46 protein-coding genes, 3 pseudogenes, 1 riboswitch and 1 other annotated feature (2 of these 51 cut by a window edge) are annotated in these 57671 nt (G+C 64.4%); of the genes and pseudogenes, 16 read left to right on the plus strand and 33 right to left on the minus strand.

The window, feature by feature from the left end; all coding sequences use genetic code 11:
- Nucleotides 1–66, minus strand: the start of a protein-coding gene (locus KDK82_RS22300) for a voltage-gated chloride channel family protein (protein WP_012203660.1). Its footprint begins 1230 nt before the window's first position; 66 of the gene's 1296 nt are visible here — the first part of the coding sequence; the start codon lies at nucleotides 64–66; its stop codon lies beyond the left edge, outside the window.
- Between the two features lie 77 nt (nucleotides 67–143).
- Nucleotides 144–210: riboswitch (Fluoride riboswitch) on the minus strand.
- Between the two features lie 170 nt (nucleotides 211–380).
- Here KDK82_RS22300 and KDK82_RS22305 point away from each other — a divergent pair.
- The 4 genes and pseudogenes from KDK82_RS22305 (at nucleotide 381) to KDK82_RS22320 (ending at nucleotide 5262) form a co-directional block, all read left to right on the plus strand.
- A pseudogene (locus KDK82_RS22305) lies at nucleotides 381–1204 on the plus strand (IS5 family transposase).
- Nucleotides 1201–2655, plus strand: a complete 1455-nt coding sequence (locus tag KDK82_RS22310) for an ATP-dependent endonuclease (RefSeq protein WP_012203663.1) — start codon at nucleotides 1201–1203, stop codon at nucleotides 2653–2655. The pseudogene KDK82_RS22305 and the gene KDK82_RS22310 overlap by 4 nt, the downstream one beginning before the upstream one ends.
- The gene (locus KDK82_RS22315; protein WP_016453766.1) at nucleotides 2648–3496 is read left to right on the plus strand and encodes an HNH endonuclease; all 849 of its coding nucleotides are present in this window, start codon (nucleotides 2648–2650) and stop codon (nucleotides 3494–3496) included. Before KDK82_RS22310 ends, KDK82_RS22315 begins: the two co-directional genes overlap by 8 nt.
- 582 nt (nucleotides 3497–4078) lie before the next feature.
- Nucleotides 4079–5262 (plus strand): IS3 family transposase gene (locus KDK82_RS22320; protein ID WP_088165044.1). Its coding sequence is split into 2 segments (ribosomal slippage): nucleotides 4079–4370 and nucleotides 4370–5262, totalling 1185 coding nucleotides; the frame shifts between segments, so codons are not numbered across the junction.
- Between the two features lie 102 nt (nucleotides 5263–5364).
- On the opposite strand, the gene KDK82_RS22325 is transcribed toward KDK82_RS22320, so the two are convergent.
- The gene (locus KDK82_RS22325; protein ID WP_012203665.1) at nucleotides 5365–6417 is read right to left on the minus strand and encodes a DMT family transporter; all 1053 of its coding nucleotides are present in this window, start codon (nucleotides 6415–6417) and stop codon (nucleotides 5365–5367) included.
- Between the two features lie 586 nt (nucleotides 6418–7003).
- Between KDK82_RS22325 and KDK82_RS22335 the strand changes: the two genes are divergently transcribed.
- From KDK82_RS22335 to KDK82_RS22355, 5 genes are all read left to right on the plus strand, one after another.
- Nucleotides 7004–8206 carry a TolC family protein gene (locus tag KDK82_RS22335; protein WP_012203667.1) on the plus strand — a complete coding sequence of 401 codons (1203 nt, stop codon included), beginning with the start codon at nucleotides 7004–7006 and terminating at the stop codon, nucleotides 8204–8206.
- Nucleotides 8203–8787 carry a hypothetical protein gene (locus KDK82_RS22340; protein ID WP_012203668.1) on the plus strand — a complete coding sequence of 195 codons (585 nt, stop codon included), beginning with the start codon at nucleotides 8203–8205 and terminating at the stop codon, nucleotides 8785–8787. The genes KDK82_RS22335 and KDK82_RS22340 overlap by 4 nt, the downstream gene beginning before the upstream one ends.
- Nucleotides 8784–9893 carry an efflux RND transporter periplasmic adaptor subunit gene (locus KDK82_RS22345; RefSeq protein WP_012203669.1) on the plus strand — a complete coding sequence of 370 codons (1110 nt, stop codon included), beginning with the start codon at nucleotides 8784–8786 and terminating at the stop codon, nucleotides 9891–9893. The genes KDK82_RS22340 and KDK82_RS22345 overlap by 4 nt, the downstream gene beginning before the upstream one ends.
- A gap of 17 nt (nucleotides 9894–9910) precedes the next feature.
- Nucleotides 9911–13042 carry an efflux RND transporter permease subunit gene (locus KDK82_RS22350; protein ID WP_012203670.1) on the plus strand — a complete coding sequence of 1044 codons (3132 nt, stop codon included), beginning with the start codon at nucleotides 9911–9913 and terminating at the stop codon, nucleotides 13040–13042.
- A 66-nt stretch (nucleotides 13043–13108) separates the two neighbouring features.
- The gene (locus KDK82_RS22355; protein WP_012203671.1) at nucleotides 13109–13483 is read left to right on the plus strand and encodes a hypothetical protein; all 375 of its coding nucleotides are present in this window, start codon (nucleotides 13109–13111) and stop codon (nucleotides 13481–13483) included.
- A gap of 368 nt (nucleotides 13484–13851) precedes the next feature.
- Here the strand turns inward: KDK82_RS22355 and KDK82_RS22360 are convergent, their stop codons facing one another.
- Entirely contained in the window at nucleotides 13852–14337 is a 486-nt protein-coding gene (locus tag KDK82_RS22360) for an ASCH domain-containing protein (protein ID WP_012203672.1), read from the minus strand.
- Nucleotides 14321–16492, minus strand: coding sequence for a GNAT family N-acetyltransferase (locus tag KDK82_RS22365; protein ID WP_012203673.1), 2172 nt, complete (start codon nucleotides 16490–16492; stop codon nucleotides 14321–14323). Before KDK82_RS22365 ends, KDK82_RS22360 begins: the two co-directional genes overlap by 17 nt.
- Before the next feature lie 942 nt (nucleotides 16493–17434).
- On the opposite strand from KDK82_RS22365, the gene KDK82_RS32255 reads away from it, so the two are divergent.
- Nucleotides 17435–17671 carry a hypothetical protein gene (locus KDK82_RS32255; protein ID WP_012203674.1) on the plus strand — a complete coding sequence of 79 codons (237 nt, stop codon included), beginning with the start codon at nucleotides 17435–17437 and terminating at the stop codon, nucleotides 17669–17671.
- Between the two features lie 70 nt (nucleotides 17672–17741).
- Entirely contained in the window at nucleotides 17742–18242 is a 501-nt protein-coding gene (locus KDK82_RS22370; RefSeq protein WP_012203675.1) for a hypothetical protein, read from the plus strand.
- A 298-nt stretch (nucleotides 18243–18540) separates the two neighbouring features.
- Here the strand turns inward: KDK82_RS22370 and KDK82_RS33290 are convergent.
- The 5 genes and pseudogenes from KDK82_RS33290 to KDK82_RS22395 form a co-directional block, all read right to left on the minus strand.
- A pseudogene (locus KDK82_RS33290) lies at nucleotides 18541–18645 on the minus strand (IS5/IS1182 family transposase); the annotation flags it as partial.
- Nucleotides 18609–19327 (minus strand): annotated as a pseudogene (locus tag KDK82_RS22380) (IS3 family transposase); the annotation flags it as partial. The pseudogenes KDK82_RS33290 and KDK82_RS22380, both read right to left, overlap by 37 nt.
- Nucleotides 18981–19111 (minus strand) — a sequence feature (AL1L pseudoknot). It overlaps the preceding pseudogene by 131 nt.
- 302 nt (nucleotides 19328–19629) lie before the next feature.
- Complete coding sequence (locus tag KDK82_RS22385) at nucleotides 19630–21480, minus strand: DUF3732 domain-containing protein (RefSeq protein ID WP_012203678.1); 1851 nt, start codon at nucleotides 21478–21480, stop codon at nucleotides 19630–19632.
- Complete coding sequence (locus KDK82_RS22390; RefSeq protein ID WP_012203679.1) at nucleotides 21477–21932, minus strand: three component ABC system middle component; 456 nt, start codon at nucleotides 21930–21932, stop codon at nucleotides 21477–21479. The genes KDK82_RS22385 and KDK82_RS22390 overlap by 4 nt, the downstream gene beginning before the upstream one ends.
- Nucleotides 21929–23206, minus strand: a complete 1278-nt coding sequence (locus KDK82_RS22395; RefSeq protein ID WP_012203680.1) for a hypothetical protein — start codon at nucleotides 23204–23206, stop codon at nucleotides 21929–21931. Before KDK82_RS22395 ends, KDK82_RS22390 begins: the two co-directional genes overlap by 4 nt.
- A gap of 200 nt (nucleotides 23207–23406) precedes the next feature.
- Here KDK82_RS22395 and KDK82_RS22400 point away from each other — a divergent pair, with 200 nt between their 5' ends.
- Nucleotides 23407–24567, plus strand: a complete 1161-nt coding sequence (locus KDK82_RS22400) for an IS30 family transposase (protein WP_012203681.1) — start codon at nucleotides 23407–23409, stop codon at nucleotides 24565–24567.
- A 173-nt stretch (nucleotides 24568–24740) separates the two neighbouring features.
- Here the strand turns inward: KDK82_RS22400 and KDK82_RS22405 are convergent, their stop codons facing one another.
- Entirely contained in the window at nucleotides 24741–26876 is a 2136-nt protein-coding gene (locus KDK82_RS22405) for a helix-turn-helix transcriptional regulator (protein ID WP_012203682.1), read from the minus strand.
- A 317-nt stretch (nucleotides 26877–27193) separates the two neighbouring features.
- Nucleotides 27194–27985: an IclR family transcriptional regulator gene (locus KDK82_RS22410; protein WP_088166213.1), complete on the minus strand. Its 792-nt coding sequence runs from the start codon at nucleotides 27983–27985 to the stop codon at nucleotides 27194–27196.
- Nucleotides 27986–28261: 276 nt separating this feature from the next.
- Between KDK82_RS22410 and KDK82_RS22415 the strand changes: the two genes are divergently transcribed.
- The 4 genes from KDK82_RS22415 to KDK82_RS22430 all read left to right on the plus strand — a co-directional run bounded on the left by KDK82_RS22415 (nucleotide 28262) and on the right by KDK82_RS22430 (nucleotide 33581).
- Nucleotides 28262–29239 carry a tripartite tricarboxylate transporter substrate binding protein gene (locus KDK82_RS22415; protein ID WP_013803970.1) on the plus strand — a complete coding sequence of 326 codons (978 nt, stop codon included), beginning with the start codon at nucleotides 28262–28264 and terminating at the stop codon, nucleotides 29237–29239.
- 33 nt (nucleotides 29240–29272) lie between these two features.
- On the plus strand, nucleotides 29273–30064 hold the full coding sequence (locus tag KDK82_RS22420) for an enoyl-CoA hydratase/isomerase family protein (RefSeq protein ID WP_043824655.1): 792 nt from the start codon (nucleotides 29273–29275) through the stop codon (nucleotides 30062–30064).
- Nucleotides 30065–30068: 4 nt separating this feature from the next.
- Nucleotides 30069–32171 carry an acetate--CoA ligase family protein gene (locus tag KDK82_RS22425; RefSeq protein WP_088166214.1) on the plus strand — a complete coding sequence of 701 codons (2103 nt, stop codon included), beginning with the start codon at nucleotides 30069–30071 and terminating at the stop codon, nucleotides 32169–32171.
- A gap of 72 nt (nucleotides 32172–32243) precedes the next feature.
- On the plus strand, nucleotides 32244–33581 hold the full coding sequence (locus KDK82_RS22430) for an MmgE/PrpD family protein (protein WP_088166215.1): 1338 nt from the start codon (nucleotides 32244–32246) through the stop codon (nucleotides 33579–33581).
- Nucleotides 33582–33616: 35 nt separating this feature from the next.
- Here KDK82_RS22430 and acs read toward each other — a convergent pair whose 3' ends face one another.
- The 22 genes from acs to KDK82_RS22540 all read right to left on the minus strand — a co-directional run.
- Nucleotides 33617–35587: an acetate--CoA ligase gene (gene acs / locus KDK82_RS22435; RefSeq protein WP_088166216.1), complete on the minus strand. Its 1971-nt coding sequence runs from the start codon at nucleotides 35585–35587 to the stop codon at nucleotides 33617–33619.
- Nucleotides 35588–35693: 106 nt separating this feature from the next.
- Nucleotides 35694–36605, minus strand: coding sequence for an acyltransferase domain-containing protein (locus KDK82_RS22440; RefSeq protein ID WP_088166217.1), 912 nt, complete (start codon nucleotides 36603–36605; stop codon nucleotides 35694–35696).
- Nucleotides 36602–37462 (minus strand): triphosphoribosyl-dephospho-CoA synthase MdcB, encoded by an 861-nt coding sequence (mdcB, locus tag KDK82_RS22445; protein WP_088166218.1) that lies wholly within the window; start codon nucleotides 37460–37462, stop codon nucleotides 36602–36604. Before mdcB ends, KDK82_RS22440 begins: the two co-directional genes overlap by 4 nt.
- Nucleotides 37459–38154 (minus strand): malonate decarboxylase holo-[acyl-carrier-protein] synthase, encoded by a 696-nt coding sequence (mdcG, locus tag KDK82_RS22450; protein ID WP_256974528.1) that lies wholly within the window; start codon nucleotides 38152–38154, stop codon nucleotides 37459–37461. Before mdcG ends, mdcB begins: the two co-directional genes overlap by 4 nt.
- 14 nt (nucleotides 38155–38168) lie before the next feature.
- A complete protein-coding gene (locus tag KDK82_RS22455) occupies nucleotides 38169–38870 on the minus strand; it encodes a biotin-independent malonate decarboxylase subunit gamma (protein WP_088166220.1) in 702 nt (233 codons plus the stop codon).
- Between the two features lie 5 nt (nucleotides 38871–38875).
- Nucleotides 38876–39793, minus strand: coding sequence for a biotin-independent malonate decarboxylase subunit beta (locus KDK82_RS22460; protein ID WP_088166221.1), 918 nt, complete (start codon nucleotides 39791–39793; stop codon nucleotides 38876–38878).
- Nucleotides 39790–40122 carry a malonate decarboxylase acyl carrier protein gene (gene mdcC, locus KDK82_RS22465; RefSeq protein WP_012203694.1) on the minus strand — a complete coding sequence of 111 codons (333 nt, stop codon included), beginning with the start codon at nucleotides 40120–40122 and terminating at the stop codon, nucleotides 39790–39792. The genes KDK82_RS22460 and mdcC overlap by 4 nt, the downstream gene beginning before the upstream one ends.
- A gap of 10 nt (nucleotides 40123–40132) precedes the next feature.
- Nucleotides 40133–41815 (minus strand): malonate decarboxylase subunit alpha, encoded by a 1683-nt coding sequence (gene mdcA / locus KDK82_RS22470; RefSeq protein WP_088166222.1) that lies wholly within the window; start codon nucleotides 41813–41815, stop codon nucleotides 40133–40135.
- Between the two features lie 64 nt (nucleotides 41816–41879).
- Nucleotides 41880–43253 carry an SLC13 family permease gene (locus tag KDK82_RS22475; protein WP_012203696.1) on the minus strand — a complete coding sequence of 458 codons (1374 nt, stop codon included), beginning with the start codon at nucleotides 43251–43253 and terminating at the stop codon, nucleotides 41880–41882.
- Nucleotides 43254–43423: 170 nt separating this feature from the next.
- Nucleotides 43424–44338 (minus strand): LysR family transcriptional regulator, encoded by a 915-nt coding sequence (locus tag KDK82_RS22480; RefSeq protein WP_012203697.1) that lies wholly within the window; start codon nucleotides 44336–44338, stop codon nucleotides 43424–43426.
- Between the two features lie 101 nt (nucleotides 44339–44439).
- A complete protein-coding gene (gene ssuD / locus KDK82_RS22485; protein WP_088166223.1) occupies nucleotides 44440–45594 on the minus strand; it encodes an FMNH2-dependent alkanesulfonate monooxygenase in 1155 nt (384 codons plus the stop codon).
- The gene (locus KDK82_RS22490; protein WP_088166224.1) at nucleotides 45591–46757 is read right to left on the minus strand and encodes a sigma-54-dependent Fis family transcriptional regulator; all 1167 of its coding nucleotides are present in this window, start codon (nucleotides 46755–46757) and stop codon (nucleotides 45591–45593) included. The genes ssuD and KDK82_RS22490 overlap by 4 nt, the downstream gene beginning before the upstream one ends.
- A 9-nt stretch (nucleotides 46758–46766) precedes the next feature.
- Nucleotides 46767–47948, minus strand: coding sequence for an acyl-CoA dehydrogenase family protein (locus tag KDK82_RS22495; protein ID WP_088166225.1), 1182 nt, complete (start codon nucleotides 47946–47948; stop codon nucleotides 46767–46769).
- On the minus strand, nucleotides 47945–48580 hold the full coding sequence (msuE, locus tag KDK82_RS22500; protein ID WP_088166226.1) for an FMN reductase: 636 nt from the start codon (nucleotides 48578–48580) through the stop codon (nucleotides 47945–47947). Before msuE ends, KDK82_RS22495 begins: the two co-directional genes overlap by 4 nt.
- Nucleotides 48581–48851: 271 nt before the next feature.
- Complete coding sequence (locus KDK82_RS22505) at nucleotides 48852–50153, minus strand: acyl-CoA dehydrogenase family protein (RefSeq protein WP_088166227.1); 1302 nt, start codon at nucleotides 50151–50153, stop codon at nucleotides 48852–48854.
- An 88-nt stretch (nucleotides 50154–50241) separates the two neighbouring features.
- The gene (locus KDK82_RS22510; RefSeq protein WP_088166228.1) at nucleotides 50242–51606 is read right to left on the minus strand and encodes an LLM class flavin-dependent oxidoreductase; all 1365 of its coding nucleotides are present in this window, start codon (nucleotides 51604–51606) and stop codon (nucleotides 50242–50244) included.
- Nucleotides 51607–51631: 25 nt separating this feature from the next.
- Complete coding sequence (locus KDK82_RS22515; protein WP_088166229.1) at nucleotides 51632–52456, minus strand: MetQ/NlpA family ABC transporter substrate-binding protein; 825 nt, start codon at nucleotides 52454–52456, stop codon at nucleotides 51632–51634.
- Between the two features lie 25 nt (nucleotides 52457–52481).
- Nucleotides 52482–53759 carry an SfnB family sulfur acquisition oxidoreductase gene (locus tag KDK82_RS22520; RefSeq protein ID WP_088166364.1) on the minus strand — a complete coding sequence of 426 codons (1278 nt, stop codon included), beginning with the start codon at nucleotides 53757–53759 and terminating at the stop codon, nucleotides 52482–52484.
- A gap of 5 nt (nucleotides 53760–53764) precedes the next feature.
- Entirely contained in the window at nucleotides 53765–55057 is a 1293-nt protein-coding gene (locus tag KDK82_RS22525) for an SfnB family sulfur acquisition oxidoreductase (RefSeq protein WP_088166230.1), read from the minus strand.
- Between the two features lie 83 nt (nucleotides 55058–55140).
- Nucleotides 55141–55803, minus strand: coding sequence for a methionine ABC transporter permease (locus tag KDK82_RS22530; RefSeq protein WP_012203707.1), 663 nt, complete (start codon nucleotides 55801–55803; stop codon nucleotides 55141–55143).
- A complete protein-coding gene (locus tag KDK82_RS22535) occupies nucleotides 55775–56968 on the minus strand; it encodes a methionine ABC transporter ATP-binding protein (RefSeq protein ID WP_088166231.1) in 1194 nt (397 codons plus the stop codon). Before KDK82_RS22535 ends, KDK82_RS22530 begins: the two co-directional genes overlap by 29 nt.
- A 23-nt stretch (nucleotides 56969–56991) precedes the next feature.
- Nucleotides 56992–57671: the 3' portion of a MetQ/NlpA family ABC transporter substrate-binding protein gene (locus tag KDK82_RS22540; protein ID WP_017404209.1), read on the minus strand. It continues 127 nt past the right edge of the window; 680 of the gene's 807 nt are visible here — the last part of the coding sequence; the start codon falls outside the window, past its right edge; its stop codon occupies nucleotides 56992–56994.

Raw genomic sequence — 57671 nt, forward strand, 5'->3', positions numbered from 1 at the left:
GAAGATGAACCACTTGCCCAGATAGGGAAGCAGTTCAAGCTGTTCGAAATGGGGGAATTTGCGCATTGGTCAGGTAGCTCGAATTAATCGGCCTGACCAACGACGAGTTGCATGCGCGAGCGCCTACAGCCCTGAACAAGCCAGGTTCTGTAGGCGTCATCAGCCGCACTAGTGCGGCGGTTTTAGAGGCACGCCATCTCTTTGCGCTGCATTATAGGAAAAAGCATGGATGCTGTGCAGTACGCGCCGCGAGATGGCCGGTGTTTTGATTTATTAAAGTCGTAAACATGCTAAAGAGTGGCTAACACCACTTCGTCACAGGCCCCCGCAGAGCAGTTACGCTCGCTGCCCTCATGGCATGACGACCCGTAAGCAAAGAACTGTGGCTACAGCTACAACCCCTGATCCCAGCCTTCGTGCCTTCTGCCAAAGGCGATGCGCGCAAACTCGCAGTCAGCGATGAAGCCGTCCTCAACGGCATCTTGTTCGTGCCGCAAACAGGCATTCCATGGGAAGACCTTCCCCAATCGCTGGGCTACGGCAGCGGCATGACTTGCTGGGGGCGCTTGCGCGACTGGAACGCCGCTGGTGTCTGGGAGCCGCTGCACTAAGCCATGCAGACTTGCTTGCGTGAACATGACCAAATCGATTGGAGCCGGGCCAGCATTGATGACTCCTCGGTACCAAGCCCCAGGGGCAGGAAACGGGCCCAAACCCCACTGACAGAGGCAAGCTCGGCTCCAAGCGGCATATCGTCGTAGATGCCAGAGGCATCCCGCTGGTGATCTTGGTCAGCGGCGCGAACCGGCACGACTCCACGATATTCGAGAAGTGCGTGGACGCGACTCCTGCGATTGCTGGCCTGCCAGGACGTCCCCGTAGAAGACCGGCAAAGCTGCACGCCGACAAAGGCTACGACTTCAAGCGATGCCGAGCCCACCTGAGGCAGCGGGGCATCATTGGCCGCATTGCCAGACGAGGCATTGAGAGCAGCGAGCGCCTGGGCAAACACCAGTGGGTGGTGGAGTGGATGCACAGCTGGTTTGCAGGCTTTGGCAAGCTGCGAATCCGCTTTGAACGACGGCTGGATATCCACGAAGCGCTGCTGAAATTGGCGGCAGCGGTCATCTGCGCGCGCTTCGTGGATCGGTGGTGTTCGCCAGTCTTAAGCCCAGATATAATAAAATTTAGGGAGGAGAGATGAATTTCTACAAGAGTACTAAAAACCGCGACTACGTCCTGCCGCAGGGAGCAGAACTCCCGTGTGTCGTTTACATCGTAGACAACTGGGACGACTACAACTTCGAGACGTTGTACCACCTCTGTCTGTTCAAAAAGAGCGGGGGCAAAGAAGTTCTTGGGGATGTGAAGATTCTCCAGACCAACAGTCGGAACACCAAGATCCCCGATTCGTTCCCTTCTCTTGGTCCTGAGTTCTTTAGCCTTGGTCAGGACTTGGAGTACTACGAGAACATGCGCAAGCATCTCCCGAAAACCCATCGCAAGGTATTGGATGCTTTGAACGACGTCGTCGTGAAGCCGCAGTTGCTCGATGAAATCGAAACGTCGAGTGGCTTCCGCAATTCGCTGATTCGATTCAATGATGCTAAGCTAGCTTTGCGCGACGGACTGGCAACGCTTGAGGAGCGGCCCTTGGAGAAGGGCTATAGGTTCATGTACTCGGGCAAGATTCCAGGCGCTGAAGAGGGAGTGTCCATAGACGTGGACCTTCAGCCAGATGACCCTGTGCCAGGCCGAATCCTCGCGATCATTGGTCGCAACGGAGTGGGGAAGACTCAATTTTTAGCCCAGCTTGCACGAGACCTTGCGACGACAAAGCGGGTGTCGATAGAGACAGCCAGCCAAGTAGAGTCTGCTTTTGAGCCTGCCAGACCTCTTTTCTCACGAGTCATCGCGTTGTCCTTCAGCGCATTCGACAAGTTCCAGCGCCCCGAGCCGGAGAAGTACTTCAGCTATATCTACTGCGGGGTGCGTGATGACAGCGGCGGAATTTCTAGGCGAGCACTTGAAGCGAAGCACCTTGAGTACCTAAAGCGCATCGTTGAACAAGACCGTGAGGACCATTGGGAGCAGCACGTTGCGAACGTAATGGGCGTTCCGAAGAAAATTATCTCCATTACGGAGCACATCGAGGAGCTTGAGAAGAGCCTGCCGCCCACCATGAGCTCCGGGCAGTCCATCCTGGCCTACTTCATTTCGGCTGCACTGGCTTACCTCAAGGAAGGGTCGCTGGTCATCTTCGACGAGCCCGAAATTCACCTGCATCCCAATGCAGTTGCGCTGCTGATGCAGACCTTGCAGGCACTGCTGAAGGAGTTCGACTCGTACGCAATCATCGCGACCCATTCACCGGTGGTGATCCAGGAGGTTCCCCGCAAGCGGGTCATTCGGTTTGAGCGTGAAGGCAACATCACCACTGGCAGTCCCCTCGGCCATGAGTCATTTGGGGAGAATATCGCCGAGCTGACCCGCCTGGTGTTTGAGACTGTCGAGATTCCAAATTTCTATAAGAAGACATTACAGGCGCTGGCCAAGAAACACGATTTCGACACGGTCGCCAAGATGTTCGACGAACAGCTAAGCCTGCACGCAACGGCGTACCTTGCCTCGCTGTACGAGGACGGGGATGCATAAGCTTACCCTTGCAGCCGGTCTCCCGAGAGAGCATTTTTCCGGTATCGTCGATGGGAAAAGCGGTGACCGAGGCGCCCGATTGACGGACATGCTACCGGTAGTCCAAGCTCACTATGGAGTCTTTGAGGCTGCCTATACAGTGGCGGACATCAGTGGTGTGGCTCAGGGCACTTGGACGAAGACTGAACGTGAAGACCTGCTGCACTGCTATGAGACCACGGCCAAGGCTCTGCAGCAACTGAAGACGCTGATTTTAGACAGCCAGCCGGAAGGCATTCGAGAGGTTTGCCCTTACTGCGGCATCGGTGGCCCCAGGCAGTTTGACCACTATTTGCCAAAAGAGAAGTTCCCCGAGTACAGCGTCCACTCGTACAACTTGGTGCCGTGCTGTGGCGTCTGCAATGGCAAGAAGGCCGATATCTGGCTGCAGCCCAACAACACCCGGACATTCATCAATTTTTATCTCGACTCTTTGCCTGCAGTGCCGATGCTCGACGTCACGGTTCAATGGTCAGTGAAGAACGGCAAGCTCGTCCCGGTGTCGATATTTCAGTTAGTCTGTCCAGCTGGGTTTGGAGCAGCTGAGTTCCAGCTCGTCTCGAATCACTTCCAGAAGCTGGGTTTGCTCGCAAGGTACAAGGACCAGGCGCACACTGAGTTCCTTGCCATTCGAAATGCTGCGCTTTCCAGAGAGGCGAAGACTGTAGTGGTGCTGCGTCGGTTTTTGGGAGAATTTGTCAAGAATTGGGAGCAGACTTTGGGACCGTTGAACTGGCGCATCTCGCTCTACCGAGCGCTGATTGCACACACAGACTTCCTGCAGACTTGCCTCAAGCCATAGGCTAACAGTTTGGACTGTCCCTGATAGGGGAGACTGGCCTGCGGTGTATCGGCACCACCCGATCGCCTGCGACGGAACGGCGGGTCTGTCCGATACCGACGTTCAGCGGGAGCTCAAAGAACAGCTGCAGCGCTGCCATATGGAGTGGTCCCGGTCTAGTAGACAAACCCCAGCCTCAAGCCGAGGCGCGTTCAAGCGTCTCAGATCTAGCGCCGGTCAGAGGTAGCAGTGGCGGGGAGCTTCGCCGATGGTTGCGTTTTTTAAATCATCCATCCTCTGTGCGATTTGCTCTCGGCACAGCAGGTGATGCTGCGTGCGGCGGATGTCTGCCTGTGTTTCCGACATTAGCTAGGCCCATCGATCGTCGCGGACGTACGAAGGCCGCATGAATGCTGGATCCCAGTTTCCAATTAACCCAAGAACAGCCGGCGCGGGCATAGCGTCGGCTTGCGGCTAAAGCAACCGTTTGAGCGCGCTGGAAACTCCATTGAGCATCTCCAGCGCTGGAGCGTGACACTTTGACCCTGCCTCGATTTCACGTACAGCAAGAAGTTGATAACTTCAGAGGTACGGAGAATCGAAATGAAAGAAGGCAAGCTGCCCAAGCGGCAGTACACACAGGAATTCAAGGCTGAGGCCGTCAGACTCGCGGCGTCAGTCGGCGGACACGAGGCAGCACGTCGCCTGGGCGTGCCGGTGGCAACGTTGGGCAACTGGTCCAGGCGAGGTGTCGCAGCGAGCGGCGGCAGTGGCGCGGCTGTGCCGCCCACCGAGGCGCCTGCGCGCCGCCCCGTGAGTGAACTGGAGGCGGAGAACAGCCGCCTGCGCAGAGAACTGGCCGACGCGAAGCTGGATGTGGAAGTCCTTCGAAAAGCGACGGCGTACTTCGCCAGGGGGTCGCGATGAAGTACGCCTGGATCGACGAGCATCGCGACCAATACACCGTCAGTCGGCTTTGCCGCGTGCTGCAGGTGTCTCGCAGCGGCTACTGCCAATGGCGCGTGCGCCCGCCCAGTCCCAACACGCTGGCCAACCAGGCTCTGGACGCCAAGGTGGCGGCCATCCACGATGCCAGCCGTCGAAGCTATGGCCGCCCTCGGATCGTTCACAAGCTGCGCCAGCAGGGAGAGGTCGTCAGCGCCGAGCGAGTGCGAAAGAGCCTGCGGCGCCAGGGCCTGCGCCCGGTGTACAGAAAGCCGTTCGTGACGACCACCGACTCGGCGCACCGTTTGCCGGTGGCGCCGAATCTGCTGGATCGGCGCTTTGATGGTTGGCAGAGCGACCAGGCGTGGGTGGCGGACATCACGTACGTGCCCACCTGCGAGGGCTGGCTGTACCTGGCCGCCGTGCTGGACCTGGCCAGTCGGCGCATCGTCGGCTGGTCGATGTCCGAGACCATCGACGCCACGCTGGTGTGCTCCGCTTTGAAGTCGGCATGGTGGCTGCGCAAACCTGCCAAGGGGCTGCTGGTCCACACCGACCGCGGGTCGCAGTATGCCGGCGGGCGCTACCGGGCACTGGCCGCCGAGCTGGGCATCACGATGTCCATGAGCAGGAAGGCCAATGCCTGGGACAACGCGCCGATGGAGAGCTTCTTCAAGACGCTGAAGGTCGAGCGCATCCATCAGGTACGCTACGACACGCGAGCGCAGGCCAGGCTGGACATAGTCGATTGGATCGAGGGCTGGTACAACCGCCAGCGCCTGCACTCGGCCAACGGCTTCCTGCCCCCAGTGACCTGGGAGAACGCTCGTTTGGCTGCATGACTTGGTGTACGTGGAAACGAGGCAGGGTCACCCTCTACCCCTGCGGGACAGGAGGCTGCAATCACGATGCGAGAATCTTGCGCAACGTCGAGCAGGCATTGCTCAATGCACATGCCGATGATGAATGTCCGGGTAGTGCGGATGCCTGTGAGTCAGCACCTCGTGCGTATGGGCATGGACATGAGGTTCTTTGCCGCCCCATTCAGCGCCATGGCCATGTTGATGGTGCTCATCATGTCGGTGGCTGTGCGTATGCACGATCGGCTCATGCGAGTGCTCATGCTCATGACGCTCTCGCAGGTGAAGCCAAACGCCGATGCCCATGAACACTGCCGCCGCCCAGAACAGCGTGGAGGGCGCTTCTTGCAAAATGGCGAACGACAGTGCCACACCGAACAGCGGTGCGACGGAGAAGTACGCGCCGGTACGAGCGGTGCCAAGGGTTCGGAGTCCGACAACGAAGAGAGTCAAGCTGAGTCCATAGCCCAGGAACCCCACAGCCATGCTTGATATGACAGCTGCGGGCTCGGGTTGCTGAGCTCCCATGTAGACAGCCAACGCAGTGTTGCAGACTCCGGCCAACAGACCTTTGCAGCACGCAATGACCATTGCATCATTCGAAGACACTTGGCGCGTGAGGTTGTTGTCGATGCCCCAGCAAAGGCAAGCAGCCACGACGAGCAATGCATGGGGCGAAAGTGAAGCGCCACCGGGTTGCCAGGAAAGGAGCACACCACCCACGACGATGGCGACCATGCCGAGCACGATGTGCCGGTCAGCGTTTTCCTTGAAAACGACCCATGCAATCACGGCGGTAAGCACCCCTTCGACATTAAGAAGCAAAGATGCTGTCGCACCCGATGTCTCGGTAAGGCCCCACATCAGAAGCGCCGGGCCCAGCATCCCGCCGAACAGTACTGCGCCAAGGAGCCATGGGATGTCCTTCTTCGAGATACCAACCGCCGGCGCTTGGTCGGGCCTGTCCCAAAGTTGCCGGATGGCGAGCAATGCACCAAGACCGATGCCGCTTCCGAGGTACAGCAGTCCCGCCAACAACAATGGCGGCACATCTCCAACGAGGAGCTTAGCGAAAGGTGTGCTGGCACCGAAAAGGAGGGCCGCAGCCAGGGCAGGAGATGCTGAGCGGACGGACATGGGATGAACTTTGGAGCTGATTGCTCTCAATCCTAAGGGTCCCCCACCGAAGGGCCTGCCCGATGTTCGGCATACCCCGTTTGCCAAAATGGCCCTAGCGAGTCATTGGCATACAGCTTTTTGCACACGAACAGGTAGACTCCCTCCCCGTGCGTAAATCACTCATCCTCGTAGCAGTGCTCTTCGGGATGCTCTGGCAAAGTCTTGCCATAGCAGGCTCGGCTGTCTATGGAGAGGATTTCGAGCACACGCTCATGCACTGGTCTGAGGCAGGACACCATCATCACGATGATGGGTCCTTCCACGAAGCTGATTCGGACGACGCCAGCCAGCACGTCGCTCTGGACGCAGTGTTGAGCCTCTCGGCCCTGCTGCCCTCCATGTCTCTCAGTCTTCCTCCTGCAGATGCTGGGCAGGTGCTGACGCTGCACGACGCTGCGTTCCCCAGCCCGTCTCCGCACCGATTGCGAAGACCTCCCCGTCTCCTCCTCTGAACTTATTGGTCGGCATGCCTGATGGCTTGCCGAGCCCGTGGCGTGCGCGTTTGAACGCGTGCTCGTCACTGCTTTAAGTCACGAGGTGTACCTTGAAATCCGTTTTATTGGCCTTTGGCATCGCCATCGGCCTGGGCGCTGGCATGCCCTTTGCCAACGCCCAATATGTGACGTTGTCGCAAGCTGTTGATGCGGCTTGGCAGCGCACCACCGACTCACAGGAGTCATCTGGCCAGGTCCGTCGTGCAGGTGCTGAGCTGGAGGTCGCCAGGTCCTTCTGGTCAGCCGCTCCCACACTTGAGATTGGCCACCGAGACGACCGGCTGCAATCGAACCGCGGAGCGAAGGAGACCGAACTCGGCATAGCGCTTCCGTTGTGGAGGCCTGGACAGCGCGGCGCCCGCCTGGACGCAGCGCAGGCAGACCGAGATGCCGCAGAAGCATCCATAGCAGCGGGCCGATTGCGTACGGCAGGCGCCGTACGCGAGGCAGCATGGAACATCGCAATCCAGCGAGCCGAGCTAGAGGTATCCAAGGCACGGCAGTCAGCCTTGCGGTCCCTCAGTGCGGACGTTGGGAGAAGAGTCGACGCAGGAGAGTTGGCTCGGGCCGATGGCTTGGCGGCGCGAGCAGAGATGCTAGGAGCGCAAGCTGCTGTTCTGGCCGCAGAGCAGCAACTCCAGGCTGCAACCCAGGAGTGGTCAGTGCTAACAGGCTTGACCGCAATACCGGAACCGACGCTTGAGCCTGATGTCATCGGTCCGGAAGAGCATCCAGCCTTGCGCTTCGCCCGGTTGCATGTCGAAGCGGCGCAACGCCGCCTGAAGGCAGTGTCTGCGTCGTCGACGGCATCACCGGAGCTCATTGCCCGAGTCCGTCAAGACACCTCCGGCCGAGCCGAGGCCAGCAGCCATTCGTTTGGACTGGCCGTGCGCATTCCCCTCGGAGCATCCAAACGCAACGCGCCATTGGTCGAAGCGGCAATGACAGCGCTCAATGTCGCTGAGGCGGCCGAGCGCCAGTTCAAGGACCGGCAACAGGCGGCACTGACAACGGCAAGGTTGACCGAGGCCAACGCACAACGACAACTGAAAGACGACCGCAAGCGGGCGGCCCTGTTGTCTGAGCGGGCCCAACTGATGGAGCGGGCATTCGCGGCTGGTGAAGGCGCGCTGCCTGAGACGCTGAGGGCCCTGTCCGCAGCGCAGGACGCTGCCGCAGCAGCCAAGCGCCAGGAGGCGGCGGTTGGTCTTGCCCGTGCCAAGGTATTGCAAGCGCTAGGAGTTACCCCATGAATTTCAAAAAACACTGCATGGGGTACGTTGCTGCAGCCCTGTTTGCATTCGCCGATGTCAGTCTCGCGGCCCCTGGTGCCCATGGTCCCAATGGCGAGCATCTTGACGGGCCCGCTACTCAGGTCCAGGGCAGCAGCGCTCCGCGCCTGGAGACACGCTCCGAGTCGTTCGAAATGGTTGGGCGTCTCAGCGTTAGCGAATTCTCTATGTTCATCAATCGGTATGAGACCAACGAGCCCGTGCTGAATGCGCAGGTGGAACTGGAGCTGGGCAACCTCAAGGCCACCGCGCCATTCCATGCAGACCAAGGGGACTATGCAGTCGCTGACGAGGCCTTCCTCAAAGCGCTTGCCGCCCCTGGTGAGCACGCGATGGTCATCATGGTCACGGCAGGCAATGAGGCAGACCTGCTCGACGGAACGCTGGTTGTTCTGTCAGAAAGTGCCGAACACGGCCACGGTCACCACATGTCAAACGCCATCAAGGCTGCCATCGTTGCAGGCCTGGCACTTTTGTTCTTGATTGGCTGGGCAGTCATGCGTCGGAAAGCTACCGCCAAGAAGGCTGGAGTTTCCCAATGAAGTACTTCCTTTCAGCTCTCATGGTCGCACTGTGCGCCTCCGTTCACGCCGCTCCTGGTGCGCATGGCCCCAATGGCGAGCATCTTGACGGCCCCTCCGTCCCCACAACGTCCAATAGCCTGAGCCGATTGCCTGACGGTAGCGTCAACGTACCGATGCTCGCCCAACGACGATTGGCGATTCGGACCACGTTCATCACCGAGCAGGATGCCGGCGTGACGGTGCAACTGCCTGCTCGCATTGTCATGGACCCCAATGCAGGTGGTCGAGTGCAGACGGCGCTGGGCGGCCGCATTGAGGCAGGTCCCAGAGGGTTGCCTGTCGCGGGGCAAGCGGTACGCAAAGGAGATGTCCTCGCCGTTGTCGCGCACCAGCCAGACCCCATCGCACTGGCGAACCAGCATGCAGCCTTGGCAGAGCTCCGCAGCGGCCTGGAATTGGCTCGCCAACGAGTCAAACGGCTTGAAGGCCTCGAAGGGTCTGTACCTCGCAAAGACATTGACGCAGCTCGAGCGGAACGCTCAGGTCTGGAAGCTCGGTCATCCGCAGTGGGGGCCAGCCTGAGCACACGGGAGAGGTTGGTGGCTCCGATAACCGGAGTGATCTCCCGCGCGGATGCCGTGGCAGGACAGTTCATTGAGCCACGCGATGTGGTGTATGAGATTGTTGACCCGGGCCGTGTACTGGTGGAGGCATCGACAGCCGATGCAGCGCTGGCGGGCAAGCTGTCCTCCGCCTCCTTGTCAGGCATTCCAGATGCCGAACTCCAACTCATTGGAGCCGCGCGCGCCTTGCGCGATGGCGTGTTGCCACTCACGTTCCGATTGAGCTCCAAGCAGGCGCTTGCCGTGGCTGTGGGTCAGCCGGTCACAGTGCTGGCCACCCGCAAAGACACGACCAAGGGCTATGTCCTGCCGGCGCAAGCTGTTACCCGGAACGCTGCGAATGAGCCCGTCGTTTGGATTAAGTCCGGAGCCGAGCGGTACATACCGCAGCCAGTGCAGTTTCGCCCCTTGGATGCCCAGCGCGTGGTGGTCACGCAAGGTCTGGGCAGCGACAACCGGGTCGTGGTCCAGGGTGCACCGCTGATTGCACAAATCCGCTGAGCCCAGGAGACACACTCATGTTCAACTGGGTCGTTAGAAATAGCCTCCACAACCGGCTGTTCGTACTGGTCTTTGCGGCCATTTTGCTGGTCTATGGAGCCATTACCGCTTGGCGCACGCCGGTGGATGTGTTCCCGGACCTCAATAAGCCGCTTGTCACCGTCCTCACCGAGGCCGGCGGCATGGCCCCTGAAGAAGTGGAGCAACTCGTCACCTTTCCGTTGGAGACGGCGCTCAACGGGATGCCCGGCGTGACACGGGTTCGCTCCATGTCCGGAGTGGGTCTGTCCATCGTCTACGCAGAGTTCGACTGGGGCACCGACGTATACCGCAACCGACAGTTGGTATCGGAGAGACTTTCACTCGCTCGCGAGCGACTCCCTGCCGACGTCAATCCGATGATGGGGCCAGTCTCATCCATCATGGGCGAAATCATGCTGCTCGCGCTTCCGCTGCAGGGCACTGAGGGAGGAACGGCCACGCCGATGGAGGCACGGGAGTACGCCGACTTTGTGCTGCGACCACGGCTGTTGTCGATTCCTGGCATCTCACAGGTGATCCCCATCGGGGGCGATGTACGTCAGCTCCGGGTCGAGCCCGACACCGCAAGGATGGCGCAGTTTGGAGTGTCGCTCACGGAGGTCGAGGACGCCTTGCGCGGGTTCTCGTCCAATGCGGGGGGCGGCTTTATCGACCTGAACAGTCGTGAGTTCCTCATTCGGCATGTAGGACGAACGAACCGTGTTGAAGACTTGCAGGGCATTGCTGTTGCATGGAGAAACGGTCGCTCCATTCTCTTGGAGCAGGTTGCACAGGTCTCCTTTGCCGCTGGTATGAAACGTGGTGATGGCGGCTACAACGGCGCGCCTGCTGTGGTCGTCAGTGTGCAAAAGCAACCTGCGGGCGACACAGTCGTTCTGACGCAAGCCATCGAGTCGGCTTTGGAAGAGCTCAAGCAAGGCCGCCCAGCTGGCCTGCAAGAGCCGCGTGTGTTGTTCAAGCAGGCGGATTTCATCAAGGCGTCCGTGGGGAACGTCAGTGAAGCGCTCCGTGACGGCGCCATCATGGTAGCCATCGTGCTCTTTGCGTTCCTGCTATCAGCGCGGACCACACTTATCTCCCTCGTCGCCATCCCGCTCTCGCTGGCGGTGACGGCGGTAGTCTTCAAGCTGCTCGGACAGTCCATCAATGTGATGACATTGGGAGGCCTGGCCATCGCCATTGGCGAGCTGGTCGACGATGCTGTCGTGGACGTGGAAAACATCCTGCGACGGCTGAAGCAGAACCGCCAGTTGCCCAGGCCACTGTCGACCATGGAGGTGGTACGCCACGCCAGTATCGAAGTGCGCTCAGGCATCGTTTACGCCACCATCATCGTGTGTCTGGTGTTCGTTCCTCTGTTCGCTCTTCCCGGCATCGAAGGGCGGCTCTTCACACCGCTGGGCATTGCCTACATCGTCTCCATCCTGGCATCGATGCTGGTGTCCATGACCGTCACGCCGGTGATGAGCTCCTACCTGCTGCCAAAGATGCGCCGTATTGACCATGGTGACAGCACATTGGTCACGCATTTGAAGCGCTGGGATGAGGCGCTGCTGAGCTGGTCCTTTCCGCGCACCAAGATACTGCTTTGCGCGGCAGCTTTGGCCGTTGCCGGTGCAGCAGCGAGCGTGCCATTCTTCCCGAGGGCGTTTCTGCCGGCTTTCAACGAAGGCTCCCTGGTTCTCGGAATGGTCTTCAACCCCGGGACATCACTGGCAGAGGCTAACCGGATGGGCTCACTGGCTGAAACACTCATCAAGGAGGTTCCAGAGGTAACGCAGGTGGGGCGTCGTACCGGACGTGCGGAGCTGGACGAGCATGCGGAGGGTGTGCACTCTGCAGAAATCGATGTCGACCTTCGCCGTAGTCAGCGGGACCGAGAAGCCATCATGGCTGACATCCGCGGCAAGCTTTCCGTCTTGCCCGCGCAAGTTGCCGTTGGCCAGCCCATCTCACACCGGTTGGACCATCTCTTGTCGGGCGTTCGCGCGCAGATTGCAGTCAAAGTTTTCGGTGACGACACTGACACCCTACGTGGTTTGGCGGAGCAACTACGCCTGGGGATGTCGACCATTCCTGGCGTGGTGGACTTGTCTGTTGAGAAACAGGTGCTTATTCCCCAAATCACGGTGCGCATCGACCAGCGCAAGGCAGCGCAGGCAGGCATCTCTCCCGGGGAAGCCGTCCGTATCCTCCAAGCCCTGACAGATGGAGCACACAGCGCGCAAATTGTCGATGGCGTAAAGCGGTACGAGTTGGTGCTGCGTTTGCCAGATGGGGCTCGAACGCCCCAGGACCTGGAGCGTACCCTCATCGATACTCCGTCGGGACGTATCCCTGTGTCTTCCATCGCGACGGTCGAGCAGAACGACGGCCCAAACCAGATTGGCAGGGAGAACGGGAGGCGCCGCATTGTTGTCTACGCGAACACGGATGGCAACGATATGAGCTCCATCGTGAGCAATATCCGGAGCGTGATTGGCGGGGTGACGCTGCCGGCTGGCGCGTTCATCAGCCTTGAGGGACAGTTCCAAGCTCAGGAGCAGGCCGCGCAACTGATTGCCAGTCTATCCGTGCTGTCCCTGTTGCTGGTGTTCCTGGTCCTGTACTCCCGGTACAAGTCTGTCACGCTGGCGGCCATCATCATGGCGAACATCCCCCTCGCCTTGATAGGCAGTGTGGTCGCCATGTGGATTGGAGACATCAGCCTCTCTGTTGCCTCAATGGTGGGCTTCATCACGCTGGCCGGCATCGCGACGCGCAACGGCATCCTCAAGGTCAGCCATTACATCAACCTCTGCAAGTTCGAGGGGGAGACGTTTGACCAGGCCATGGTTGTACGCGGCTCACTGGAACGATTGACTCCAGTCCTGATGACTGCGCTCGTTGCCGCGTTTGCTCTGACTCCTTTGCTGCTGTCTGCCGACGCACCCGGCAAGGAAATTCTGCACCCAGTGGCTGTCGTCATCTTCGGCGGTTTGGTGAGTTCAACGCTACTCGACACATTGATGACACCGCTGATGTACCTGCGGTTCGGTCGCAAGGCGACAGAGCGTCTCATCACCGACCAACCGGAAGAATCTCACGACGTTCAACACGCGTACTGACGCGTGCACTCAGATAGGCGACACCGCAGCCTCAACTTGCGGTCAACTTGAAACTTGGAGATGGAAATGATGAATCGTAAAACTGCCCTGGCCGTCATGCTCGGCTTGTCTGCGTTGGCCTTCAATGCTTCCGCCCATGGCCCTAGCAAGGCCCAATATGGAGGCGTGGTTCAGACCGCTAGCGACCTGTCGTTTGAGCTTGCGAACGAAGGCGATAAGGCTGCGCTGTACATCGTGGACCACGATGCGCCTGCAGACGCCAGCAAAATGAGTGGCAAGCTGGCCATTCTGAATGGCACCGAGAAGAGCGAGGTCGAACTCAAACCGGTCGGGGGCAACAAGCTCGAGGCTACGACGAAGTTGGTGTCTGGTGCTCGCGTCGTTGCGACGGTGACCACGGCTGAAGGCAAGGTCATCACGGTCCGATTCAAAGCCAAGTAAGCTGGGCGCATCGGGGCAGAAGTCCACAGCCCGAAATCAGTTTTTTTGCACTTCTGTGCCAGATGCGTTTCTAGGGGAGTCTTGCAAGGAGCGGACAAGACCATTGAGCGAGCCAACTATCCAGGCATACCGCCAGAATTTCCCATCAGCGAGATGACTTCCGCAGTTGCCGGTGCTCGCCCCAAGCTAGGCCTGATCGAGGAAGGCGGGAAGTTCTATACACCCGGCACCTCACCCTCTGAGGTGTTGAATGCTTTCGAGGTTTGTAAAGATCTCATCGCGCAGATGGTTCCATACTGCAAACGCAAGCTCGCTCAGGCCGTAGCAGAGCCTGAGGGTGTTTGAGGCGTTTGTTTCCATGGGGCGCCTCAGGCCAGTTCCAGCTCAGTCTGCAGATTTTGCGACGTCGCGGGCCTGCCGTGAAGAGCTTGGCTCATCACGTGCAGTAAAGGTCCATCATTTGCGACATTGGCGAAGAACTGTGGTGGGTGAAAGCCTCCCGACACGTCGCGCAGCTTGCTCAGCGGGATGGGGGACGTGAGCTCAGTAGGCTCACTCAGGCCCAATGCAAAGGCTTTCGAAATACCTGAAAAGTATTCGAAAAATTCTTGGCGCTTGAGGCCCGATACGGTGCCAAATCGCCTCCACAGTGTGCTGGGGGCGAGCGTGTGCAGGCCTGTGACAGTGGCGCAGCCGACGATGCTGCCGACCGGCATCTTTACGTAGAACCAGACCGTTGATCCAAGGGCTACGTGCATAGGCCGACGACGGAGCTCAACGGTTTTGGTGCCCTGCAGAATCCTGTTCGCATGCCGTTCTTCAAGAGAGATCAGGAAGTTATGCGGGGCGTTCATGCGGAAATCCTTCGAGGAGAATGTTTTCGATCTGCTCGGATGTGAGCGATCGACTTGTCAGCAGTTGGGTAGGCTCGCCACAACCGAGCCTCTTAAGGCGCGCCAGCGGCACAGGGTTTGGCAGTTTTCTAAGGTTGCTGAAGGCCACGACGGCCTTGATTTTTGACTTGCCGATGGTTGATAGATCGACTTCCTCAAGCGCCGATCGGTCCAAGTCCCCTTTGTCGACCATCCCCTCAGCACTCAGGTAAGCGTTTGTCACCCGTGCAACAGCCACCACGGCTTTGAGTCCTTTGTGGCGCCCAGATTCGTAGAAGAACATCAAGCTCCCACGTCGGAACGCCTTTAGGGTCTGCGGCGAACTCAAATAGTGGCGTTGCTGGTAGAGCAGAGCTTTGGCGCTCGGCAGCAGCTGCATCTGATCTAGGTGATCCAGCAAATGTTCTGCATAGTCTCGCAGGATAGGCACGAGCACCCCAGGTCGGCCAGGCATGCAAATCAGCGCTGGCGAGAGCAAAGTTTCCAAAGCGAAAGCTGTCAGCTGGGTGCGTTGACCATCGGGCCGAGTGAGTTCGATGTATTGGTCTGGATCTCGGAAAATCGGCATCGACGTTGGCAGGCCGATTTCGCTCGCGCTTTGAAGTTTCGAGCGGTGTGTAGACCAGTTCTGGGCAAGGACCACGCTGTAGAGCGATACCTTGTGCAGCTCCTGCGCCTTGTTCGTGCCGGTGAAGCCGATCTCAAGTGCAACCTCCCTGACAGACGCCTGCTGGGGAGCGAGGTTCAGCCGAATGCGTTGAACCTCTTTTTCAGCCCTTCCCATCAAGTGAACGAGCATCAGGCGTGCTGCGTCATGTGCGCACGTAACCCGTTCATCGACCGCGAGGTAGGCATCGCAAGTGCCTCCTCTGAGACCACTGGGCCACATCAGATACCCAATAGTTTGATCCTCTTGCACAACGATGTAGCGATGGCGGGCCCGGCTGTTGCCATCATCTGCAGCCCAGGCAGTGGACTGATCAACCAGAGCTACGCCCAGGCGCGCAAGGAGTTCGCGGACCGCAACCTCGTTGCCACAGGTGAGCTCCTTCAGCTCCAGCGTGTCACGTGTGCTGGCTGTGATGGCGCCAAGCTCCGGGTCAATCTCCCCCAAAATCTGAAACGCAGATGGGGAGAGCACTTCGATTCCATACCGCAGGCGAAGCATGGCCGATGCATCGCGAATGGAACCATCGCTGGTCACCAACCCTGCTAACTTGTGATGTATCACTGTGCCAAGGTGCCGCAGGTCAGAGAGGTCGTTTGCTGTCAGGGCACCTGCTGCGAAACGCTCCGCAAAAATAACGGGAGCAAGTTCGTTGGTGAGCTGCGTCATGACATCGCCAGGGGGCACTGCGAACTTCGGGAAAACTTGTCCTAGACCCTGCATGGGGTCGGTCTTTCCGCTTGTTGCCGACCGCTTGAGCTCTGTATCAAACTCGGTGCTCAATGCGAGGCGGCACACGCCCAAGCGCTCTAGCGCAAACAGGTCGACAACATCCTGATGCCGTGCTCTGCGCGGACCCAGGTCGAACATGACGTTAAGGTCCAGCAGATAGAGTTTGGTGGCTGCAGAGGGCTCGACAGCAAGGCCCAGAGGATCTCGATGGTTCAGTCCACTGGGCGCAAAAAGCTGCTGGGTCGGTAGTTCGTGGCTGCGCACCACCAGCGTCCGGCCCCTTGTCTTCCCTCCTGGCGTGGTGCGATATGCATAGAACTCCTGGCTTTGCCAAAACTCCTGGGAGGAGCGAAGGTCTTCAGCGACCCGAGCATCAATGGCGATGTAGTTCAACGCGCTCAAATGTGCCTTGAGCGAGTCGAGCATTGTCTTTGCGACGTTGTGGCGGCGGCACCTCGAATCGACATGGATCTGCATGACGTAGCCCCGCGGAAACCGCGTAGCAAACAGAAGGTGCCCCGCATAACGTGCCTCATTAGCTTGGCGAGCAACCGCCACGATAAGCCGTTCACCGGTTGCAGCTTCGTTGTAGACCTTGAACGGGAACCAACCCAACGCATCACGGACAGTTTCAGCGGCCTCAACCACCTGAGCAACATATGGCAGGACATCTTGGCGTTTCGAAAGTAAGTCGATCGTGAGCTTTTGGGTTTCCATGCAGTCAACGCTCCACCTTTTTAAGTCGATGGGCAGGACTGTATCAAAGCTGTTACGTATGAAAGCCGCCAGTAGAGCAAGGGGCGCTAAGCTGCAATGAATCAAAGTCGGGAGGCGATAGATGCGCTTGCCTTTAGAAGCTCTCACCTTATGCTTGCATGTGGGTACCTCCAACGCCTGATTGAGACCGCGCTGGCGGCCTGTCACGCATACAGATCCCGGAGAGGGTTTTGGTATGGGTGATGCTTCCATAGAGGTAACTGTATATAAATACAGTACATTGGTCAAGTCCGAAGAGCATCAAGCTGGTGCAGAGCTCCCGCTTAAAGGCGGCGCGACCGGGACAGGGGCGCCCCATCGCCAAGCCGAAGACCTCATTGCTGTGTTGCGGGAGCTTCATCAGGACGGCGAGCTCTCGAGCTTGGTTGCCGATGGAGCGATGCACACCAAACCCAGCCCCTAGACTCTGCCGCTACGAAGGCGTTCTTCTGCGGAGCGGGAGCGGGGTTGAACGGGCATGGCCCCTATGCCTCTACCTGAAGGACGTGCTCACGCGCCTGCCCACACACGTGCCAGCCGGACCGAAGAATTGCTGCTGTATCGCTGGCAGGCTGAGGGCGCCGCCTGATCAATGCCTGTGTTGCCTGCGACGGTCAACATGGGATTGCCGCGCTGTTACCATAGACCTGCTCCGTGCGTAGGCTATAGTGCTTGTTACGAATTCGCTCGCAGATCTTATTCAACAACTACGTGGTGCGTAACATAGGAGATGCGGTGGGTTTTATGGCTGCGTTTGGTACTGTATTTTCATTCAGCACACCTGCAACAAGGCCAGGCTACAAGCCCCTTGCTGCTTCTTTTAAGTGCCGATTTAGATCGCAAGCATCAGATATGATCTGCGTTTTTTGCGATCCATAATCCGTTATGCCGCAGGATAAATTCATGACTGGCCTAAGCATTCTCTTCGCCTCAAAAGATGGCGGCTCAATCACGGCAGACGATGCAAGGATCATCGATTCAGCCCTCTCGGAAGTTTGCTCATCAGGCATTCCGGATGACCAGGTCGAGAATGTAGTGGGTTACCTAGATACGAATTTGTTGTATAACAGCGCAGCAATGCCAGCCCACCAGGTGGCTGCGCTTGATGCCTTGAGGGCAAATCTTGAGGCTCGTCGTTGAAGCGGCTTCACTCAAGCGTTAGGTACTCGAGATCAGATCGGCGACACCGCAAACAGGAGGTGGATGCAAGATGACCAAATATGCAGGCGCGCAAGACACTTATCGCGAACTCGTCGAAGAATCAAATGAGAGTTGGCTTTTGGGTCTCGTAGCTTTTGCTGTCGTTGAAGAGCAGCGCGTTGAATGGATGCGACACTACGAGAAGAGCCACGGCGCTCTGCCGACTGCGGATCAGGTTCATGGCTGGTACGAGCAGCAACCACCGGGCGCCCTGTTGCGTGCAAAGGGTACTGCAGAGAATGCCTTGCTTGCATACTCAGAACAGGTTTCCGCCGAGTTAGATGCGGAGTATCGGAAAGAAATCGAAAACGGAATCGTGGTCGGCGAGATCAAAGAGCTGAAGCAGTTCTGGCCGCAGTTCGGAGTAAACGTGGCGGGCGGTCTTACTAGCGCACTATTGTTTGCAGCCATCCTCACCGTGGTCGCATTCCTGGTGTTCAATGACACATCTCCAGTCGAAATGGTGAAGAAGTCAAATCAATCTTCCGTAGGAGTGGAACATGGCAATTAGGCCCGAAGTCACCGGCAAGCGTGCCGCTACGGCCGCTTCCAAAGTGCTACGAAGCAGCGATTCAAGTAAATCTGCGAAATCCGCTGCCGGATCTGCCTTGTCTCAGCACAAAGCACCACCAAAGGTCACATCCACAAAGGCAGCGACTGCCGCATCTGCCGCGTTGCGTAGCGCGGGATCAAGCAAGTCGACAAAGACTGCTGCGGGTTCGGCACTGACACAACGTGCAATTCAAAAGAAGTAGGCGGGGCACATTGAGCGGCGTGGCACGGGCACCTTGTCCTTCCATTAAGACTGGCTAACACCACCGATCCACGAAGCGTGTGCAGATGATCGCTGCCGCCAATTTCAGCAGTGCTTCGTGGACAACCAGCCCTGCCAAGTAGAGACGTACGTGAAGTCGCTGACCCATAGCTGGTTGGGCCGCTCGACAAGAAACTGCCGGTTCATCCGGCCCAGTGGGCATGGGGCCTTGGCATCGCCGATGGTGGTACGCACGACCTTGCCGCGCGTCACGCCGCGCAGTCCCATGCTGCGCATCAACCGCTCGACTGTGCAGCGGGCCACGACGACGCCTTCGCGTGCCATCTGTCGCCACACCTTATCGGCACCTTAGACCTGCATGTTGGCCCGCCAGACGCGCTGAATTTGCGGCATCAGCAGTAGTTCTTCGCGTTTGGCTCGGGCACAGCGCCTGTGGGGCTCGCGCAGCAGCGCGGCATGCCGCCGATATGCCGACGGAGCAACCTGCAGAACCTTGCAGAGCGGCTTGACCCCGAAGGCGTGGCGGTGCTGGTCGATGAAAGCCTTTACGACTTCAGTCGGCGTAGGGGGCTTGCCAGTCGAGCTCCGCCTGGGCGAAAAACGTTCAATATCTCGTTGGCCCCGCGTAGTTCCTTGTTCTCACGCTCCAGTTCCCTCATCCGCTGCGTCTCGCCGGTCGTGATGCCTTCACGCGCGCCGGCATCGACCTCGGCGCGCTTGACCCATTCGTTCAGGGTCTGCGGCACGCAGCCAATCTTGAGAGCGATGGACTCGATGGTCGCTCACAGCGACGGGTATTCCCCACGGTGCTCCCGAACCATCCTCCCCGGACGCTCACGGACCTCGGGCGAGAACTTGTTCGATTTGCTCGTGGCTCAATCCTCTCAGAGTGTTGAGCATCTGCGAAAACCGGGGCGGTTCAGTTCTTTGCTTACCGGTCGTCGTGCTATGAGGGCATTGAGCATAACCACTCTGACGGACCCTCTGGGGCAGTGGTGTTAGCCACTCTTAGTTGAGCGCGCGACTAACCATGTTCAGCTCGCTTCGGGATGTTGCGCCACGAAGAGGTCGGTCGTATTCGTAGTGAGCGGTTTGGTGCCGCTCACCGGCTTGACCAAGACAACTATTCCTTCGCTGGAGAGGCGGGTCTGCGTAGGATCAATCCATAATCCTCGCGCAGTTCACGATCAACTAGGTGGAATCGTTCCAACCCCAGGCCTGTCCAATGAGTCTCTTCGATATGTTCCAGCACGATGATTTGAAAGCCTCCATGCGCGTCCATTTCCTTGACGAAGCCGTTGAGTTCGCTTAGCACGACGTCAAGGCTGACGATATCGTCGGTCGGCTTTCCGTCGGTCCAATACGGCGTACTGGGTTGGTCCAGCACCAAGAACGATGGCATCCAGGGTACGCGCTGAAGCTTGGCGATCTCGTGCAGTGCAAGAAAATAGGCGACATGTAGGTAGAGGTAGTTCGACGCACTGCCAATGTCCGGCATTTTCTCTGTCTGCGAGAGATCCGGGGAGTACAGGGTGATCAGGCGTTCCCGCTCGGCAAGATGCGCGAAAAAGCCCTCGTAACCCTTGAGTTTCAGCCGCGTCAAACGTGCGTTGATGCGTCGGTTGAGTTCTTCCTTGGTGTGGGCAGTCTTCTGCAGGTTAGCGTCGACTGCTTCCTGCAGTTCTCGGATCGGCGCATCGAGGTCGTCGTTGATAACTGGTTGGCGCAAGTCGTCGCGTCTGGCGTAGAGCTCAAGCTTCGACTCGAGCCGGCCAAGATACCGATGGTAGGTCTGCGGACTCCGGCGCATCGCCTGACTTTGCTGTAATTCCGCCTGTCTAGCACGTAGATCGACGATGCGCCTTTCGTTATCATCGATCAGCGTTTGCACCTCCTTGAGAAAGGGGAAGGTGTCGCGGCTGCGGATAGTTCGCTGAATATCGTTCAGTTCCCTCTGAAGGCGCGAAACCACCTGATGGGCCAGGAACGACGGAAACACCTGCTCTAAATCGGCGTCGAATATGCTGGCCGGTTTAAGCGCATCGGCCATGTTCCGGAGCGCACCTTTATGGTGGTCTCCGTTTTCGACGAAAGCCACCAACCGGCGGTTCTTCGTGCGTAGCTCAAAAATCTCGGCCTCAATTCGATCTTCTTCATAGAGTTGTGCTGGCAAGATATCGGCCATGTCGAGCGCTAGCCGGAGTGCATTGATCTGTTCCGTAGGCGTATCCGGGAAGTTGTCGACTAGGCCAAAAGACATGGCTTCCCGGCCGAGCTGCTCAAGCTCGTCGGAGAACGCGTGGACCGCCTTGTCATAAATCCCCTGCTTTCTCGCTTGCGCGGCCTTCTTGCGTTCGAGGTCAGCCAGTTGACTGCGCGCGAGCGCTGTCTTGACGTTCTCTGCACCGATGGCCATGCGAAAAGTCCGTTCGATCCCTTCCTGGTATCGGCCATCACTTGGACGAATGTACAGATAATCTGGGGCGATGATGGTCGTCTGATCCTGATAACAATGCGCCAGGAAGTTGCGAAACGAGACCTTCTGACCAGCCTGTATGAACTTGCCGCCGTAAGGAACCTTCAACTCGGGATCGATCCCGAAAGCCTTGTTGAGGACCCGCTTGAGGTTATCGATACGGATATTCGGTGTCGGCCGCTCTGGGATGATTCCATCCTCACTGAAGTAGGCGCGATCTCTGTCCTGTTGCGCCTCCGAAGGGCGGGCGATGACCAGTTCCTTGCCGTCGATGGTAAGCCTGATGCCATACCAGTCGACCTTGGAATCGATATTGGTCTTGGATATACCCTTGGTTTCACTGGCCAGCAGGCAATAATCGATGATGAACAGGATGGACGATTTTCCCTTGCCCGCATCACCGGTAATTACGTTGACGTGGTTGTGTCGAAATTCCAGATTTCTGAACTGCTGGTCTTTCTGCCAAAGGAGAATGTTCGATATCTGAATGTTGCTCACAGCGCTATCCGAAAGGTTTGATACAGATCAACGGCTGGCTCCCGCAATAGTGTGGCCAGGTGCGGACCGGCGCCCATGATGTCACTGGCAGTCTTGCCGACGCGTGCCGGCTTGTTATCGTCGAAAAAGACTTTCTCAAGCACAATTTCACTGTTAACCAGCTGGGTCATGCCCATCTCGCAGGCAAGCAATATAGTGTTGAGTGAGGTCAGAGACAGATCGCTGAAGCGTGCGCTGACGGTGGTGAAAGCTTCGGGGTGCGACAGGATTAGATCCTTGCAACTCACGATGGCGCTGCGCTGATCCTTGAGTATTTTGCGAATGCTGCGGTCGAACAGGAGAGGCAAGACGAGGAACGCTTTGGAGAGCGGGAGTCGCCTGTCTGGTGCGTACTGCAGAGCTGTCTGCAGTGCAACTGCACCGAGCAATTCGTTGGTGGACAGGGTACTCATGATTTGAATTTCGCCTCCCAGTCCTTCGTCCAGCCGATTCTCGGCTGATCCGACAGGCTAATGAACTTGCCACGGCTCATGGCGATCGGCAGCGAATTTTTATTGGCAGTCAGCGACTCCTTGATGGTTTGCTTGTAGCAGGCATAAGCCGCTTGGCGGTGTGCTGCCTCGTCGGCATGCGCATCGCGGTGAGTATCCCGATGGATCTCTGTCCAGATACCGTGCGCGCTGTTTTCCAGCCGAAGATTTTCAACTTGCCCAAAAAGTCCGCGGTCGCACAGTTCCTCGATGAAGTCTTCGGCGACCTTCATCTCAATGCCGCGATCGATGATTTCTTCGGATGCGATATTGAGCGCGGCAAGCTGCGCCTGGAACTTACTGTTCAAGAAGGACAGTTCTTGCGGACGGCGATAAGAATAATGGCGATCCACAAACTCCTCAAAATTTGCTTCGTCAGTCCTCGCGGCCGTCAGAATCAGCCTGAATCCCATCCGTTTTCGGAAATCATCGAAGGAAATGCTAACCTTCTCGTTGGCACAGATGGTCTTGAACTTGTACTCCTTGAAAGCCCCGATCAAGGCTTGGCGGGTCGCTAGGAGCCGGCTATCCGGCACTGAGAGGTAGGTCAGGAGCGAGTCGATTCGTGCGAGGATCCCGCTGTTGTCCGCATGGAACTCGAAGCGTTCGAAAAGAAAGCACAGGTCGACATCGGATGCTTGCGCCAGTGCCCTGGCGTAGCCCGCGATTGGATTGGGAGATGCCTCGGGGGCTTTCTGCGCGTCTGTAGCAGCGATGTCATGGTGTGTCTCACGAATATGCGTGATGATCGCTTCGATGTCTTTTTTGGGTGCCTTGAGCAGACTGATAAGTGTCTGGCTGTTCAACGCCTTATTCGTATATATTCGAAAACCGACCTCGCCGTGCTGCGGCAGTTCGGGTAACGCTTTAAGCCAGTTGGCGAGCGTTTTCCACAGGTCGCAGTCACGATCAGTGATGTTGCCTCCGGACAGGCTATGCTTGACCTGATACAGGAGGAACTTGCTGGATATCGTCTCGAGGTGGATGTCATCTAAGACTTCGAGCCCCAGTGATTCGCCAGGCTTGAGTTCCAGGAGTTTTTCGATAAACACTAGATCCTGGAATTCAAAGCCGAGTGAGGTTTTGTCTGCCGAAACTGCGTCTAGATGGCCCATATTTGTTATATCGTTGTACAGCAATTTTAATGAATGATGCCCATGCTGCGAACGCAGGCGCAATATCGCATGATCGATCATAACGTCCGGATCGACGCGTGGCTATGCATGATGACCACAGGTACCGTCCAGGCGTGCATTAGCCCCTCAGTGTCCGCTTCCCGTCGTGAAGCCGCCGCCTGGATGACCAGTTAGCGGTGGAATCAATCGGCCGCTCCTGGCTGCGAATTCAACCGGTCGATGCAACACAATGACTGCACCTGGCGCAAGGAGTGCTGGCCATGCAGCAAAGACCTCGGATCTACTACACCGAAGTACAGAAAGCGATGATGTGGGATCGCTGGAGCAAGGGCGATACCCTGCACCAGATCGGCAAGCTGTTCGATCGACCACATACCTCCATTCAGAACATCCTGGCCGCAACCGGCGGAATCCGCTCGCCAGCGCGCCATCGGTCCCGATTGGCACTGACCCTCACTCAGCGCGAGGAGATCTCGCGAGCTCTGGCAGTGGGCGAATCCATTCACTGCGTGGCTGCACGCTTGGGTCGAGCCGCATCCACCGTCAGCCGTGAGCTTCACCGCAACGGTGGCAAGACTTGCTACAGGGCTGCTCGGGCCGACGAAGCTGCCTGGGAGCGTGCACACCGCCACAAGCCTTGCAAGCTGGCGAGCAATCCAGCCCTGGCACAGATCGTAGCGGGCAAACTGCAGCATCAATGGTCGCCGGAACAGATCGCAGGATGGCTTAAACAGACTTACCCGGGGGAAAGGGACTTGCAGCTGTCGCATGAAGCCATCTATCGCACGCTCTTTGTCCAGACGCGGGGTGCCTTGAAGAAGGAACTTCTCGAGCATCTGCGGCGCACCAGAGGCATGCGTCGTTCACGGCACTACACGCAGAAGACCAGCATTCATGGCCGAATCGTCGATGCCGTTCCCATCGCTGAACGCCCAGCCTGCATTGAGGACCGAGCCGTGCCGGGGCATTGGGAGGGAGACTTGCTGTTCGGCGATGCCCATAGCCAGATCGCGACCTTGGTGGAGCGACACACGCGTTATGTGATGCTGATCAAGCTGGTGGACAAAGACTCGTACACCGTGGCTGCGGCCCTGGCCAGGCATGCCAGGAGCCTGCCGCATGAGCTCTACCGCTCCTTGACTTGGGATCGCGGCTCGGAAATGGCAGGGCACAAGCGCTTCACGTTGGCGACCGACATCCAGGTCTACTTCTGTGACCCGCACCATCCATGGCAGCGGGGTACCAACGAGAACACGAACGGGTTGCTCAGGCAGTACCTCCCCAAAGGGCTTGATCTGTCAGGCTACTCGCAGGAAGGACTGGATGCGATTGCAAGGCAATTGAACCAACGTCCCAGGAAGACACTGGGGTTCAGCACACCTGCTGAAATGTTTGATGAGTGTGTTGCGTTGACCGGTTGAATCCACCGCCGTCAGCAGTCTTTCGCCCCAAAGCCGCTACCGGCGGCCCCAGAACTGATTTCGGACACTCAGCCTAAGGCTTCAACGACTGCTGCGGATTACAGTGCGGACTGAAGATTTGTTTGGCGCGAGGGACTGCTGCCAACTAGGCGAACGGCAACGGCCGCCCGGGTTCAGCCTTGGATCAGCAGATGGCGCACCGATGCCATCGCGTCGTCCCAGGCCTCTGTAACCGCGGCCAGCACTCGCGCATCCGCCTCGCCATCGTGCTTGACGCAAAACCAGTCATGATTGCGCACATTGATTCGCTCCCGATAGCCTTTCCCCAGACCCCACTGGCTGCTGCAATCGCGCCAGAAGTCGGAGTCCCCTCGCATCTCGTCGGCGTGCACACTTTCGCCGACCAGTTGGGCCTTGCGGATCACTGCGTCAAAGCCGGCCTCCACGGACCTGATGGTCTGATGCACGAGGCCGTGTGCGTCGGCGAACTGATCGTCCTGGAGCAGGTTGTTCGCAATCGCCCGAAACTCGTTTAGCTTCGGCTCTGTGAGAATTGCGGCGAGCCGGCGTGCGCCGTGACTCAATTGATGCCCGTAGTGCAGGTTCAACCAATCCCCGTCGCGCACGATGGCAGCGTAGACCGTCCGCGGATGGGCGGCCTCGACCGCCTTGACGAGGCTGTCATGCACGTGCCGCGTTGTGCTCTTGGGCAGCGCGGCATTGTTTTCGAGCCAAGTTTGCAGTCTGCGCGCTGCGGCCTGCATCGCCTCGCGGGCCTGGGCCCGTTCATGGTTTTCTAGCAGCGCCTGCGCTCCCGAAATGATCTCCTCCAAGGCGTCGCGCTGCCACTGCCGGACTACGCGGATACGCCTGCAGACGAAGCTGCGTAGATCCTCCGGGTCATCCTCCGATGCGTTGAAGAACTCGATCGGTATTGTGCCAACGCCGAGTTGCTGGAGACGATCTGCAGCCTCGAAGCCCTTGACCTCGCGACCTTCCGCCGCGTCCTGGACCAAGACGCCGTTTTCCTTGACCATCGTCGCCTCGCCCGGCCGCGGCAGCGCCAGGATCGCTGCGTGGCTCTCCAGGGTGCGTACCCCGGCCTCCCTAGCGCGCGTCAGCAGCTGCCGGACCGGCAGAGCTGGGGTTTCATCGAACCGGCTGCACAGCACGACGACTGTATGCGGGTCGTCAAAGTGCTGCTCAAGGTCGCGACGCTCCGCCAACTCATCGATGCCGCGCGTGTCGATCAGAGTGAGATCGACCTCACTCTCCTGCAGGATGGTCTGCGGTACGAATAGTTCAATGCGCCGGGGCAGCGTGAAATCCGAGTGGCGGCCGTTGTTGATGCGCTCGAACGCGTCCTGTAGCCACTCCAGCGGGTTTGTGCCGCTGTCGGCGCTGTGCCACATATCGCGCTCTGCGCGCCGGTGCAGCTCCATGCGCGAGAGGATTTCGACCGCGAGCGCCTTCGAGTCTGTCAGCGTTGCTGCCAGCGCCCGGGCTTCGTCGCTGGCGGGCACGACCGTGCCGTCCTGCTTCCGCTCCGCTCGGCGGCGGCGCAGGCCTGCCATATTGCGGATGGCGCGCTCAATCTCGCCGGACACGCCAGGTGAAGCGGATTCACTTTCGTCGTCATCCTGCGGCACCGGTTGCGTCGGTCGGAGCAGGAAACTCGCAAAGTCAGAAACGTGGCGGCGGATTTCGTCATCGCTGCAGGGCTCGACCATCAGGCCGTAGCCTGGACCCTGCCGGACGTGAACCTCGCAAAGCGTGATGCGCCCGGTGCCGGTCTCAAGCACCGCTTTTGGCAAGCCCTTTCCCGTCGAAATCTCGAGGCCCTGCGCACTGCAGATTGCTGTCGACTTGCCGACGGCGATGGTGCCGATGAAGGCGGCGCGGAAGCGTTTGTCGGCCACGCGCGCGGCGGCTGTTTTCAGCTCGTCCTGATAACGTACCAGGCGGCGCTCGAAGAACTGCTTGACGTCCGGCCGCTCGGCCAGGTCATGAACCTGTTGGGCCGTCTGCTCAGCGCTCCATAGGAGGTCGGCATCCGGGTCGCCGAGCGGAGGTTCAGAAAGGATCTTCCATTCACGGGCGAGCATTTCCTGTAGTTTGAGAGCTTCGGGAGTGCCGATGCCGTTGAGGATCGTAGCCAGCTCGTCGCCGCCGAGCGTGCGCTCACCGCTCTCGACGCGGGACAGTACGGCGGGGCTCCAGGTGAGCTTGCGTGCGAGTTCGGCTTGCTTCAGTCTCGCCTGCTCGCGCAGGGTGGCGATGTATTTTCCAACGGCGATGTCGCGTGTCATGGATGCCCTCCGAAATTGTTTGGAAAACATCCTGCAACATTGCTGCAATGTCAATGGCAACGTTTCTATGTCTTCGGGCTCGCATACATACATGCCGCCGGCTGCGCTCTGCGCCATGACTTGCGAGCGTAGAGCTGCCGCACCACTACCAGGTAAAGCCAAGCGCTATCGACGAGAACGAAAAGACTGACGTCAGTATTCGGTGAAGGAAGAATTCAAAACTTAGTGAAAAACTTCTGGTGAAGTTCAAAACTGAGCGATCCGGGAGTTCAAAACTATGCTGCTCGAGGTAAGCCAAGTGGTTGATCTACCTTGATTCAAGGTTCAAGCCTCGAAGAGACTCGACACTGCCGGCCCAGTTGCAGCAAGGCCGGGTGCAGCTCCTGCACGATGGCCGTCAAAGGCTCCGTGGAGGAGACGCTGCAGTTCAGGACATAGATGGCATCGGGTGTCACCAGCGGCGTGGCCAGCGCAACCACTTCCGGCTGCCACGATGCGGCGCAGAAGCCTTGGCTTTTCACGGACTTGATCGCCTCCTGGATCTGCTGCTCCAGCGCAGGCCATTGGGCGCCCCTCTTGAGCCTGAAACTGTCGAGCAAGGCCTTGCGCCTGGCCGATGGCGCCGCCGCCAGGTAGGCGCGCCCCAGCGACGTCAGTTCCATGGGAACACGCTGGCCCGAGACCACATGCCTGAGCACGATCCGGCGGTTGTAGCGTATGGATTCCAGGTAGACCATCTCGTCCCTGTCGGGACATGCCAGGCCCACGTTGATCCTGCGTGTCTCGGCGAGGGTGCGCATCAGGGGCGCCGCAATCGACAGCACCGTCGAGCCCGTGCGCATGGCGTGCGCCAGGCTCAGGACCGCCGGGGCCAGGCGAAAGGCCCGGCTTGGGTGGTCGGCCTGCAGCATGCCGCAGCCGACCAGGGTCTGCGTCAGCCGGGTGACCGTGGCCTTGGACAGGCCGGTGCGTTCCGCCAGGTCGCTGTTGCCCAGCAGTTCCGAGCCGGGCCTGAACGCACGCAGTATTTCGACGCCTCTTTCCAGGGAGCGGTTGCTCGGGGACTGTCCCGGCTTGTCATGGAGGATGGGGGATCGCCTGTTCGTCATGCTGCTGCCGCTGGTGGGGGAACGCGCTTGCCCCGGTGTCGAAAGCTGTGTTCTTCCTGCCCGGGTACGGGCGCCTGATGGAAGCCAAGTATTCCACCGAATGCAAGGGAAATGCAGCCGCAGGCTCTGGCGCGCCCGCTTTGGAATTTCACTGGTTGGAATATGGGGGGTCACAAGTGCGGTGCGTTTCCCTAAGCTTTCACAAGCCAGTCGCCAGCGTCATCGCAACGCTGGCGCAGTGACCGGACCTCTGTCCATAGAACCAGGAGACACACCATGCCCAGTTTCGCCGCCCGCCGTTGTGCAAGGGCCATTGCGTTCATTGCCGTGCTCGCGACTGTCTGCAGCGCAGCATCTGCAGCATTCCCCGAAAAGCCCGTGCGCCTCGTCGTGCCCTTTGCGCCAGGCGGTGGAACGGACCTGATCGCCCGCACGCTGGGGGCCGAGATGGCCAAGGACCTGGGCCAGCCCGTCATCGTGGACAACAAGCCCGGTGCCGGCACGATCATCGGCACCGACAACGTTGCCAAGAGTGCGCCGGACGGTTACTCCGTGGTCGTGGCTTCGTTCGCGCACGCCGTCAATCCGGCGTTGCAGGCCAAGCTGCCGTACGGGAGCAACAAGGCCTTTGCTCCGGTGATCCTGATCGGCCGCGGCCCCAACGTGCTGGTGGTACCCGCCGCCAGCCCGTACAAGACGGTGGCGGACGTGATGGCCGCCGCCAAGGCCAGTCCCGACAAGCTGACCTATGCCTCGCAAGGCGCCGGGACTTCGGCGCATCTGGCGGGTGAGCTGTTTGCCAACCTTGCCAAGGTCAGGCTCACCCATGTGCCCTACCGCGGCGCAGGCCCGGCGCTCACCGATCTCATGGGCGGGCAGGTGGACATGATGTTTGCCACGGCGGCTGCGGTGTCCACCTTCATCGACAACGGCAAGCTGCGCGTGCTGGGGGTCACCACGGCCGAGCCGTCCGCGGCATTCAAGAACGTGCCACCCATCGCCGTCACCGTCCCGGGCTACCGCGTCGAGAGCTGGTACGGCCTGTACGCGCCGGCCGCCACGCCCGCTGCCGTGATCGATCGCCTGAACGCCGCGGCCCGCAAGGCGGCCCGCTCGCCGGAGTTCGTTCGCAAGCTGGAGCACGAGGGCCTGATGGTCAATGCAGGACCTGCGGCGGAACTGGACACCTATGTGCAGGCCGAGGAAAAGCGCTGGGCCCAGATCGTCAGGCAAAACAACATCCATCCCGATTGATCGCACTGGCTGCGATCGCTTTCAGAGCACGCCATGAACTACGAACTGATCCAACTGAATGTCGCCGATGCGGTGGCGACCGTGACCCTGAACCGCCCCGACAAGCGCAACGCCATGAGTGACGACATGCGCACCGAGTTCATTGATGCCCTGGAGCGCGTGGCGGCAGACAAGGCCATCAAGGCCCTGGTGCTGACAGGCGCGGGCAAGGGATTTTGCGCAGGCGGGGACATTGCCGGAATGCAAAGGCGCATGAATGCTCCCGCGGGCGAGGTGGGCTTCAACGGCTGGCAACGCCAGCAGCGCGTGCACCATGTCCAGGCCCTGCTGCACACCATGCCCAAGCCCGTGATCGCCGCCGTCAACGGCGCGGCTTCGGGACTGGGGGCAGACACGGCGCTGGCCTGCGACTTCGTGATCGCCAGCGAATGGGCCAGCTTCGCGTGGAGCTATGTGCTGCGCGGCATCATCCCGGACGGTGGCGGCATGTACTTCCTGCCGCGCCGTGTGGGCCTGGCCAAGGCCAAGGAGCTGATCTTCACCGGCCGCCAGGTCAAGCTGCCGGAAGCCCTGGCCCTGGGCATCGTGGACCGCCAGGCCAGTGCCGAGACCTTGGTGGCAGACGCCCAGGCCTGGGCGCGCGAGCTGTCCTCGGCTTCTTCCACCGCGCTGGCATTGACCAAGACCATCCTGAACCAGAGCTTCGAGCTGTCTTCGCACGATGTCTTCGCCCAGGGCAGCCAGGCCCAGGGCATCTGCTACACCAGCAGTGAACACCGCGCATCGGTGGAGGCCTTCCTGGCCAAGACGGCCGGCAAGGAGTGATGCCATGAGCGAAGCCATTGCCAAGCTGCTGTCGCCGCGTAGTGTCGCCGTCATAGGCGCCTCTGCCGACCTGAAGAAAACCACGGGCCGCCCGGTGGCTTACCTGCAAAAGCACGGGTTTGCCGGCCGCATTCTTCCCGTCAATCCGCGCGTGGAGCGCATCGGCGATCTGGCCTGCTATCCCGATGTGGCCTCGTTGCCTGAAGTGCCTGATGTGGCCGTCGTGCTGCTGGGCGCCGAGCGTGCGCACCAGGCCGTCAGGGAGCTGTCGGCGCTGGGCTGCGCGGCAGCCATCGTGCTGGCCAGCGGCTATACGGAAACGGGCGAGGAGGGCGCACTGCGCCAGCGGCAATTGGTCGAGGCGGCCGGCAGCATGCGCCTGCTGGGGCCCAACACCATCGGGCTGGTCAACCTGACCGACCGGATCGTGCTGTCGCCCTCGGGCGCGCTGGAGATGGACGAGTTCCCCGTCGGAGGCATCGGTGTCGTCTCGCAAAGCGGCGGCATCCTGGGCTCGCTGCTGTCGCGCGCCGCCGCGCGTGGCATCGGCCTGTCCAAGCTCATCTCCACCAGCAACGAAGTGGATCTGGAACTGGCCGATTTCATCGACCACCTGGCCGATGACCCGGCCACCAAGGTGATCGCGCTGTATGTGGAGACGGTGCGCCATCCCGCCAGGTTCCGTGCCGCCTGCCTGAAGGCCGCGCGTGCCGGCAAGCCCGTGGTGGCCTTCAAGATCGGCCGCTCCGAGGCCGGCGCCAAGGCTGCCGTATCGCACACGGGGGCCATGGCTGGTGCGGATCGCATGTACGACGCGCTGTTCCGGCAGGTCGGCGTGATCCGTGCGCAAAGCTTTGCCGACCTGCTGGACGTGCCCGCTGCGCTGGCCACGGGCCGCAGGCTGCGCGGCAGGCGGGTCGCCATCCTGACGTCCACCGGCGGTGCGGGCACCCTGGTGTCGGACGATCTGGGCGTGGCCGGATTCGACACGCCGGCCCCTGACCAAGCGACAGCCGACGCACTGCGCGCCCTGCAGACCGGCAGCGAGGCCGTGCTGGACCGCAACCCCATCGACGTGACCCTTGCGGGCCTGCGTCCCGACCTGCTGCGCGGCGCCATCCATGCCTTGCTGGCAAGCCCCAGCTACGACGCGCTGGTGATCATCGTCGGCTCCTCCAGCCTGGCCATGCCCGAGCTGCTGGCCGGTGCCATCCAGGAGTGCCTGCCCCACTCCGACAAGCCGGTGCTGGCCTACGTCAGCCCGCATGCGCCGGAAATCGGCGCGCTGCTCACGCAACGCGGCGTGCCGGCCTTCGCTGCGGCGGAAAGCTGCACGGCCGCACTGGCGGGCATGCTGCGCGTCAACGGCTTCCAGGGTGCGCCTTCCGAGCTGGTCGTAGGAAAAGGCTCCCTGCATGACCAGGACCTGCCCGTTGGCTGCCTCGATGAAGCGCAGGCCAAGGCCGTTTTCCGCCGTTTCGGCGTGCCGTGCGCGGCCGAGCGTGTGGTGCGCACCGCCGAAGAGGCCGAAGCCGCCGCGCGCGAACTGGGCGGCCGGGTGGTGCTCAAGATCCTTTCGTCCCGGATCACGCACAAGAGCGATGTGGGCGGTGTCGCCGTCGGCCTGACTGCGCAAACCATAGGTGCCCGGTTGGGCGCGATGGTGGCCGACGTGCAGGCCAGGGCTGGCGTGCGCCCGGACCGGTTCCTGGTGCAGCAGATGGTGGCCGGTGGCACCGAGCTGATTCTTGGCCTGCACAAGGATGCGCTGGGCACCGCCGTGATGCTGGGCATGGGAGGCGTGACGGCCGAGCTGTTCCAGGACACCACGCTGCGGTTGCTGCCGGACGACGGCTCTCAGCTGGGGGTGCTGAGCCTGTCTGACGCCCTGGAGATGGCCAGGGAGCTCAAGACCTGGCCGCTGCTGGACGGCTTTCGCGGCCGGCCCAGGGCCGATGTCGATGCGCTGGCCCATGCCATCGTCGCGTTCTCTGCGATGGCCGCCCAGCTGGGCGACCGCGTGATCGAAGCGGAGATCAACCCGGTGTTCGTGCTGCCGCAGGGCCAGGGCGTGTGCGCTGCCGATGGTGTGCTGGTTCTGGCCTGAGAGCGCCTGGTACTGCACATTTCTTCCAAAAAAAAGAATGCCTCATTGAGGGCCAAGCCAAGGAGACCACACATGCATGCGACCGAAGTGTTCGGGCAGTTTGCCGCTCAATACCACCGTACCGAGCTTCCCGAAACCGTCATCCACCATGCCAAGCGTGCCGTGATCGACTGGTATGCCGCTTTGTTCCCAGGGCTGGGCGCGGCCCCTCTTGCACAGTTGGAGCAGGTGCTTGCCGAGGACCTGGACCGCGGCTCCTGCCGGCTTGGAAACGGCCGCATGGCCACGGCGCGGGCGGCGGCGCTGTTCAACGGCTCGGCGGCCCATGCTGCCGAGGTGGACGACAGCTTCCGCGATGCCATGTACCACCCCGGGGCCGCAACCATTGCGGCGGCGTTGGCGGCAAGCCAGCAGGCAGGGGCCAGTGGCCTGGACTTCCTGCGTGCCGTGGTGCTGGGCTATGAGGTCTCCACCCGCATCGGCGTGACCCTGGGCCGGGCCCACTACCGCTTCTGGCACAACACCGGCACCGTGGGCGTCTTCGGGGCAGCGGCGGCCGCAGGGTATGCGCTGCGGCTGGATGCAGTGCAATTCGCCCATGCACTGGCCACGGCGGCCACCTTCTCTGCGGGTTTGCAGCAGGCATTTCGCATGGATTCGATGTCCAAGCCCCTGCATGCCGGGCGCGCAGCGGAGGCTGGCCTGCTGGCCGCGCAGCTTGCGCACCAGGGGGTGACGGGATCGCTGGACGTGCTGGATGGAGAACTGGGCCTGGGCCGCGCAGTCAGCGACGGACCCGACTGGTCAAACATCGGTGCGACGCTGGGCAGGGACTTCCACATCACCCGGCTCACCTTCAAGAACCACGTCGGCTGCGGCCATACGTTCGCCGCCATCGACGCCGCGCTGGCCTTGCGCAGCCAGCATGCCCTGCGGGCGGAAGACATCTGCAGCGTGGCCGTGGCCACCTATGGCCCGGCCCTGGATATCGCCTGCTACACCGATCCTGCGACGGAAAACGAAGCCCGCTTCAGTCTTCGTTTCGTGGTGGCCACGGCCCTGGTCCATGGCAGCGTGCGGCTTTCGGCGTACACCCCGGAGCGACTGGCCGATCCCGCCGTTCGCGCAATGCTTGGGCGTGTCCAGGTGGCTGTGGACCCGCAAATCGACCGGGCCTTCCCGGGAAAGAGATCGGCGCGCGTGGAAATCGTCACCAGGGATGGCCGCTGCCATGGCTGGTTCCAGCCGGACCGCAAGGGCGATCCCGAGCTGCCTCTGTCGGATGGAGAGCTGGAGGACAAGTTCATCGAGCTTGCCGCGCCCGTCGCCGGCGAGGGACGTGCCCGGCAACTGCTTTCCAACATCTGGGAGCTTGAACGGGCGGGCTGCCTTGCAGGCCTTGCAGCCTGACAGGGCTGCATCGTTTGTGGATTGCAGCCCGGCCTTCAGCAGGCCTGTGACAGCTGCTCCAGGATCGCCGGGTTCTCCAGGGTGGAGGTGTCCTGCACGATGGGCTCGCCGCGTGCAATGCTGCGCAGCAATCGCCGCATGATCTTGCCGCTGCGGGTCTTGGGCAGGTTGTCGCCGAACCGGATGTCCCGGGGCTTGGCGATCGGCCCGATCTCCTTGGCCACCCACTCCCGCAGCAGCCTGGCGATGTCGGCCGCCTCGGCGCCGCTGGGCCGCGAACGCTTGAGGACGACGAAGGCGCATATGGCCTCTCCCGTCGTGTCATCGGGCCGCCCCACGACGGCGGCCTCCGCCACCAGGTCGGTCATGGCCACCAGGGCGGACTCGATCTCCATCGTGCCCATGCGGTGGCCGCTGACGTTGAGCACATCGTCGATGCGGCCGGTGATGGTGAAGTAGCCGGTGCGCGCATCGCGGACCGCGCCGTCTCCCGCCAGGTAGTAGCGGCCCTTGAATTCTTCGGGAAAGTAGCTGGCGACAAACCGCTCGGGATGGCCCCAGATGTTCCTGATCATGGAGGGCCAGGGGCGCTTGATCACCAGGATGCCGCTGTCGCCCCAGGGCAGCTCGTTGCCGGCCTCGTCCACCACGGCGGCGGCAATGCCCGGGAAGGCCAGCGTGCAGGAGCCGGGCACGAGGTCCGTGGCTCCGGGCAGCGGCGTGATCATGTGCCCGCCCGTCTCCGTCTGCCAGAACGTATCGACGATGGGGCAGCGGCCCCCGCCCACCTGCTCGTGGTACCAGTGCCAGGCGGCGGGATTGATAGGCTCGCCCACGGACCCCAGGATGCGCAGGCTGCCCAGGTCGTAGCGCGCGGGATGCACCTGCGCATCGGCGTCGGCGGCCTTGATCAGCGAGCGAATGGCCGTGGGCGCCGTGTAGAAGACCGTCACCCCATGGGCCTCGATCATTTTCCAGAAGCGTCCCGCGTCCGGATAGGTGGGCACGCCCTCGAACACCACCTGCGTGGCGCCCAGCGCCAGCGGGCCGTAGGCGATATAGGTGTGGCCGGTCACCCATCCGATGTCCGCCGTACACCAGAAGACATCGCAGGGCTGCAGGTCGAAGGTCCAGGCGCAGGTCACGGCGGCATGCAGCAGATAGCCTCCCGTGGCGTGCTGGACGCCCTTGGGGGCTCCGGTGGAGCCCGAGGTGTAGAGCAGGAACAGCGGATGCTCGGCCTGCACCCATTCCGGTTCGCAGACATCGCTCTGGGCTGCGGTGATTTCTTCAAGCCACAGGTCCCGGGGCTGGTGCATGGCGATGGCGGCGCCCGTGCGCCGTGCCACCAGCACGTGGCGGACCTGCTCGCAGCCGGGCTGGGCCAGGGCCTCGTCCACGATGCTCTTGAGGGGCAATTGCCGTCCTCCCCGCACTTGCTGGTCGGCCGTGATGACGGCGCAGGCCCCCGTGTCCGCAATGCGGTCGCGCAGCGCCGTGGCGGAGAAGCCGCCGAATACCACGCAGTGAATGGCACCTATGCGTGCACAGGCCTGCATGGCGGCCACGCCGTCAATCGACATGGCCATGTAGATGACGACGCGGTCGCCCTTGCCGACGCCCAGGCTGCGCAGGGCGTTGGCCAGGCGATTGACCCGGGCAAGAAGCTGCGCATAGGTCACCTGCGTCACCGCGCCGTCATCGGCTTCGAAGATGAGGGCCGTGCGCTCGCCCAGCCCCCGCTGGATGTTGCGCTCCAGGCAGTTCCAGCTGGCGTTGAGCGTGCCGTCATTGAACCATTCGTAGAACGGGGCGCGGCTTTCATCGAGCACGCGCGTGAACGGGCGCTTCCACGCGACGAACTCGCGCGCGAGCCGGCCCCAGAACGCCTGGGGGTCGGCGTCCGCCTCCGCGACGAGCCGGTCATAGGCGGCGCGCCCGCTCACGCGCGCATTGCGGGCCAGTTCTGCAACTGGCGGATAGGACGGTGCAAGGTCTTGGCTCATGGTGGTTGTCTCCTGGGTCTAGAAATCAAGGGGGTCACGAAGCCGGTGAAAAAAGCTCAGGCGCAAAAGCTAAGGCGCAAAGGCTCAGGCGCAAGGCCCCGGGGCGTCAGTCCCCGCAGTGCCGGTCTATCCAGCCGGCAATGGCCGCCGCGCTGCGGAAGTCGTCGCAGGAGCGGGCCGGAATGTCCGGATGGCGCTGGTTCCACAGGCGTGCCAGCGCCTGGCCGGGGCCGATTTCCAGAACGCACCGCACCTGGCGTGCGGCAATGCTGTCCATGCAGTCGTCCCAGTGCACCGTGCCCGCTATCTGCTCGGACAGGGCTGCACGGGCGCCTGCGGCGTCACGCACCCGCCGGGCCGTGTTGCTGAAAAGCGCCACGGCGGGCGCGTGCACGGCCACCTGGCCCAGGTCCTGTGCGAAGGCCTGTGCGGCCTGTCGCATCCACGGGGTGTGGGAAGCCACCTGCACGCGCAGCCGGGTGGCATGCGCGCCCTGGCGCACTGCCAGCGCCTGCGCCTGCTCCAGCGCCGCATGGGGGCCGCCCAGGATGAGGTTCTCTGGGCCGTTGCGTATGGCCACGGCCAGCCCGGTCGTCTCCAGCAAGGCGGCCATGCGTGCGGGCGGCAGGCCGCTGACGGCCAGCAGCCCGCCGCCGGGCATCTGCTGCGCGCAGCGGTCCATGGCCGCCGCGCGGCGCGTGGCCAGGGCAACGATGTCGCAGGCATCCAGCGCGCCCGCGGCACCGAACGCGGGCAGTTCCCCCACGCTGTAGCCCGCCACGGCCGAAGGCGCGGGCAGTTGCGGGGACAGCTGCATCCACGCGGCCATGGCCAGGCCCGCCAGCAGGGGCTGGGCCACGGCGTTGGACTCGGCCCACGGCGCATCGGCCAACCTGTCGCGCCAGTGCGAAACCTGCAGCTGTTCGCAGACTGCCTGTGTCCATGCATCGTCCGCCAGCCAGGGAAGCATGGCGGGATGCTGCGTACCCTGGCCCGAAAACAGCAGTGCAAAGCTCATGGCCGCTCGCAGACGCGCAGCACCCAGCAGGCCGCCGCCAGGGTATCGGCCGCGCCGCCCGGCGAAAGGCGGTGCGCCACGAAATCGTCGCAAATGGCCTGCGCCCTGGACAGGCCTTCGGGATGCGCGCATCCGCCCGCCTGGAGAAAGCGCCGCGCGGCATCCTGGCCATGGCGCAGCCCCTGCATGCCCGCGCGGTGGGCCAGGTTGCAGTCGTCCAGCACCGCCATGATGTGGAACAGGGCCTCCAGCCGCGCCAAGGAGGCGGGCAGCCCGCTGGCATGCGCTCTGGCCAGCGCCGGCACGGCGGTCTCGAACAGGACGGGGAAACCCAGGGCCGCCTCCTGCGAGGCGCCCCGCAGGCCGTGGCGGCGCGCGGCGATGCCGCCGGGCAGGGCGGAGGTCCGCAGGCTGCGCTGCTGCAGCGCTTCCCCCCAGTGGCGGCACAGGGCCTCGCGCAGCCATGCGGCGCCGGGAATGCAGGCCTGCTCGGCCAGCACCGCGCCGCCGGCCGCGCACAGCAGGCCCAGCATGAAGACGGCGCCACGGTGGGTGTTGATGCCGCCGGTGGCGGCCAGCATGCGCTGCTCCGCCTCGATGCCCAGGCGCTCCAGCACGGGAAACGATGCGCCCTGGCTGCCTGCCTGGGCCATTTTGGGGAAGTAGCTGCGCAGCGCGAACAGGCTGCGCATGAAGCTGTGGGCATCCATGTCGTCATGGCTGCCGCGGTCCACCAGGGTCACCAGGCCGGGCTTGGGTGTCAGCGACAGCTCGTCGTAGAGGGCCAGCGTGGCCGCGCGGCCGATATGCCCGGTCGATGGCAAGGCCCGGGCAGGGTGGAGAAGGGCAGGTTTCATGCAGGAACTCCAGGCGCCGCAGCCGACGCACACCAGTCATGGTCTTCACGCAGTGCCACCCCGTGCAGGCCCTTGACCAGGACCGATCGCACCCCGCCTGCACGCCAGGCGGCCCATTCGCGCCAGGCCACGGCCCAGCCGCCGGGAAACACCAGCTCGGCATCCACGCGCGGGCCTTCCTGCGGCATGGCCTGCAGCAGGCTGGCCAGCCGATCGCCCTGTTCGGCGCCATCGACCGGCACCCAGAGGTCGATGTCCGAGCCGGGCCGCAGATAGGGCAGGCCCGTGATGCACTGCCACCCGTGGCTGCCGAAGACAAAGCCCGTCGCCCCGGCCGTGTGCAATCGCTGCTGCAACGAGTCCAGCGCCTGCCGCAGGGCGCCGGACACCGCCAGGGGCGAGGCCATCAGCTCGTCCAGCGAGGGAAATTCGCGGGTGCCCATGGCCGCGCCGCGCGCCACATCGAAGCCCATGCGCCGCCGCTGCCAGCGCCCGGGCGCAGGCAGGCCCAGCGCCATCAGGCCGGCGGCGGCATGCTCGGCCGACTGCCGCGCGACCACCAGCGGCAGTGCATGGTCGCGCCAGTGCGTGAGGATCTCGCGCGCCTGCGCATCCCAGGGGCGTTCCAGCAGGTCCGCCCAGGCCTGCGGGCCGAGGTTCACCAGCTGGTGGCGGTGCAGGGTGTCCAGCATGCTGCGGCCTGCCTTCATCCAGCGGCCAGAACGCGCTGCACCACCTCGGCGGCCAGCTTGCGGCCGCCGCGCTCGGCGCCGTCCAGGGCGCGCATGTCCTCGCGCGGGCTGTGGGCCAGGGCGTCGCGCAGCGCCGCCTGCAGATCGCCTTGCCACAGGCCGCGCACGCCGCCCATGGCCACGTAGTTGCCCACGCCGGGCGCGAACACCGGGTTGGACTCGGACAAGGCATTGAGCAGGGACTCGGGCAGCTTGGTGATGCGCGACATGGCGGGGATGCGCATCACGCGGATCTCGGCCTCGGGCAGGGCGTAGCAGGCATCGGCGATCAGGCCCGAGGTGATGAAGCCGCCCGACAGCGCCTGGTCATAGACCAGGCCGATGACGCGGTGGCCCCGGCGCCGTGCCAGGTCGATGCAGGTGCCCAGGTGGGCCATGGCACGGTTGATGCCCAGCAGCTCGTCATGGCGGCGCAATTGCTGGCCCTGCGTGTCGATCAGCAGCACGATGGGGCGGCCAGGGTGCGCGCCGACCGTCTCCAGCACCACGCGGGCCTGGGCCAGGGCCAGCCGCACGCCGATGGGCGCGTGGCCCGTGGTGCCGACGATGGCGAGGGGCTGGCCATCGAACACGGCGTGGCCTTCGAGGAAATCGTCGTTGGCGTGAATCTGGTGGCCCGGGCCGAACAGGTGCTCGGCAAGTGTGTTCCATTGCATGGCGGCTACTCCTGTGAAATGCCCGTGGCGGGCGTCGTGCGCAAGGCACGCACGGCGGCGGCGTCCAGGTCGGGCACGCGCCAGGCGTCGGGCACGCCCAGGGCCTGCCACAGGCGCATGGCCTCGTCCTGCGGGCCGATGGCGCTGCCCGCCTTGAGGGCGTCCAGGGTGTCCAGCCGCGCGCGCAGCAGCGCATGCTCCTGCAGCAGCCCTTCAAGGGTCACCGGACGGGAGTGGTCCAGCGCGGCGATGGCGGCGGCGCGGAAGGCCTCGACATCGTCGGCCACCAGCGCATCGCAGTCGCCGCACAGCCAGCGGTGCTTGCCGCCGGTGGTGCGCCAGACCAGGGCGCGGTCGCGCGCATCGAATTCATCGACGCCGTGCGAGGCCTCGATCACCTCCGGTCCCGACATGGCCAGGCGGCCGATGTCGCTCATCACCACCTGGTCGGCGCAGCGCGCCACGATGCCCATGCCGCCGAAGCAGCCGTTGGCCCCGCCGATGAGGACCACCACAGGGATGCCCGAGGCGCGCACGTCCAGCAGGGCGCGCATGACCTCCGACACCGCGATCAAACCGGCATTGGCCTCATGCAGCCGAACGCCGCCCGACTCGGCCAGCAGCAGCACGGCCGCGGGCCGCTCCAGCAGGGCGCGGCGCAGCAGGCCCACGAGCTTGGCGCCATGCACCTCGCCCACGCCGCCACCCATGAATTCGCCCTCCTGCGCGGCCACGAACACCGTGCGCCCGCCCAGCAGGCCCCGGCCGATGGCCACGCCGTCGTCAAAGGCGCTGGGCACGCCCAGCTGTGCCAGATGGGGGCTGGTCAGACGCTCGGAGGGCGGCAGCCATTCATGGAAGCTGCCGGCATCCAGCAGCTTCGCCAGGCGCTCGCGCGCCGTGCATTCCGCGTAGCTGATCATGGCTGGCCTCCCTGCAGTTCGGCCAGGGCCTGGTCCAGCCGCAGGCTGACCACGGCCGGCGTGGCCCCCATGTCGTTGATGGACACGCGCACGCCGCCCACGGGGTGGCGCTCGCGGAAATCCTCCACCACGGCCTGCCAGATGGCACCGAAGCCGTGTGCCGAGGTCTGCACCTGCACTTCGCAGCCATCGCCGCCCGTGCTCTCCAGCATCACCTCCAGGTTGCCCGAGCCGACCACGCCGACCAGGACGGGGGCAAAGGCGCCGGCCGGCCGGCCGCCTGCGAAGCAATAGCTCAGGGACTCCAGCCCTGCGGGTATCTCGCTCATATCGTCTCTCCTACCAGTTCCTGAATCGGCGGGGAGGCTGGTACAGCCCGCCCGAGGCCTGGGCCAGATCGCGCATGCTGCGCGCGGCCAGCAGATTGCGCGTGGCCTGGCGCGGGTCGATGCCCAGGTCCTGCGCACGGCGGATCACCCCGCGGTCGCGCAGGTTCTCCACCATGCGACGGTCGCGCGCCAGGCCCACGGCCGTGTAGCCGGCCACGCCGCGGATGGCCTGCTCGCGCTCTTCGTCGCTGCGGCACAGCAGCAGGTTGGCAATGCCTTCCTCCGTCAGGATGTGGGTCACGTCCTCGCCGTAGATCATGATGGGCGGCAGGTCCATGCCGGCCTGCTCCTGCAGCGTCCAGGCGTCGAGCCGCTCCACGAAGGCGGGCTGCATGTGCTCGCGGAAGGTCTCCACCATCTGCACCACCAGCTTTTGCCCGCGCGGCGTGCCTGCCGCACCGCTGCGGCCCGCCCGCGCCTCGCGCCCGGCCTTGAGCCAGGCGGCGCTGGCATGGCGCCGGCCGCGCGCGTCCGCGCCCATGTTGGGGGCGCCGCCGAAGCCGGCAATGCGCCCCAGCGTCGCGGTGGAGCTGTTGCCGTCCAGGTCGATCTGCAGCGTCGAGCCGATGAACAGGTCGCAGGCATAGTGGCCGGCCGCCTGGCAGAAGGCGCGGTTGCTGCGCAGGCTGCCATCGGCGCCGGTGAAGAACACGTCCGAGCGCGCCCGGATGTAGTCCTCCATGCCCAGCTCGGAGCCGAACGAATGGATGGACTCCACCCAGCCGGCCTCGATGGCCGGTATCAGCGCCGGATGCGGGTTCAGCGCCCAGTGCCGCGCAATGCGGCCCTTCAGCCCCAGCGATTCGCCATAGGTCGGCAGCAGCAGCTCGATGGCCGCCGTGTCGAAGCCGATGCCATGGTTCAGGCGCTGGACCTCGTACTCGGCGTAGATGCCCTTGATGGCCATCATGGCCATCAGCACCTGGATTTCGCTGATCTGGGCCGGGTCGCGCGTGAACAGCGGCTCGATGACGTTGGGCCTGGGCGCCTGCACGACGAAATGCACCCAGTCCGAGGGAATGTCCACGCGCGGCAGCGCCGTGGTGGTGCCATCCACCATCTCGTTGACCTGGGCGATGACGATGCCGCCCGAAAAGGCCGTGGCCTCGACGATGGCCGGCGTGTCCTCGGTGTTGGGGCCGGTGTACAGGTTGCCCTGGGCATCGGCCGCGTGGGCCGCCACCAGGGCCACCTTGGGCGTCAGGTCCACGAAGTAGCGCGCGAACAGCTCCAGGTAGGTGTGGATGGCCCCGATCTCCAGCTGCCGGGCCGAGACCAGTTTGGCCAGCCGCGCCCCTTGCGGGCCGGAGAAGCTGAAGTCCAGCCGCCGCGCGATGCCGTTTTCAAACACATCCAGGTGCTCCGGCAGCGCCAGCACCGACTGCACCATGTGCAGGTCGTGCACCTGCTGCGGATCGAGCTGGACCAGGGCGCGGGCCAGGAAGTCGGCCTGCTTCTGGTTGTTGCCTTCGAGGCAGACGCGGTCGCCGGGCGCCAGCACCGCGTGCAGCAGCTCGGTGATGGCGCCGGCATCGACGCGCTTGCCGGCCAGGCGCGGCCCGAGGGCGGCCTGGGCGCGCGCCAGCCTGGCGGCGCGCTCCCCGGCTTTGAGGTTCCAGGAGGGGTCAGTCATGGGATATCAGGGGTTGGCGTGACATGGAGGGGGCAGGGGGCGGGCGTTCCGTCGAAGTGCCTGGCTAGAGGACCACGAACAGCAGCCACACGAGCAGCGGCGCCACCAGGGTGACAAGGCCGCCGTAGACCATCAGCTGGCGGAAGAAGCGGTCGCGGTCCACGCCCTTGGCATTGGCCAGGACGAGGGCGCCGTTGGTCGAGAAGGGGCTGACATCCACGATGGTCGAGGACACGGCCATGGCCGCGATGAAGCCGACGGCGCTCACATCGGAGCCACCCTGCAGGAAGGGCACGGCCAGCGGAATCAGCGAGCCCAGCACCGCCGTCGAGGAGGCGAAGGCCGACACCACGGCGCCCACGAAGCACAGCAGCAAGGCCGCCACCAGGGGCGAGGTCAGCTGCGCCACGCTGTGGCCGACGAAGTCGATGGTGCCCATCTTGTCCATCACGCCCACATAGGTGCTGACACCCACGATGAGCATGATCTCGGGCCAGGACACCTGGCCCAGCGCGCGTTTTTGCAGGTTGGGCGCCATCAGCGTCAGCACCAGGCCGATGGTGATGGAGACAAAGCCGATGTCCTGCTTGAAGAACAGGGTGAGGACCGCGAGCGCCAGCAGGCCGACCACGGTGGCCACCTGGTAGCTGCGCGATTGCGGGGCGGCGTCCTGTTCAGGGGCGGCGCGCATCAGCGAGTCGCTGGAGCGTGCAGCCGTGTTGCGCTCCTCGGACAGGGCCTCGCCTTCGGCGTCGCCATACACCTGGGCGCCGCCCTGGGCATGCGAGACGCGCGGCGTGGCGGGCACGCTGCCATCGGCATCGGCCTTCATGCGCATCAGCCGGGCGCCGCCCATCAGGAAGAACAGCAGCACGGCCACGGCCAGGTTGACCCCCATGCTGGCCAGCATGGTGGCCATCTCGTTGAGCGGCAGGCCCGCCTTGGCCACGATCTTGTTGGTGATGCCGCCGTAGATGCTGATGGGCGAGAAGCCGCCGCCCTGCGCGCCATGGATCACCAGCAGACCCATCATCAGCGGATTGATGCCGTACTTGGCGGCAAAGCCCAGGGCAATGGGCGCGATGATGGCCACGGCCGCAGGGCTGACGGCGCCCACCGCCGTCAGCAGGGCCGCAATGAAGAACATGATCCACGGTATGGCGGCAATGCGCCCGCGCACGGCGCGCACCGCCATGCGGACCAGCCAGTCGATGGTTCCGTTGTTCTGCGCCAGCGCGAACAGGTAGGTGATGCCCGCCAGCGTCAGAAACAGGTCGGCGGGAAAGCCGCCAATGATGGCCTTGGTCCCCATGCCGGCCACCAGGGTGCCGACCAGGAAGGCCCCGACAAAGGCCAGCAGGCCCATGTTGATGGGCAGTGCCGTCGCCAGGACGAACATGCCTATCAACGCGCCAATCGATATCCAATGGGAATTCATGCGATGTCTCCGGTTTTTTATGCGCCTGCAATACGTGTGCATGCTGGTATGCACGGTACGCGGCGGCCCGGAGCGCATCAATAAAGCGCGAGCGCCAACAATTACGCAGAGAGAAACAATGAAGGGTTAACCCGGCGAAGCGGGGCTGTCGCCCCCGGCATGCCGCCGGGTCAGCCGAGCTGCCCGTCCGCGAGGCGGCACACGCTGAGCAGGGCCAGCAGGTTGGGGTCGCGTTCGCGGGAGCGCAAAAAGGTCAGCACGATGGTCTGGCGCATCAGATACCTGGCCTGCAGCGGTATCAGCTGCACCTTCTGCGGCATCACGCCGCGCACCCGCCCGGGCAGCAGCGTGTAGCCGACGCCGCCGCTGACCAGGTTCATCAGCGAGAAGATGTCATCCGTCTTCATCACCACGTTGGGCGTGAAGCCGGCCACCCGGAAGGACTCGATGAAGCCGCCATAGGTCGCAAAGCCTTCGCCCAGGCTCACGAAGTTCTCGCGCGCCATGGCGCCCAGATCGACCTCGGCCAGATGCGCATAGGGCGATCCCACGGGCGCGGCAAAGAAAATGTCGTCCTCGAACAGCAGCTGCGTCTGCATGTCGGCGGCGTTGTCCGGCATGGCCATCAGCGCCGCGTCCAGCGTTCCGTTGCGCAGCCGCTCCAGCAGGCCGGCGTTCGAGCCCAGCACCAGTTCGGTCTGCAGATCGGGGCGGCGCAGCTTCAGCGCCATCACCAGCGCCGGCACGGTTCGGTTGGTCAGGGAGTACAGCGAGCCGATGCGGATGCGGTCCGCCGAGTAGCCTGCCACCTCGCGCGTGGCGCGTATGCCCTCGGACATGGTGGCCAGCACTTCCCTGGCGACATCGGCCAGGGTCTGCGCTGCCTCGGTGGGCTTGAGGTTGCGCCCCTCGTGCCGGAACAGGGCGCAGCGCATGCCGGCCTCCAGCGCGTGCAGTGCGCGGTGCACGCTGACCGAACTGGTCTCCAGCCGTTCCGCCGTCTTGGCGAGATTGCCTGTCTCCAGGAAGGCGAGCAGCACCTCGAGTCTGCGGAAGGTTATTTCGTCATCGATTCTCAGGCTCATGGCAACGTCACGCTCTCATCGTGGGGGACGGGCGGATTGTGGCGTTGATCGCGTTGCGTGCACAGACTCCGGTCTGTGCGGGGGCCGGGGCCCCGGGCGGCTCACGATGCGGATTGGCTGCGCTGGATGCTGCGGATGTCGAAGGCGCCGCCGGTCTGGGCCTGATCGCTGGTGGTGACGGCCTGCTTGCCGAGCAGGGGGAAGACCAGCTCGGCAAAGCGGATGGATTCCTCCAGGTGCGGGTAGCCCGAGAGCACGAAGCTGTCCGCGCCCAGCGCGGCGTACTCGCGCAGGCGCTCGGCCACGGTGGCCGCGTCGCCGACCAGGGCCGTGCCCGCGCCGCCGCGCACCAGGCCCACGCCGGCCCAGAGGTTGGGCGCCACCTCCAGCCGGTCGCGCCGCCCGCCGTGCAGCGCGGCCATGCGCGACTGGCCCACGGAGTCCATGCGCGCATAGCCGGCCTGGGCGCGGGCGATGTCCTCGTCGGTGAGCTTGCTGATCAGGCGCTCGGCATCGGCCCAGGCCTCCTCGTTGGTCTCGCGCACGATGACGTGCAGCCGCACGCCCAGGCGGACCTGGCGGCCCTGCTGCGCGGCGCGGCGGCGGATGTCGGCGAACTTTTCGGCCACGGCGGCGGGGGGCTCGCCCCAGGTGAGGTAGGCGTCCACCTGGCGCGCGGCCAGGTCGTGGGCGGCGTCCGAGGAGCCGCCGAAGTACAGCGGCGGATGCGGCTTTTGCACCGGGGGAAAGAAGTTGCGGCCCTGCTTGACCTTGAAGTATTTGCCGTCGAAGTCCACGGCCTCGCCGGCCAGCAGGCGGCGCCAGATGGTGAGGAACTCATCGGCGTAGGCATAGCGTTCGTCGTGGGCCAGGAAGATGCCGTCGGCCTCCAGTTCGGTGGCATCGCCCCCGGGCACCACGTTGAGCAGCAGGCGCCCGCCCAGGGCCTGGTCCAGCGTGGCGGCCTGGCGAGCGCTGGACACGGGCGCGCCCAGCGAGGTGCGCAGGGCCACCAGCAGCTTGATGCGCTGCGTGACGGGCACCAGGCTGGAGGCGACCACCCAGGGGTCCAGGCAGGAGCTGCCGGTGGGGATCAGCAGGCCGTCGTAGCCCAGCTCCTCGGCCGTGACGGCGATCTGGCGCATGTAGGCGTTGGTGGGTGCGCGGCCGAAGTCGGAGGTGCCGAGGTAGCGCGTGTCGCCCGAGGTGGGCAGGAACCAGAAGATGTCTGGCGATGCGTGGGTGTCTTGGCTCATGGGATCTCCGGGGACGATGGAAAAGACGGTGGCGCGGCCTCGCCCGGCACCTGGCCCAGGCGCTGCAGCCGCGCGCGCACCACGCTGCGGCTGATGCCCAGCTGGCGCGCGGTCTGCACCTGGTTGCCGCGGTTGCGCTGCCAGGCCTTGAGCAGCAGGGCGCTCAGCACGTGCTGCTCCAGGCCTTCGGCATGCACGTCGCACAGGCTGTCCAGCGCTTCGCCCAGGGCCAGTTCGGCGGCGGCGGCCTGGGCGCCGTGTTCGGCCTCGCGTGTGGGGACGGGATCGGGCTCGCCCTGGCTGCTGGCGATGTGCAGGTCGCCCGCGCCGATGTGCATGCCCTGGGTCAGCAGCAGGCTGCGGTGGATGACGTTCTCCAGCTCGCGGCTGTTGCCGGGCCAGTCGTGCTCCAGCAGCTTGCGCTGCGCGTCCTGGCTGAGTGCCATGGGCGCGTAGCGCATGCGCTGGCAGTAGCTCGCGATGAAGTGGCGCGCCAGCGGCAGGATGTCGGCCGGGCGCTGGCGCAGCGGCAGCACGGTGAGGGTGACGACATCGAGCAGGTAGTACAGGTCTTCGCGAAAGCGCCGCGCTGCCACCTTGGTGTGCAGCGGCGCGCTGCTGGCCGCGAGCACGCGCACGTTGGCCGGCGTGCGCTGGCTGGCGCCGATGCGGGTGACCGCCTTGTCCTGCAGCACGCGCACCAGCTTGCTCTGGATGTGCAGGGGCAGGTCGTCGATCTCGTCCAGCAGCAGGGTGCCGCCGTGGGCGTCCTCGAAGCGGCCGGGCAGGTTGCCGAAGGCACCCGTCAGCGCACCGCTTTCGTGGCCGAAGAGCTCGGCGTTGATCAGGGCCTCGGACAGCGCGCCGCAGTTGACGGCGACAAAGGGGCCGTGGCGGCGCGGGCTCAGGCGGTGGATGTGGCGGGCCACCATTTCCTTGTCGGCGCCGCTGTCGCCCAGGATGAGGACGCCGGCCTCGCTGGCGGCCACCTGTCCCATGGTCTTGAGCAGGGCCTGCGAGGCCGGGTCTTGCAGTATCCACGGCGCGGGCGCGGCGCCGTCATCGTGCGCGGCAGAGGCTGCGGGCGCATGCACCGTTGCAGGTACGGGCGCAGGTGTTGCCGAGGGCTTGCCGGGCGGCCAGGTGGGCAGACGGGTGTTCATGGCGCGGCGTCACGAGTAGAAGCTGGGCTGCGGATGGGTTCCGTTGAGCACCCAGTCGCCCAGCTCCTGCAGCTTGTAGTGCAGCGGGTCGTGCAGCGTCTGCGTGCGCAGGTTGCGCCAGAAGCGGTCAAAGCGCAGCGCCGCGTGCGTGGCGCGCGCGCCCGTGGCCTCGAAGATGCGGCTGGACAGGTCCAGCCCCGAGCGCGTGGTGGCAATCTTGGCGGCCGTCACGGCCACGGCGACTTCGCCGCGCTCGTGGACGGTCAGCGCCGGGCCCCGGCGCCAGGCGGCGTCAAAGCGCTGCGCGGCCTGCAGGGTCAGCAGGCGCGCGCCTTCCAGCGCGGCCCACAGCTCGCCATACAGCGCCTGGATGTGGGGGTCTGCGCTGGCTGCATCGGCAGGGGACTTGAACCAGGGCCGCGCCTCGTTCAGCGTGTAGCCGCGCGCCTGCTCCAGCGCACCCTGGGCAATGCCCAGGAACAGATGGGCCAGGATGAGCTGGGCCAGCAGCGGGCGCAGCGCGGCATGCGGCGTAGACAGCGGGCCGGGGTCCAGCAGCAGCTCGGCCGCCTCCACGCGCACGCGCTCGAACAGGGCCGAGCCGCTGTCGGTCTGGCGCTGGCCCATGTTGTCCCAGTCGCGCAGCAAGGTGATGCCCGTGCGCTCCGTGGGCACCACGCCGATCAGCAGCTGGCCGCTGTCGGCATCGATGGCCGAGGCCACCAGCATCTGCGAGTCCAGCGCGCCCGAGGTGAAGCTTTTCTTGCCCGAAAACTCCCAGTGGCCGGGCTGGCGCGTGGCCGTGGTGCGGCGGTCCAGAGGGTTCAGCGTATTGCCCCAGAACCAGCGGTGGCGCGCCGTCTGCAGCAGCCAGGGCCGCCACTGGGCGGGCTGGCCGAACAGCTGCACGGTGGCCAGGTGCAGGTGCTGGAAGCCGTAGACATGGGCCAGCGAGCCGTCTGCCGTGGCCAGAATGCGCACCGTCTCCAGCGTCTGCACCCAGTCCGCGCCCAGGCCGCCCAGCTCGCGCGGAATGCTCAGTGCCAGCAGGCCGCTGGCGCGCAGCGCATCGCGCTCGGCCTTGGGCGTGCCACCTGCGGCATCGCGCCGGGCCGCCGTGGCGGCAAGGCGCTGCGCCAGATCCTGCGCAGTGGCTATCGGGTCCGCAGGGACGGCCTGTGCCTGGCTCACGCGGGCTGCCCGGCCAGGGCCAGGTCGGCGGCTTCGGGAACGGGCCGCTGTGCCTCGGCTTCGGCCTGGGCCTGGGCCTGCACCAGCTGCTGCAGCGCACCGCGCAGCACCGGGGCCGACAGCTGCACGGTCAGCTCGATGCGCTGGCGCAGCGATTCGCTGTGCACCTGGCCGTCCTGGATGTCCTCGGGCGTGGAGTACACGCCAATGGGCAGGGTGAGTGCCGAGAAAAAGCCGAACAGCGGGCGCAGCTGGTGGTCCAGGATGAGGGCGTGGCGCGGGCTGCCGCCGGTGGCGGCCAGCAGCACGGGCGTGCCCTGCAGCGCGTCCAGGTCGATGAGGTCGAACAGGTGCTTGAGCAGGCCAGGCAGGCTGGCGCGGAAGACCGGCGCGCCGACGATGAGGAAGTCGGCCTGCTCGATGGCCTCGATGGCCTGCAGCGTGGCCGGCGGCAGGTCGTTCTTGGACAGGGCCGCGCCCAGATGGGGCTGCAGGTCCAGCAGGTCGATGACCTGTGCCTGCAGCGGCAGCTCCTGGCCCAGGCGGGCATGCAGGGCGTCCAGCAGGACACGGGTGCGGGAGGGGCGGCTCAGGCTGCCATTGACGATGACAGTCTTCAGCGATCGGCTCATGGAAACTCCTTGGCGTGGGTTCCAGGAGGCAGCGCGGCATGCGGTTTGCGAAGACTGCCAGCCCGGATGAGGTGGGATGGATGCCTTCATTACAGGGCCGAACGCCGGTATGGCGAAAGAAACTTAACGCATTTGCTTATCGGTTTGGGTGCCTTGGCAAGTGCTTGTTTCTGAAAGGGATTTTGTGGCGCATGGCATGTGCTAATGCGTTCTGGCGATATGCGCACGGCCGCTGCGCCCGTCCCTGCGCAGCGCGGCCGCGCAAGGGCTTTCAGCCCGCCACTCCCGCCACGCCCACGTGCCAGTAATAGATGGGGTCGGCGCCGTTGAGCAGGATGTCGCCCGCCGAGCGGGCCTTGTACAGCACGGGGTTGTGCGAGGCCAGGGTGCGCGCATTGCGCCAGTGGCGGTCCAATGCCAGGTCTTCGGACAGGGCGCTGGAGCCGCCCACCTCGAACAGCCGCGCGGCCGCCTGCAGCACGGGATCGACCACGGCCACCTGGGCCTGGGCCGTGCGCAGCTCCAGGGCATGCAGCTGCTGCAGCGGCACCTCGCGCCCGGCCTCGCGCTCGCGCGCGATGCGGCCCAGTTCGGCGGCCACGTCGGCCACGGCCAGGCCTGCGATGTAGGCCGTGCCGGCCAGTTGGCCGACGATGTGCTGCACCAGCGGATCGTCCTTGGGCAGGGTGGCGCTGCCGTGGCTGAACACGCGGCGGCGCGCCTGCACATAGGCGATGGCATCGCGCTGCAAGGCCCGGGCAATGCCGGCCAGGGTGGCCAGGTGGGCCAGCTGGAAATAGGCCACCAGGGGCGTGGGCTGGGCGCGCGGGAAGCGGATCACGGCGTCGTCGGGCACGCGCACCTGGCTGAGCACGGTGGTGCCCGAGCCGGTCAGGCGCTGGCCAAAGCCGCGCCAGTCATCGAAGCGCTGCACGCCGGCCTCCGAGGTGGGCACGACGGCGTGCACGGTCTGGTCTTCCTTGCCCGGCTCCACCGCGCGCGCCACCACGGTCACCCAGTCGGCATACAGCGTGCCCGTGCTGTAGAACTTGCGCCCGTCCAGCCGCCACCAGCCGGGCTGCGCATCGGGCACCAGGGTGGTCTGCAGCGTGCCCAGGGTGCCCGTGCCCACCTCGGTGGTGGCATTGCCGAACACGGCGCCGCGCGCGGCCAGCGGCAGCCAGCGGGCCTGGGTGGCGGCATCGCGGTCGATGAGCACGCGGTCCAGAAAGCCGAGGTGCGGGCGCAGGATCTGGGCGACGTTGGAGTCGGCCTCGGCCAGCTCGGTCCACAGCGCGAACAGCTGCTCCACGCTGGCGCCGGCTCCGCCAAGGCGGCGCGGCACGCGCAGCGCGGTGAAGCCGCTGTCACGCAGCCAGGCGATGGGTTCATGGGCCAGGCTGCGCGTGCGTTCGCGCTCGGCCGCACCCTGGGCGATGCGGTCGAACACAGGGCGAAAGCGCGCCTGCAGGGATGGCAGCGAGGGCGCGTCTGGATCGGCCGGGCCGTCTGTGGTTGGGCCGGGCGCCGCGTAGGCCGCAGGCTCGGTGGCGCAGGGGAGGGTGGTGGTCATGGCTTTGCAAATTCAAAGGCCCGCCAACCCGGCCTGCCTGCAAGGCAGGGCCGGGCCACGGGCCGGTGGGGGAGGGTGGCTAAGGACTTCAACGCCGCCAGCGCGCGGCGGCGTGGCTGGCGGGCAGGCGGTCGCCCTGGCCGAACAGGCGCTGGCGCAGCGTGGCGTCCTCGCCGTAGCTGGTGCGGTAGCGGCCCCGGTTCTGCAGCTCGGGCACGACCAGGCGGGCGAAGTCTTCCCAGGTCTCGGGCGCGACGATGCGGGTCAGGTTGAAGCCGTCGATCTCGCCCACATCGATCCAGCGCTCCAGCTCGTCGGCCACCTGGGACGGGTCGCCCACGATGGTGGCGTAGCGGCTGCCCAGCGTGAACTGCTCCAGCAGCTTGCGCCGCGTGGTCCAGCCCTGCTTCTGGGCGGCCTGGGCCGCCGACTGGATGGCGTTGGTGTTGCCGAAGGAGATGGGGTCGTCCAGCCCGTACTGCGCAAAGTCCACGCCGGTGCTGGCGGCAAAGTGGGCCAGCCCGCTTTCCGCGCTGGCGTGGGCCAGGTAGTCGGCGTATTTCTCGCGCGCCTCGGCCTCGGTACGGCCGGGCACCACGGCCACGCCGGCGTAGATCTTGATGTCCTCGGGACGCCGGCCCGCGTCCACGGCGGCCTGGCGCAGCTGGCGCGAGGCCTCGCGCGCGGCCTCGGGCGTGCGCGCGCCGATGAAGATGCCCTCGGCATGCCGGCCCGCAAAGCGCAGCCCGCGCGGCGAGGTGCCGGCCTGGAACAGCACGGGCGTGCGCTGGGGCGAGGGCGCGCTCATGTGGATGGCGTTGGCGCGGTAGAACGGCCCCTCGTGCACCACCGGGTGCACCTTGCCGGGCAGGGCGTGGATGCGCCGCACCTTGTCGGCGATCACGGCGCCCTCTTCCCAGCTGCCTTCCCAGAGCTTGTAGGAAAGCTCCAGGAAGTCGTCGGCGCGGTCGTAGCGGCTGTCGTGCTCGGCCAGGCCGTTCTGGCCCAGGCCGCGCGCGCCGCTGTCCACATAGCCGGTGACGATGTTCCAGCCGATGCGGCCATTGGTCAGCTGGTCCAGCGTGGTCACGTCGCGCGCAAAGGTATAGGGCTGGTGCGCGCCCACGGTGGCCGTGAGGCCGAAACCGATGTGCCGCGTCACCGCCGCCATGGCCGAGACCAGCAGCCAGGGGTTGTTGACGGGCAGCTGTATGCCTTCGCGCAGGGTCAGGTCCACGCCGCCCTGGTAGACGTCGTAGTAGCCGACCACGTCGGCGATGAAGATGCCGTCGAACAGGCCTTCCTCCAGCACCCTGGCGATGTGGGTCCAGTAGGCCAGCGTGCCGTACTCGGTGGAGCGGTCGCGCGGATGGGTCCACAGGCCGTGGTGTATGTGGCCCACGCAGTTCATGTTGAAGGCGTTGACGTGGATGTGGCGCTTGGCTTGCGTCATGGGGCGGGTCCTGCAGTCCGTTGCGTCAGTTCTTCAACCAGGCCAGGCGGTAGAGCTTCTGGTCGTTCAGGTAGAAGGCGTGGATGGTCTTGCGCACCACGTCGGAGTTTTTGTAGATGTCCAGGAAGCGGGCGATGCGCGGGTCTGCCGCGCGGTCGCTGCGGGCCACGAACTGGATGGCCCAGGAGTCGTCCTCGTAGCTGGTGTAGGCCAGGCCCTTGCTGGCATCGAAGGCCTTGGAGGCGATGATGAAATACGGAAAGCCCTGGGCCAGGTCCACGTCGGGCGTGGTGCGCGCCAGCTGCGGGCCCTCGATCTCCACGAACTGCAGCTTCCTGGGGTTGGAGACGATGTCCGCCTGGGTGCCCAGCAGCCCGGTGTCGGGGCGCAGCGTGATCAGGCCCGCGTGCTGAAGCAGGCGCAGGCCGCGGCCCACGTTGACGGGGTCGCTGGCAATGGCCACCTTGGCGCCCGTGGGCAGGTCGGCCAGGGATTTGTGGCGCGTGGAGTACAGGCCCAGATAGGACAGGATGCCCGCCTGCACGCTGGTGAACTTGAAGCCCTTGCTGCGCGCTGCATTGGCCAGGTAGTTGCTGTTCTGGTAGTAGTTGAGGTCGATATCGCCCGCGTCCAGCGCCACGTTGGGCGTGGCCCAGTCGGTGAATTCCACCACCTGCACGTCCAGGCCCTGCTTCTTGGCCTCCTTGGCGGCGGCTTCCACCGAGTCCGCGAAGATGCCCGGCACCACGCCGATCTTCAGGGGCGCGGCCAGGGCGCTGCCCGCGAGCAGGGCAGCGCCCAGGAAGGCGGCCAGCCGGGGCCAGAGGTTGGGGGAGGTCGTTGTCATCATTGCATTCCTGTGTCGTTGATAAAGGTCAGAGCGCGCCATGGCGCGGCGGGCGTATGCCGTTGAGCACGTAGTTGCCCACGGCGTGGTATTTCCAGCGCACGGGGTCGTGCAGGGTGTGGGTGCGCGCGTTGCGCCAGAAGCGGTCCAGGCCCTGTCCCGCCAGGGTGGAGGCCGTGCCCGCCAGCTCGAACAGCTTGCTGCTGGCCAGCAGGCTGGCGCTGGTGCTCAGCGCCTTGGCCTGGGCCACGGCCACCGAGGCGGCGGCCACGCTGTCTTCCGTGGGCGCGCGCTGGGCGGCGTCCACGGCCAGGGCCGCGCGGGCCACCAGGGCATCGGCGGCGCGCAGGCGCACGTGGACATTGCCCAGTTGCTGCAGCAGCAGCGGGTCCTGCGTGGCGCTGGCCACGCCCGCGTCCACCCAGGGCCGGGCATGCTCGCGGATGAAGGGCAGGGCGGCCTGCAGCGCGCCGTGGCCAATGCCCGCGTCCAGGGCGGCATGGATGATCTGGGCGAAGGGGCCGATGGTGGTGGGCCGCTCGAAGGAACTGGTGAAGGGCACCACCCATTCGGGCTCCACGCGCACGCGGTCGAACTGCACGGAGCCGCTGCCCGTCACGCGCTGGCCGAAGCCGTCCCAGTCGTCGGTGACGGTGACGCCGGCCGCATCGCGCGGGATGAAGACCAGATACATGCGTTCGCCTTGCCCCGGCGCCTCTTCCTGCGCGCTGACCAGGGTGGGAATCCAGTGCGCGAACAGGGCGCCCGTGCAATAGAACTTGCGCCCCTGCACGAACCAGCCGCCGCTGTCGCGCAGCAGCCGGGTGCGGCGCTGGAAGTCGCGGTGGCCGATCTCGGCCAGCGCATTGCCCAGGCGTTCGCCGCGCAGCACACGGTCATAGAAGAAGGCCTTTTGCGCGGGCGATCCGCCCACGCGCAGCACTTCCAGCGAGTAGTAGTGGTTCTGCGGAATGTGGCCGAAGTTGCCATCGGCCGCCGCAATCAGGGCAATGGCCCGCGTCAGCGTGGCCGTGGACACGCCCGCGCCGCCGTACTCCCGGGGAATGGTGATGCCCCACAGGCCGCTCTGGCTGAACTGCTCCACCTCCTGCCAGGGCAGCAGGCGGTCGCGGTCGCGCGCCAGCGCGCCGGGGGCGATGAGGGCGGCAAAGCGGCGGGCCGCTTCCAGGGCCTCGGCCTCGCTGCCGATGATGTGGGCGGGCCGGGCCGGAGGCGCTGCGGGAGCGGGCTGGCTGCCCGGTGTGGAGGCCAGGGCCTGCAGCTCTTGGGTCGATGTCTGTGTCATGGCGGTCAGTTCCACTGGTGGCGGCGCGGCAGGGCGCCGTTGAGCAGGTAGTTGCCCAGCAGGTGGTATTTCCAGCGCACGGGGTCGTGCAGCGTGTGCACGCGGGCGTTGCGCCAGTGGCGGTCCAGGCGGTGGGCAGCGCGGCTGGCCGAGGAGCCGGCCAGCGCGAACAGGTGCTCGCCGGCCTGCAGCGCGGCCTCGGTGGTGAGGATCTTGGCCTCGGCCACGGCCACCGAGGCCTGGGCGCTGGCCTGCTCGTCCACCGCGCCACCAGCCGCTGCAGCAAGTGCATCCAGCGTGCGCGCGGCCTCCAGCAGCACGGCATGGGCTGCGTCCACCTCGATCTGCAGTTGGCCGACCTCGTGGATGAGGTGGGGATCGTCGCTGGCGCGCGCCACGCCGGAGTCCATCCAGGGCCGGCTCTTGTCGCGCACGAAGTCCACCGCGTCGCGCAGCGCACCCTGGGCAATGCCCGCGTCGATGGAGGCCTGGATCAGCTGCGACACCGGGCCGGACAGCGAGGGCGTGGCCTCGAACTGCCAGGCAGGCACCACGTCCTCGGGCTGTACCTGCACCTGGTCCAGCTGCACGCTGCCGCTGGCCGTGGTGCGCTGGCCGAAGGAGTCCCAGTCGTCGAACACGGTCACGCCCGGCGCATCGCGCCGCACCCAGACCTGCACGATGCGGCCTTCCTCGTCCTGGGCACGGAAGGGCACCCAGTGCGCGAAGGCCGAGCCCGTGGAGTAAAAGCGCGTGCCGCTGATGCGCAGGCCGCCTTCGGCATCGCGCGACAGGCGCGCCGTGGCCTCCAGCACATGGGCCGCGCGGCCCTTGCGTTCCGGCCCGGCATTGCCCAGGCGGTGGCCGGCCAGCACGTCGGCGAACCAGCGGCGCTTCTGGGACTCGCTGCCCATGTCCCGCAGGTTCTGCAGCACGGCGAAATGGTTCTGCGGAATCTGGCCCAGCGAAGGGTCGGCCGCGCACAGCGTGACGAAGACCTGGGCCAGCGTCTCGTACGAGGCGCCCAGGCCGCCGTAGGCGCGGGGCACGGTGATGGCGCCCAGCCCGCTGGCCGTGTGGCGCTCGATTTCCTGCCAGGGCAGGCGCCGCCCGTGGTCGCGGGCTGCTGCGTACACGCGCCATTCTTCGGCCAGGGCCTGGGCGGCCTGCAGGGCCTCGGCCTCGCTGGTGATGCGGTGCGGGGTGGAGGGCGGCAGGGGCAGGCGCCGCAGCGCCTCGCCCGGGGTGTGGTGTGTGTTGCCGGGCAAGGCTGCGCCCAGGGCATCCGGTGTGGTCATTCCGTGCCTCGTTGCTGAGTCGGTGGGGAGAGGGCCGCCAGGCGGCGGCCCCGGAGGGAAAGGCTTGGTGCCTGTTTTCAGCGTCAGCGGCTGCGCAGCCGGCGCACGTAGCGGTCGCCCAGCACCTGGACCACGGTGACCAGCGCGATCAGCACGGCAATCACCAGCAGCATCACCTGGGTGTCGAAGCGCTGGTAGCCGTAGCGGATGGCCAGGTCGCCCAGGCCGCCCGCGCCCACGGCGCCGGCCATGGCCGAGGAGCTGATCAGCGCCACCAGGGTGATGGTGAAGCCGCCCACGATGCCGGGCAGGGCCTCGGGCAGGTAGACGTGGCGCACGATGTCCCACTTGCGGCAGCCCATGGCCTGGGCGGCTTCGATGAGGCCGGGATCGACCTCGCGCAGGCTGACCTCGACGATGCGCGCAAAGAACGGCGTGGCGCTGATGGCCAGCGGCACGATGGCCGCCCACACGCCGATGGTCGTGCCCGTCACCAGCCGCGTGAACGGGATCAGCGCCACCAGCAGCACGATGAAGGGCGTGGCACGGAAGCCGTTGATCACGCTGCCCAGCGCGCGGTGCGTGCGCGGCGAGGCCAGGAAGCCGCCGGGCGCGGTGACGATGAGCAGCACCGCCAGCGGAATGCCCGCCGCCAGCGCGATGCCGCCCGAGACGCCGACCATCATCAGCGTGTCGGCCAGCGCGTTGCCATAGCGCTCAATGGGAATGGACAGATTCAGCGACATATCCGAGATCCTTGATGTCATGCGCAATGGCCGCCGGGCCCTGCGTCAATGTGTGCCAGTCATGCGCGGCCGTGCCGCCGCCCAGCGCGATCAGCAGCTGCCCCTGGGCATGGCCCTGGATGCGGTCCACGCCGCCATGCAGCAGGCGCACCCGGCCGCCCAGGGCCTGGGCGATGCGCGGGAAGTCGGGCTCCAGCCCGTCCTCGCCGCGGTAGGTCAGCTGCAGGATGCGTTCGTGGCGGCCTGCGGGCGCGTCGGGCAGCAGGCGCTGGCGCAGGTCGTCGGGCAGGCCGTGCTGCAGCGGTGCCAGCAGGGCGCGCGTGGCCGGGTGCTGCGGGTTGCCGAAGACCTTCCAGACCTCGCCCAGCTCGGCGATGCGGCCCTGCTCCAGCACCAGCACGCGGTCGGCGATCTCGCGGATCACGCTCATCTCGTGCGTGATCAGGACGATGGTGATGCCCAGCTTGCGGTTGATGGTGCGCAGCAGCTCCAGGATGGACTGCGTGGTCTCGGGGTCCAGGGCCGAGGTGGCCTCGTCGCACAGCAGGATCTCGGGGTCGGTGGCCAGGGCGCGGGCAATGCCCACGCGCTGCTTTTGCCCGCCCGACAGCCGGCTCGGATAGGTGTCTGCCTTCTCCTGCAGGCCCACCAGGGCCAGCAGCTCATTGACCCGCGCATTGATGCGTGCGCGCGGCAGGCCCGCCACCTGCAGGGGCAGGGCCACGTTGTCATGCACCGTCTTGGCCGACAGCAGGTTGAAGTGCTGGAAGATCATGCCGATGCGCCGGCGCAGCTGCACCAGCTGCGATTCGTCCAACGTGCCGATGTCCACGCCGTCGACCCGCACCTGGCCGCTGCTGGGCTGCTCCAGCCGGTTGATGGTGCGCAGCAGGCTGGACTTGCCCGCGCCGCTGCGCCCGATGATGCCGAAGACGCTGCCCGGCGCGATCTCCAGGCTGATGGCGTCCAGCGCCTGTACGGGACCGGCCGAAGACTGGTAGGTCTTGGCCACGCCGCTGAAGGCCACGGCGCCGGGTCCGCGGATGGATTCCCGCGTGGTGCCGGCCGCTGCCGATGAGCGCCTGCCCGCGTCATGGGCCGGCCTGTCCGCCTCGTGGGCCGGCCTGTCCGCCAGGGGCTGCCTGGCTGCAATGCTGGTTGACATGGCTGAAGTCCTCCCCGCGCCGCTCAGGGCTTGACCCAGGCCAGGTTGTACAGGCGCTTGTCGTTGGAGAAGGCGCGCTGGGCCTCGGCCTTCACCGCATCGGAGTTCTGGTAGATGCGGATGAACTTCTGCACCACGGGGTCCTGCGTGCGGTTGGCCTTGACCACGAACTGGATGGAAAAGCGCGCGTCCTCGATGCCCGAATATGCGAGCCCGCTGGACGGATCGAAGGCCTTGGCCGCCACGATGAAGTGCGGGTAGCCTTGGGCGAGGTCCACGTCGCCCGTGATGCGCACCAGCTGCGGCCCCTCGACCTCGACGAAGCTGAGCTTCTTGGGGTTCTCGACGATGTCGTCCAGGCTGCCCAGGTAGCCCACGCCGGGCTTGAGCTTGATCAGCCCCACCTTCTGCAGCAGCAGCAGGCCGCGCCCCTGGTTCACGGGGTCGTTGGCAATGCCCACCTTGCCGCCCTGCGGCACCTGGGCGATGGCCTTGTGCTTGAGCGAGTACAGGCCCACGTTGGCCAGGATGCCCGTGCCCGCGCTGGCCAGCTTGTAGCCGTTCTTCTGGATGGCGTTGTCCAGGAAGGGCTGGTGCTGGAAGTAGTTGATGTCCAGGTCGCCCGAGTCCACGGCCACGTTGGGCGTGGTCCAGTCGGTGAACTCCACCACCTGCACATCGATGCCCTGGGCCTTGGCCTCCT

Origin of the sequence: Delftia sp. K82 (assembly GCF_002193035.1) — a bacterium.
GTDB classification, from domain to species: Bacteria; Pseudomonadota; Gammaproteobacteria; order Burkholderiales; family Burkholderiaceae_C; genus Comamonas; species Comamonas acidovorans.

Coding starts and splice junctions, on each gene's coding strand:
- KDK82_RS22370 (WP_012203675.1), top strand. CDS start 17,742: ATGACCAAATATGCAGGCGCGCAAGACACTTATCGCGAACTCGTCGAA.
- KDK82_RS22480 (WP_012203697.1), bottom strand. CDS start 44,338: ATGAGCCTGAGAATCGATGACGAAATAACCTTCCGCAGACTCGAGGTG.
- KDK82_RS22310 (WP_012203663.1), top strand. CDS start 1,201: ATGAATTTCTACAAGAGTACTAAAAACCGCGACTACGTCCTGCCGCAG.
- KDK82_RS22425 (WP_088166214.1), top strand. CDS start 30,069: ATGAGCGAAGCCATTGCCAAGCTGCTGTCGCCGCGTAGTGTCGCCGTC.
- KDK82_RS32255 (WP_012203674.1), top strand. CDS start 17,435: ATGACTGGCCTAAGCATTCTCTTCGCCTCAAAAGATGGCGGCTCAATC.
- KDK82_RS22420 (WP_043824655.1), top strand. CDS start 29,273: ATGAACTACGAACTGATCCAACTGAATGTCGCCGATGCGGTGGCGACC.
- KDK82_RS22530 (WP_012203707.1), bottom strand. CDS start 55,803: ATGTCGCTGAATCTGTCCATTCCCATTGAGCGCTATGGCAACGCGCTG.
- KDK82_RS22360 (WP_012203672.1), bottom strand. CDS start 14,337: ATGAACGCCCCGCATAACTTCCTGATCTCTCTTGAAGAACGGCATGCG.
- mdcA (WP_088166222.1), bottom strand. CDS start 41,815: ATGACTGACCCCTCCTGGAACCTCAAAGCCGGGGAGCGCGCCGCCAGG.
- KDK82_RS22325 (WP_012203665.1), bottom strand. CDS start 6,417: ATGTCCGTCCGCTCAGCATCTCCTGCCCTGGCTGCGGCCCTCCTTTTC.
- KDK82_RS22535 (WP_088166231.1), bottom strand. CDS start 56,968: ATGTCAACCAGCATTGCAGCCAGGCAGCCCCTGGCGGACAGGCCGGCC.
- KDK82_RS22475 (WP_012203696.1), bottom strand. CDS start 43,253: ATGAATTCCCATTGGATATCGATTGGCGCGTTGATAGGCATGTTCGTC.
- KDK82_RS22490 (WP_088166224.1), bottom strand. CDS start 46,757: ATGAACACCCGTCTGCCCACCTGGCCGCCCGGCAAGCCCTCGGCAACA.
- KDK82_RS22455 (WP_088166220.1), bottom strand. CDS start 38,870: ATGCAATGGAACACACTTGCCGAGCACCTGTTCGGCCCGGGCCACCAG.
- KDK82_RS22410 (WP_088166213.1), bottom strand. CDS start 27,985: ATGACGAACAGGCGATCCCCCATCCTCCATGACAAGCCGGGACAGTCC.
- KDK82_RS22395 (WP_012203680.1), bottom strand. CDS start 23,206: ATGATCGATCATGCGATATTGCGCCTGCGTTCGCAGCATGGGCATCAT.
- KDK82_RS22460 (WP_088166221.1), bottom strand. CDS start 39,793: ATGATCAGCTACGCGGAATGCACGGCGCGCGAGCGCCTGGCGAAGCTG.
- KDK82_RS22315 (WP_016453766.1), top strand. CDS start 2,648: ATGCATAAGCTTACCCTTGCAGCCGGTCTCCCGAGAGAGCATTTTTCC.
- KDK82_RS22345 (WP_012203669.1), top strand. CDS start 8,784: ATGAAGTACTTCCTTTCAGCTCTCATGGTCGCACTGTGCGCCTCCGTT.
- KDK82_RS22440 (WP_088166217.1), bottom strand. CDS start 36,605: ATGAGCTTTGCACTGCTGTTTTCGGGCCAGGGTACGCAGCATCCCGCC.
- KDK82_RS22405 (WP_012203682.1), bottom strand. CDS start 26,876: ATGACACGCGACATCGCCGTTGGAAAATACATCGCCACCCTGCGCGAG.
- KDK82_RS22510 (WP_088166228.1), bottom strand. CDS start 51,606: ATGACGCAAGCCAAGCGCCACATCCACGTCAACGCCTTCAACATGAAC.
- KDK82_RS22430 (WP_088166215.1), top strand. CDS start 32,244: ATGCATGCGACCGAAGTGTTCGGGCAGTTTGCCGCTCAATACCACCGT.
- mdcB (WP_088166218.1), bottom strand. CDS start 37,462: ATGAAACCTGCCCTTCTCCACCCTGCCCGGGCCTTGCCATCGACCGGG.
- KDK82_RS22365 (WP_012203673.1), bottom strand. CDS start 16,492: ATGGAAACCCAAAAGCTCACGATCGACTTACTTTCGAAACGCCAAGAT.
- mdcC (WP_012203694.1), bottom strand. CDS start 40,122: ATGAGCGAGATACCCGCAGGGCTGGAGTCCCTGAGCTATTGCTTCGCA.
- mdcG (WP_256974528.1), bottom strand. CDS start 38,154: ATGCTGGACACCCTGCACCGCCACCAGCTGGTGAACCTCGGCCCGCAG.
- KDK82_RS22525 (WP_088166230.1), bottom strand. CDS start 55,057: ATGACCACACCGGATGCCCTGGGCGCAGCCTTGCCCGGCAACACACAC.
- KDK82_RS22355 (WP_012203671.1), top strand. CDS start 13,109: ATGATGAATCGTAAAACTGCCCTGGCCGTCATGCTCGGCTTGTCTGCG.
- KDK82_RS22515 (WP_088166229.1), bottom strand. CDS start 52,456: ATGATGACAACGACCTCCCCCAACCTCTGGCCCCGGCTGGCCGCCTTC.
- KDK82_RS22505 (WP_088166227.1), bottom strand. CDS start 50,153: ATGACCACCACCCTCCCCTGCGCCACCGAGCCTGCGGCCTACGCGGCG.
- KDK82_RS22520 (WP_088166364.1), bottom strand. CDS start 53,759: ATGACACAGACATCGACCCAAGAGCTGCAGGCCCTGGCCTCCACACCG.
- acs (WP_088166216.1), bottom strand. CDS start 35,587: ATGAGCCAAGACCTTGCACCGTCCTATCCGCCAGTTGCAGAACTGGCC.
- KDK82_RS22415 (WP_013803970.1), top strand. CDS start 28,262: ATGCCCAGTTTCGCCGCCCGCCGTTGTGCAAGGGCCATTGCGTTCATT.
- KDK82_RS22350 (WP_012203670.1), top strand. CDS start 9,911: ATGTTCAACTGGGTCGTTAGAAATAGCCTCCACAACCGGCTGTTCGTA.
- msuE (WP_088166226.1), bottom strand. CDS start 48,580: ATGAGCCGATCGCTGAAGACTGTCATCGTCAATGGCAGCCTGAGCCGC.
- KDK82_RS22340 (WP_012203668.1), top strand. CDS start 8,203: ATGAATTTCAAAAAACACTGCATGGGGTACGTTGCTGCAGCCCTGTTT.
- ssuD (WP_088166223.1), bottom strand. CDS start 45,594: ATGAGCCAAGACACCCACGCATCGCCAGACATCTTCTGGTTCCTGCCC.
- KDK82_RS22400 (WP_012203681.1), top strand. CDS start 23,407: ATGCAGCAAAGACCTCGGATCTACTACACCGAAGTACAGAAAGCGATG.
- KDK82_RS22390 (WP_012203679.1), bottom strand. CDS start 21,932: ATGAGTACCCTGTCCACCAACGAATTGCTCGGTGCAGTTGCACTGCAG.